This is a genomic window from Azospira sp. (assembly GCF_030247495.1).
Taxonomy (GTDB): Bacteria; Pseudomonadota; Gammaproteobacteria; order Burkholderiales; family Rhodocyclaceae; genus Azospira; species Azospira oryzae.
Map to the genome: position 1 here is coordinate 55,189 of NZ_JAOTRW010000011.1, position 56,785 is coordinate 111,973.

A 56,785-nucleotide genomic window follows, 5' to 3' on the forward strand; every position below is an offset into this window, starting at 1 on the left:
GCCCCAGACCTGGTTGGCCCGGAGATAGCCGGTCTGGCCGTCCCGATGCCGGACTTTGGCCCAGCCGGCCGGACCTGCTTCGAGAAGCTCGAGGGCAACCCCCTTTTCCGCCTGGAACGCCAGGGGCGAGGCGGTATCGGCGGCTTGGTGCACCTCGGCCCGGTCCGCCGTCACCTGCAGGGTACGGCGATCGGCCAGGGCCGCCCGCTCAATCCAGGCCAGCCCGCCGGCCGCATCCCGGACCTTGGCCCAGCCTTCCAGATTGACCACCACTTCCACCGGGGTATAGCGGCGGATGATGAACTGGGGCACCCCCTTCTTCGAGGGCGAATCGTAGAGGATGGCGGCAGCCGAGCCTTCGCCCGGCTCCACCGAACGGTAGTCAGCCGCCTGGACGGCCAGGGCCGGCAGGCAAAGAAGCAGGGCACGCGACAAAACCGTCATCCAAGAAGATACGCGCTGGCACATGTCCTACCTCCGGCTGCCGGTTGAATTACTGGATGGGAACTTCGTTGGCACCAGCCTGCTGGGCTTCGGCCTGACGGGCCATGTAGAGGGCCTCGAAATTGACCGGCTGCAGCACCACGGGGGCAAAGCCGGCGCGAGCGATGGCGCTGGAAACCACTTCCCGGGCATAGGGGAAGAGCACATTGGGGCAGGCGATGGCCAGCAGGGGCTCCAGGTTTTCTTCCGGCACGTTGCGGATCTGGAACACGCCGGCCTGGCCGGCTTCCACCAGGAACACGGTCTTGCCGTCTTCCAGCTTGGCGGTGACGGTGACGGTCAACACCACTTCAAACATGCCGTCGCCCAGACCGGAGCCTTCGCTACGCAGCTGGATGTCCACCTGGGGGGAGGTCTGCTCCAGGAAAATCTGGGGCGCATTCGGCACTTCGACGGACAGATCCTTGACGTACAGCTTTTCGATGGCGAAAACGGGGGATTCGGCTTGGCTCATGGTTTGGATTTCCAGTGATTCGGTTGAAAGGGAGACTCAGGACTCGTCGGCCAGCAGGGGCACCAGCCCCCCGGCACGGTCTAGGGCATAGAGGTCGTCGCAGCCGCCGACGTGGGTGTCGCCGATGAAAATCTGGGGCACGGTACGCTTGCCGCCGGTCTTTTCCATCATTTCCTCGCGGCGGGCCGGCTCCAGGTCCACCCGGACCTTCTCGATTTCGGCCACGCCCTTGCTCTTGAGCAGTTGCTCGGCGCGGATGCAGTAGGGACAGACGGCGGTGGAATACATCAGAACACGTTTCATGACGGACTCCTCAGGCCTTGCCGCGGGACAGGGGCAGGCCGGCCTGGGTCCAGGTGCCGACACCGCCGGAGAGATTCACCACCTTGGCAAAGCCGACCTTGCGCATCTGCTCGCAGGCCTTGGCGGAACGGATGCCGGAAGCGCAGCAGACCACGATGGCCCGGTCTTTGTACTGGTCCAGGGAAGCCAGGTGTTCGTCCAGCTTGTTCAGGGGCGTGTTGCGGGCATTGGGCAGGTGGCCGGTGGCGAACTCGGCCGGATCGCGCACGTCGATCACCAGGGCATCTTCCCGGTTGATCAGCAGGGTGGCGTCGGTGGCGGAAACGGCCTTGCCGCCATTGCCGCGCAGCAGGGAAACCACCAGGGCCAGGCCACTCGCCAGGACCAGACCGACCAGAAAAGCGTTCTGCTTAATAAAATCCAAACCAGACTCCGTAAGGGGTGATGAGGGGAAAACGACTCGGGGAGATTACCGCAACCAAGCCCCCCAGGGGTGATTCTAGTGGCCGCTGCCCTGGGGCACGCCGCAGAAGACCTCGCGCATCATGCCGATCAGTTGCAGGGTACGGGCGTCGCCCACCCGGTAATAGACCCGGTTGGCGTCCTTGCGCGTCAGCAGCACGCCCTTCTCCCGCAGGATGGCCAGGTGCTGGGAAATATTGCTTTGGGAGGTACCGACGGCATCGACGATTTCCTGCACGCAGGCTTCCTGATCGCCGACCACGCAGAGTATCTTCAGGCGCAAGGGATGGGCGATCGCCTTCAGCGCCCGGGCGGCCAGTTCGATATGTTCCTGCTTTTCAATCAAGTTAAAGGAAGCTTCCACCGCGGCACTTCTCCAGTAAAACCCGGGCTGGCGAACGGCTGCGTCGGGCGCGGAAGCTCCGGACAGGCTCGTGGCTGGGGCGAAATCATTATAAAATAATCCATTAATCTAGCCTACCGAGTGCCGGCTCGATTTAATCCACATCAACCGTCTTTGCAGTAGTGCGGTCAAAAACCCCTCTCCCCACCCCCAATCTGGCCACAGCCCCATGTACAGGACCGCACCGCCGCAGCGCCCCCTGACCTGCCCCACTCTCCACTTTTCGCGGGTAATGCCAGGGTGAGCGGCACGCGGCATTCCAGCACATCCACCTCGCCACGGCCAAGCGGCCTCGGGCGAACCTTTCTGCTGGCCCTGTTGGGCGGCCTGGCCCTGTACCAGTCCGCCACTCTGGCCGCCACGCCGGCGACCAAACCCGCCGCTTCCAGCAAAACGCCGGCCAAGGTGGTGGTACAGAAGGCGCCGCTGAAAAAGTCGGCACCGCCGACCAAGGCACCTGCCAAAACCACGGCCAAGCTTGCGACCAAGGCCGCGCCGGGCAAAGCCCCGACCAAAGCCGCCGTCACGCCGCGCAAAGCGGCGGCGGTTGCCGCCGGCGTGACGGCCGGCGCCGTTGCCAATCCGGAGCATCAGGCGGAAAGCAGCAAGGCCGACCTGAAGGAGCTGCAGGGCCGCATCGACAGCCTGCGCAAGGAAGTGGCCACCGCCGAGGAATCTCGGGCCGACGTGGCCGACCAGCTGAAGGATGCGGAAAAGGGCATCTCCAACCTATCCCGGGACCTGCGCCAGCTGTCCGGCCAGCGGGGCAACCTGCAGAACACCCTGCAGCAGCTGGCCAGCCAGGCTCGGGAACTGGAAGACACCCTGGCGGGCCAGCGCACCCAGCTGGAGCAACTCCTGATCCGTCAGTACATGGAAGGGGGCGAGGGCTCCGACTCACTGCGCCTGCTGCTCAACGGCGACAACCCCAACCAGATGGCACGGGACCTCTACTACCTGTCGGCCGTGGCCAAGGCGCGCACGGCCCTGCTGCAACAGATCGGCAGCACCCTGAAGCAGAAGAAGGCCCTGGCCGAAGACACCCGCAACCGGGAAACCGAGCTGGCCGAGGTGGAAGCCAAGCAGAAGGAGCAGCACCAGCAGCTGCTGGCCCAGAAGAACCAGCGCCAGGCCACCCTGGCCAAGATTTCCCAGCAGATCGAATCCCGCCGAAAGGAAATCGGCGCCCTGCAGCAGGACGAAAAGCGCCTGACCCGCCTCATCGACGGCCTCTCCCGCATCATCGCCCAGCAGAAGGCCCGGCCGCCCAAGCCCGAAACCAAGCCCCGGGCGCCGGCGGAACGGCCCGCCGGAAGTGGCGGTCAAACACCCGGCATCGACAACGACAAGACCCCAGACGCAGGCCTGGCGCGCTTCTCCGGGGACTTCGCCCGCCTCAAGGGCTCCCTGCGCCTGCCGGTGCGGGGCACCGTCAGCAACCGCTTCGGCACTGCCCGCCAGGAAGGCAGCACCTGGAAGGGCCTCTTCATCCGGGCCGCAGCCGGGGGTGACGTCCATGCCGTGGCCGCCGGCCGGGTGGTCTTCGCCGACTGGATGCGGGGCTTCGGCAACCTGCTGATCCTGGACCACGGCGACGGCTACCTGACCATCTACGGCAACAACGAATCCCTCTACAAACACGTGGGGGAAACGGTGAAGCCGGGCGAGGTTGTCGCCGTCATCGGCAACAGCGGTGGCAACCCGGAATCCGGTTTATACTTTGAACTTCGCCATCAAGGCCAGCCGCTCGACCCGCTCAAATGGGCGAGCTTGAAGTAGGAGACTTTTTGTGAAGATGGGCAAGCCGTTGAAACAGGTGGGACTGATCGGGGTCGGCATGGTGGCCGGCATCCTGCTGTCGGTCCAGATTTCCGCCATCGCCGACAAGGAAACCCGGGCCGGGCTGCCCGTCGAGGAGCTGCGCACCTTCGCCGAAGTCTTCAACGCCATCAAGCAGGGCTATGTGGAGCCGGTGGAAGACAAGAAGCTGATCACCAATGCCATCTCCGGCATGCTCTCCAATCTGGACCCCCACTCCTCCTACCTGGATGCGGATTCCTTCAAGGAACTGCAGGTCGGCACCCAGGGCGAATTCGGCGGCCTCGGCATCGAAGTCGGCATGGAAGACGGCTTCGTCAAGGTGGTTTCCCCCATCGAGGACACCCCCGCCTTCCGCGCCGGGCTCAAGGCCGGCGACCTGATCGTCAAGCTGGACGACACCCCGGTCAAGGGCATGACCCTCTCCGACGCCGTCAAGCGCATGCGCGGCAAGCCCAAGACTCCCATCACCCTGACCATCGTGCGCAAGGGCGAGCAGAAGCCCATCGTCGTCACCCTGAACCGGGAAGTGATCAAGGTGCAGAGCGTCAAGTCCAAGCTGGTGGAACCGGGCTACGGCTACGTGCGCGTCACCCAGTTCCAGGAAAACACCGGCCCCTCCCTGGTCAAGCACCTCTCCGACCTGTACAAGGACGGCGCCCTCAAGGGTCTGGTGCTGGACCTGCGCAACGACCCGGGCGGCCTGCTCAACGGTGCCGTCGGCGTCTCCGCCGCCTTCCTGCCGGCCAAGGCCCTGGTGGTGTCCACCGACGGCCGTACCCCGGACGCCAAGCACCAGTACTTCGCCAGCGCCGAGGACTACCTGCGCGGCAGCCGCGACGACTACCTGAAAAACCTGCCCGCCGAAGTGAAGAAGGTGCCCCTGGTGGTGCTGGTGAACGGCGGCTCCGCCTCCGCCTCCGAAATCGTCGCCGGCGCCCTGCAGGACCACAAGCGCGCCGTGGTGCTGGGCACCCAGACCTTCGGCAAGGGCTCGGTGCAGACCGTGCTGCCCCTGCCCGGCAACACCGCCATCAAGCTCACCACCGCCCGCTACTACACGCCCAACGGCCGTTCCATCCAGGCCAAGGGCATCGTGCCGGACATCAATGTGGAAGAGTCCGCCAACGGCGCCTCTCCGGAGCGCCTGCGGGAAGCCGACCTGGAACGCCACCTGATCAACGACAAGGAAAAGGAAGCCGCCGCGGCGCCCAAATCCAAGGATGGCAAGGCCAACGGCAAGAACAAAGGCAAGGAAGAGGATGAGAAGTCCGAACTGCCGGCACCGGCCGAATTCGCCTCCAAGAGCGACTACCAGCTGAACCAGGCCCTCAACCTTCTCAAGGGTCTGCAGATCATGCAGAATAAGCCGTAACGAGCCTAACAGCAGAACCTCGGGGAGAGGGCCATGAAACGAGTCGCCGCCAAGTTGTCGCGCCGTCTGGATACTCAAAAGAAGCGGGAAATCCTGTTTTCCCGCTTCCCCCCGGGGCAAGTGCCTGAAGCCGCCGATCTGCTGACCGGCCTGGAAAACCTGGACGCCGTGCCCGAGACGGAAAAGCGGGCCGTGGCCGTCGCCTACGACCTCACCGACTACACCTACCGGGGCCTGGAAGAAGGCCTGGTGGACCAGGGCTTCCACCTCGACAACACCCTCATGAGCAAGCTGATGCGGGCCCTCATCTACTATGTCGAGGAAACCCAGCTGCACAATCTGGAAGCACCCGAACGGCCCCTCAAGTCCTCCTCCAAGGCCTACGCCCAGGCCTGGGAACGCCACCCCCACGGGGACCACGACGAAACCCCGCCCGAATGGCGGGAATACAAATAGGCCGCACCGGCCACGCCCCAGGGGCCGCAACAGCGGCCCCTTTGTTTTGCCTCGCCGCGCACAACGGCCCCTTTGTTTTGCCCGCCGCCCCGACGGCCCTTCTAGCCACGCCCAGCCCCTCGCCATGAACGACCAGCAACTGCTCCGCTACAGCCGCCACATCCTCCTCGACCCCATCGGCATCGAAGGCCAGGAACGCTTTCTCGCCGCCCGGGCCCTGGTCATCGGCGCCGGCGGCCTGGGCTCGCCGGCGGCGCTGTACCTGGCTGCTGCCGGCGTCGGCACCCTGGCCCTGGCCGACGGCGACACGGTGGACCTGACCAATCTGCAGCGCCAGATCCTGCACACGGAAGCCTCCGTCGGCCAGCCCAAGGCCGAATCCGGGCGGGACGCCCTGCAGCGCCTCAATCCGGAAACCCGGGTGGAAGTGATCGCCCGCCGCCTGGAAGGGGCGGACCTGGAGGCCGAAGTGGCCAAGGCCGACGTGGTGCTGGACTGCTGCGACAACTTCGCCACCCGCCACGCGGTGAACCGGGCCTGCGTCAAGCTGGGCAAGCCCCTGGTCTCCGGCGCCGCGGTGCGCTTCGACGGCCAGATCAGCATCTTCGACACGCGCCAGCCCGGGGCGCCCTGCTACCACTGCCTCTTTCCCGAAGGCGAGGACGTGGAGGAGGTGCGCTGCGCCACCATGGGCGTCTTCGCCCCCCTCACCGGCATCATCGGCACCCTGCAGGCGGCCGAGGCCCTCAAGCTGCTGGCCGGCTGCGGCCAGACCCTGGGCGGGCGGCTGCTGCTGCTCGACGCCCTGACCATGGAATGGCGCACGGTGCGCCTGCAGAAGGACCCGGGCTGCCCGGTATGCGGGAGCCGATGAAGGGCAGCTGAAAGCACCAAGCCTGAAAGGCAATAGGGACGCCACTTTCCGCCGTGCATAGGCGAAGAATGGCGTCCCTATTGCCTTTCAGTGACGCTGTATTTGGGGAATATCCGCCGCCGGCTCAGGCCAGGCGGGCCAGGATGCGCAGGTCGCCGCCCACCTGGCGCAGGTCGTGCCACCGCAGGCGTTGCTGCTGCTCCAGGGAGGTCAGCTCGGGCAGGCCGAAGAGGCCCAGGGCCGGGTTGCCCAGCAGGGTCGGCGCCAGGTAGAGCAGCAGTTCGTCCACCAGCCCCGCGGCCAGCAGGGCGCCGTTGAGGCCGGCACCGCCTTCCACGTGCAGTTCATTGATGCCCCGCCGCCCCAGCTCCAAGAGCAGGGCAGCCAGATCCACCCGGCCAGCGGCGTCGGGCAGCAGCAGCACTTCGGCACCCTGGGCCGCCAGGGCCGCGGCCTTGGCCGGGTCCGGGTTGGCGGTGGCGATGAGGACCGGGCGGCCGTCCAGCAGACGGGCCGTGGGCGGGGTTTGCAGGCGGCTGTCCACCACCACCGGGCGGGGCTGGCGCTCCGTGTCGACGCCCCGCACATTGAGCAGGGGATCGTCGGCCAGCACGGTGCCGCTGCCGCTGAGAATGGCACAGGCCCGGGCCCGCCAGCGGTGGCCGTCCTGGCGCGCCTCGGCCCCGGTGATCCACTGGCTCTGGCCGTTGGCCAGGGCCGTCCTGCCGTCCAGGCTGGAAGCGGCTTTCAGGCGCACCCAGGGGCGCCCTCTGGTCATGCGGGAGACGAAACCGATGTTGAGTTCCCGGGCCTCATTGGCCAGCACGCCGGCACAGACTTCGATACCGGCCTGACGCAGGATGGCCAGGCCGCGGCTGGCCACCAGGGGATTGGGGTCTTCCATGGCCGCCACCACCCGGGCGACGCCGGCGGCTACCAGGGCTTCGGCGCAGGGCGGGGTGCGGCCGTGGTGGCTGCAGGGTTCCAGAGTGACGTAGGCGGTGGCGCCCCGGGCGGCTTCGCCGGCGGCGCGCAGGGCATGGACTTCGGCATGGGGTTCGCCGGCCCGCACATGCCAGCCCTCGCCGACGACGACGCCGTCCCTGACCAGGACACAGCCGACCCGGGGATTGGGGGAGGTGGAGAACAGCCCCTGTTCGGCCAGGGCCAGGGCCCGGGCCATGTGGGCGTGGTCGGCAGCGGTGCCGGGGGCGGCGGGCATGAGATGAGGGGAGAATTACTCGTCGCGGGGGCGACGCACAGGCTTGCCCGGGGTCACTTCGCGCACGGCGTGGGAGAACTCGTCCACGTCCTCGAAGTTGCGATAGACCGAGGCAAAGCGGACGTAGGCGATCTTGTCCAGCTTCTTCAGTTCCCGCATCACCATCTCACCCACCTTTTCGGAGGGGATTTCCCGCTCGCCCAGGGCCAGCAGTTTTTCTTCGATGCGGGTAATGGCGCCGTCCACCGCCTCGGTGGTCACGGGCCGCTTGCGCAGGGCCAGCCACAGGCTGGCGGAGAGCTTGTCCCGGTTGTAGTCCACCCGGGAGCCGTTTTTCTTGACCACCTGGGGCAGGCGGATTTCCGCCCGCTCATAGGTGGTGAAACGCTTGTCGCAGTTGAGGCAGCGGCGGCGGCGGCGCACGATGTCGCCGTCTTCGTTGATGCGGGTGTCCACCACCGTGGTGTCCATCGCTCCGCAGAAGGGGCATTTCATCGCTGCGCCGCCCTGGCCGTCTTACTTGCCGTAGACCGGGAACTTGGCGCAGAGGGCGGCCACCTTGGCGCGCACTTCGGCCAGCTTGGCTTCGTCGTTCGGTGCGTCGAGCACGTCGGCCACCAGGTGGGCGATCTGCTCGGCTTCGATCTCGGTGAAACCGCGGCTGGTCATGGCCGGGGAACCGATACGGATGCCGGAAGTGACGAAGGGCTTTTCCGGGTCGTTGGGAATGCCGTTCTTGTTCACGGTGATGTGAGCCTTGCCCAGGGCGGCTTCGGCTTCCTTGCCGGTGATCTTCTTGGCGCGCAGGTCGATCAGGAAGACGTGGGACTCGGTACGGCCGGAAACGATGCGCAGGCCGCGCTCCTCGCCCAGGACCTTGGCCATGACGCGGGCGTTGTTGATCACCTGCTCCTGGTACTTCTTGAACTCGGGGGAAGCGGCTTCCTTGAAGGCCACGGCCTTGGCGGCGATGACGTGCATCAGGGGGCCACCCTGGAGGCCGGGGAAGATGGCGGAGTTGAGGGCCTTCTCGTGCTCGGCCTTCATCAGGATGACGCCGCCGCGGGGACCGCGCAGGGTCTTGTGGGTGGTGGAGGTGACCACGTCGGCGAAGGGCACCGGGTTGGGGTAGTAACCGGCGGCGATGAGGCCGGCATAGTGGGCCATGTCCACCCAGAAGATGGCGCCGACTTCCTTGGCGATCTTGGCGAAGCGCTCGAAGTCGATGCGCAGGGCGTAGGCGGAGGCGCCGGCGACGATGATCTTCGGCTTGTGCTCGCGGGCCAGGGCTTCCATCTTGTCGTAGTCGATCTCTTCCTTCTCGTTGAGACCGTAGGAGACGACGTTGAACCACTTGCCGGACATGTTCAGGGCCATGCCGTGGGTGAGGTGGCCGCCTTCGGCCAGGCTCATGCCCATGATGGTGTCGCCGGGCTTGGCGAAGGCCATCAGCACGGCCTGGTTGGCCTGGGAACCGGAGTTGGGCTGCACGTTGGCGGCTTCGGCGCCGAACAGCTTCTTCAGGCGCTCGATGGCCAGCTGCTCGGCCACGTCCACGTATTCGCAGCCGCCGTAGTAGCGCTTGCCGGGGTAGCCTTCGGCGTACTTGTTGGTCAGCTGGGAGCCTTGGGCTTCCATGACCGCGTTGGAGACGTAGTTTTCGGAGGCGATCAGTTCGATGTGCTCTTCTTGGCGACGATTTTCATCTTCGATCGCCTTCCAGAGTTCGGGGTCCACTTTCGCCAGGGTGTCGTTTGCGGAGAACATCGGTGCTGCCTCTCAAGCCGTTGAAAAAGGCGGAAATTGTATCATGCCAACCCCCGCCGCCACCCCTCCCGGGGAAAACCCTGCCCCAATTTGGGGCGCCGCCCGGCAGAGTCAGCCCGGCAGAGTCAGCCCGGCAGCTCGTCCAGGGCGCCGTCTTCCAGGTGCCGGGTGCAGCTCCACTGGACGATGCGCCAGCCGGCCCCGTCCCTTTCCAGCCAGGTGATGCCGGCATTGGGGATGGTGAAATCCCGGGGCGCCGCCAGGGGGCGTCCGCGTACGTGGCGGTTGATGACGTCCAGCACCCCGCCGTGACACACCAGCACCACCGTTTCGCCCCGGTGTTCCGCCGCCAGGGCCTCCAGGCAGCGGCTGACCCGGGCGGAAAAGTCCTCCAGACTCTCCCCTTGGGGAATGGGCAGCTCCGGCTGGCGCGCCTCGAAGGCCGCATAGGCGCCCGGATGCTGCTGCCGCGCCTCGTCGTAGGTGAGCCCTTCGAAAATGCCGTAGCTGCGCTCCCGCAGGGCCGGCCGCAGACACACGGGACGCCCCAGATGGGCGGCGATGGCCTCCGCCGTGACCCGGGCCCGGGCCAGGTCGCTGCTGTACACCGCCGTCACCGTGCCGGCCTCGGTCGCCAGGCGCCGGGCCGCCGCCCGGGCCTGGCGCAGCCCGGTGGGGTTGAGGCCGATGTCGAGATGGCCCTGGATGCGCCGGTCGGCATTCCAGAAAGTCTCGCCGTGGCGAATGACGCAGATGCGGGTGGGGGCTTTGACCATCGACGGCTCCGGCAACACAGGGCAAAAACCAGGGTTTTAGCAGACCCGGCGGCAGAAGGGAAACAGGGCGTCAAAATGCCAGCGTCACCGGCCGGAAAGCCGCTGCCGGCTAGGGTTTCCACCAATGGCCCGGCCCCGGCCCCTGTGCCACAATCGCCGCGCAATTTGTGGGATTGGGCACCCGGCCGCCACCAACGAGGCCAGGACACCTCCCGCAAGACTCGGGCAGACGCGCTGCACGCCTGCCCTGGCCACAAGCCGAAATACAAGCGATGGGCCCAAGAAGCCCGGCATTTTCGACATCTCTGGAGGAACCAACCGTGACCTTTCTGCTCAGCGTCTCCCGCGGGATCGACGCCCTCAACGAGCGCGTCGGCAAAGCCGTGATCTGGCTGGTGCTGCTCATGACCATTCTCAGCGCCGGCAACGCCGTGATGCGCTACACCATCAATTACAGTTCCAACGGTCTGCTGGAAATCCAGTGGTACCTCTTCGCCGTGATCTTCCTCTTCAGCGCCGGCTACACCCTGCTGCGCAACGAGCACGTGCGCATCGACGTGGTGGCGGGCAAGTTCTCCCCCCGCGGCCAGGCCTGGATCGACATCATCGGCACCCTGCTGTTCCTGATGCCCATGGCCGTCCTGATCATGTACCTGTCCTGGCCCATTTTCATGAATGCCTGGGACTCCGGTGAAATGTCCTCCAACCCCGGCGGCCTGATCCGCTGGCCGGCCCGCCTGATGATTCCTGTCGGCTTCCTGCTGCTGGTGCTGCAGGGCCTCTCCGAACTGATCAAGCGCATCGCCTTCCTGCGCGGCCTGATCGCCAACCCCGCTGAAAAGCACAAAGGCCCCTCCGCCGAAGAAGAACTGGCGGCCGCAATCAAGGCCAAGAAAGGCGAGGCATAACCATGGAATTCCTGATCAACAACATGGCGCCGGTAATGTTCGGCGCCCTCGTCCTGTTCCTCCTCTTCGGCTACCCGGTGGCCTTCGCCCTGGCCGCCAACGGCATGGTCTTCGGCTTCATCGGCATGGAACTGGGTCTGCTCCACCCCGCCCTGTTCCAGGCCCTGCCGGAACGGGTCTTCGGCATCATGGCCAACGACACCCTGCTGGCCATTCCCTTCTTCACCTTCATGGGCCTGGTGCTGGAGCGCTCGGGCATGGCGGAGGATCTGCTCGACACCATCGGCCAGCTCTTCGGCCCCATGCGCGGCGGCCTGGCCTATGCGGTGATCTTCGTCGGCGCCCTGCTGGCGGCCACCACCGGCGTGGTGGCGGCTTCGGTGATCTCCATGGGCCTGATCTCCCTGCCCATCATGCTGCGCTACGGCTACGACAAGCGCCTGGCCTCCGGCGTCATCGCCGCCTCCGGCACCCTGGCCCAGATCATCCCGCCCTCCCTGGTGCTGATCATCATGGCCGACCAGCTGGGCAAGTCCGTGGGCGACATGTACGAAGGCGCCATGGTCCCCGGCCTGATCCTGACCAGCCTGTATGTGGGCTACGTCGTCATCCTCACCCTCATCAAGCCCAACGCCGCCCCGGCCCTGCCCCTGGAAGCCCGCTCCCTGCGCGGCGCCAAGCTGCTGATGCGGGTGCTGACCTCCCTGGTGCCGCCCCTGGTGCTGATCTTCCTGGTACTGGGCACCATCTTCCTGGGCATCGCCACCCCCACCGAGGGCGGCGCCATGGGTGCCAGCGGCGCCCTGATCCTGGCCCTGATGCGCAAGCGCCTGTCTGTCTCCCTGCTCAAGCAGGCCATGGACACCACCGCCAAGCTGTCCTCCTTCGTGGTCTTCATCCTGGTGGGCTCCACGGTGTTCGGCCTGGTCTTCCGGGCGGTGAACGGCGACCTGTGGGTGGAACACCTGCTGACCTCCCTGCCGGGCGGCCAGCTGGGCTTCCTCATCGTGGTGAACATCCTGGTCTTCGTCCTGGCCTTCTTCCTGGACTTCTTCGAACTGTCCTTCATCATCGTTCCCCTGCTGGGACCGGTGGCGGAAAAGCTGGGCATCGACCTGATCTGGTTCGGCGTGCTGCTGGGGGTGAACATGCAGACCTCCTTCATGCACCCGCCCTTCGGCTTCGCCCTGTTCTACCTGCGTTCCGTGGCCCCGGCCTCGATCAAGACCACCGATATCTACTGGGGCGCCGTGCCGTTCGTGTGCATCCAGATCATCATGGTGGCCCTCATCATCATCTTCCCGGGCATCGTCAGCTACGGCGATCCGGCCCACCGGGCCCCGACCCAGCAGGAATCCGAAGCCATGGACCTCAACTCCCTGATGCAGCAGCAGGAGGGAGAAGGCGGAGGCTCCGGCGAAGAGGGTCAGAACGAACTGCTCAAGCAGCTGCAGCAGAACAGCAACTGAGCCCAGGTTCATCCCTAGCTTGTGCCCGCCGGCAACCCCGGCGGGCTTTTTTTTCGCCCGCCGCCGGCCACTCCGCCGAACGAGCGGCAATAAAAAAGGGAGCCGCAGCTCCCTTTTCGCTTCAGGCCGGAGAACCCCGGCTCAGCCCCACATGGCCCGCTCGATCAGACCCTTGACGGTCTTGGGGTCGAAGGGCTTGTCGCAGATGGCGGAAACGCCGGCCTGCTCCACCGCGGCCAGGCGGCTCATATTGGATTCGCTGGTGACCATCAGCACCGGCACGGTGGCCTGCCAGCTCTGCTGGCGGATGTATTCCACCAGGGCCTTGCCGTCCATTTCCGGCATGTTGTAATCGGTAAGCACCAGATCCACCATGGTTTCGCCGAGCACGGACACCGCCTCCTTGCCATTGCTGGCTTCGAGGAAGTTCTCGATGCCCAGGTTCTCCAGGATGTGGCGCAGGAATTTGCGGGACACCGGGCTGTCGTCCACGATCAGCACCTTCAGGCTTTCCAGGTCCACCGGCACTTCCAGCTGGCCTTCCGGCTCCAGGTAGTCGATCACCGCGCGCAGGGCGGTGAGCAGCTGCTTTTCGCTGAAGGGTTTGGGCAGGATGCTGCAGGCGCCGGACTGACGGATGGGGTCCAGCACCTTGGGCCTGGTTTCGCTGGAGATGAGCACGAAGGGCAGCATTTCCAGGTCATCGTCGGCGCGCATGGCGTAGACCAGCTCGGTGCCGGTCATGTCCGGCAGATACATGGCGCTGATGACCACGGAAGGCTTGGACCGGTGCAGCAGGGCCAGGGCATCGGCGCCACTGGCGGCAGTCTGCATGTTGGCGACGCCCAGGTTGCGCAGGAACTGGCCGACGATATGGGCCTGGGTGTGGGATGGTTCCACCAGCACGACCGAGAGGTCGGCGACGGAAGAAATCATGTGCATGGAGCTCCCCTCCTTCTATTGTGCCGGCCACTATAGCAAAAACCCCGGCACGAAGCCGGGGCCGGAGTGGGGCGGAGGCGGCTTACTGCTTGCCGCGGACGAAGCGCAGGGTGGTGGCGGCTACCCGGGCGCCGTAGAGGCGGGCCGTTTCCAGGTCGCCGGCGGGGGGCGCCACGTCGGGGCCGACGTCGGAGTCGGACTGGGCCATGGCGCCGTAGGAAGCACCCATGCGGTTCACGTCGTTGCGCTGGGCCTTGGAGCTGTTGGCCGGCAGCAGCCCCAGGCTGACCCAGATCATGCCGTGCTGCAGGGCCAGGGTGGCGAGGGCGCCCAGGGTGCCCTGCTTGTCGCCGTTGAGGGAGGCGGAGTTGGTGAAGCCGCCGGCCACCTTGTCCTGCCAGGCCCGGGTGAACCAGGCCTTGGAGGAGGCGTCGGCGAATTCCTTGAACTTGGCGGAGGGGCCGCCCATGTAGGTGGGGGCGCCGAAGATGATGCCATCGGCCCCATCCAGGTCAGCCCAGGGCACGGCGGCGATGTCGTCCAGGGCCACCAGCTGGGCGCTGGCGCCGGCCACCTCATTGACGCCGGCGGCGACGGCGGCGGCCTGCTTGGCGGTGTGGCCGTAGCCGCTGTGATACACGATGGCGATCTTTGCCATGAAACGCTCCTTCAGTCTGTCGGGGGTTGGGAAGTTGGGAATGGGAAATCAGGACCAACGGCAGGCAACGCTCAGGCCGCGGGCGGCAGGTCGAAGAGAAGAAACTCCCCCGGCTCGGCGCCGCCCTGGAAGGCCAGCTCGGATTCGTCGGCAATCTTGGCGCCGTCGCCGGCGGCCAGGGCCACGCCGTTGAGGCTGACTTGGCCGCGGATGACATGGACGTAGGCCAGACGGCCTGGCGCCAGGGCGTGGCGCACCGCCTCGGCCGGGCCCAGGTGGGCCGCCAGCAGCAGGGCGTCCTGCTGGATCACGGCGCTGCCGTCGCGGCCGTCCGGCGAAGCCACCAGCACCCACAGGCTGGCGTTGTCCGGCGTGAACAGCCGGTGCTGGTCGTAGCTGGCCCTGCCTCCCTTGAGGGCCGGCTCGATCCAGATCTGCAGCAGATGGGTTTCCTCATCGGCGGAAGGGTTGAACTCGCTGTGCAGCACGCCTTTGCCGGCGCTCATGCGCTGCACCTCGCCGCGGCGGATGATGCCGCCGTTGCCCAGGCTGTCCTTGTGTTCCAGGGCGCCGGAGAGGATGTAGGTGACGATTTCCATGTCCCGGTGGCCGTGCATGGGGAAACCGGTGCCCGGCGCCACCCGGTCCTCGTTGATCACCCGCAGCGCGCCCCAGCCCATTTCCCGGGGATCGTAGTAGTCGGCGAAGGAAAAGCTGTGTTTGGCCTGGAGCCAGCCGTGATCGGCCTGGCCCCGGGCGTCGGACGGACGTAGCTGGATCATGTCGGGCTCCTTGGCAAGAAGTATTGTTCATTTGCATTCATGGGTTGAAGCCATACTAAGCAATGGATTAGAGTGATTCCAGCGAAATGAACTCACCGATTCATTCAATTTCCTTCACCTATGCGCATCTCCCTCGACGCCCTGCAGATCCTCGACGCCATCGACACCCAGGGCTCCTACGCTGCCGCCGCCAGCCGCCTGCACCGGGTACCCTCGGCCCTCTCCCACGCCATGCAGAAGCTGGAAGGGGAGCTGGGGGTGGAACTGTTCGAGAAGAGCGGCCGCCGCGCCATCCTCACCGCCGCCGGCCGCACCCTGCTGGAGGACGGCCGCCATCTGCTGCGCGCCGCCCTGGAGCTGGAGTCCCGGGTGAAGCGGGTGGCCACCGGCTGGGAAACGGAGCTGTCCATCGCGGTGGACTCGGTCATCCCCGGCGAGCGCCTCTATCCCCTGCTGCAGCGCTTCTACGACGAAGGCCACGGCACCCGCCTGCGCCTCTCCTACGAAGTCCTGGGGGGCTGCTGGGACGCCCTGACCACGGGCCGGGCCGACCTGGTGATCGGCGCCCCCGGCGACATGCCGGCCCGGGGCGGCATCGCCACCCGGCCCCTGGGCACCATGGAGCTGGTATTCACCATGGCCCCCGGTCATCCCCTGAGCACGGTGCCCGAGCCCATTCCAGCCCACGAACTGGCCCGGTACCGGGCCGTGGTGCTGGCCGACACCTCCCGGGAACTGGCCGCCCGCACCAGCGGCCTGCTGGAAGGCCAGGACGCCCTGCGGGTGCCGGACATGCAGAGCAAGGCGGCGGCCCAGGCCGCCGGTCTTGGCGTCGGCCACCTGCCACCCTGGCTGGTGGCGCGGGAAGTGGCGGCAGGCCGCCTGGTCACCAGGACCCTGGCCGAACCCAAGGGCAGCACCCCGCTCCACATTGCCTGGCGCCCCTCCCACGAGGGCCGTGCCCTGGCCTGGTTCCTGGCGGCCCTGGAGGACCGGGAGCTGTGCCAGACCCTGACCGCGGGTCTGGCGTAAAGGGGGAAGCCGGCCCCCGGCTGGGGTAAAATTCCCGGATGACCGATCCCAGCTTCGTCCATCTCCGCCTCCACAGCGAATACTCCATCACCGACGGCATCGTCCGCCTCGACGACGCCGTGGCCCGCGCCATCGCCGACGGCCAGCCGGCCATGGCCCTCACCGACCTGGCCAACGCCTTCGGCCTGGTGAAGTTCTACAACGCCTGCCGCGGCAAGGGCGTCAAGCCCGTCGCCGGCGCCGACGTGTGGATCGCCAACGAAACCGAGACCGACCGTCCCTTCCGCCTGCTGCTGCTGGTGCGCAGCCACCGGGGCTACCTGCAGCTGTGCGAACTGCTGTCCCGGGCCTACCTGGCCGAAGGCCGGCGGGACCGGGCCGAGATCAAGCGGGCCTGGTTCGACGAAGTGGGCTGCGACGGCCTCATCGCCCTCTCCGGCGCCAAGGACGGCGACGTGGGCGACGCCCTCCTGGCCGGCAACCGGGACCTGGCGGCGGCCCGGGCCAGGGCCTGGAGTGCCCAGTTCCCCCAGGCCTTCTACCTGGAAGTGCAGCGGGCCGGCCATCCCCAGCAGGAGCAACTGGTGTCGGCCACCGCCGACCTCGGCGCCGACCTGGAACTGCCCCTGGTGGCCACCCACCCGATCCAGTTCCTCGACGCCGACGACTTCAAGGCCCACGAGGCCCGGGTCTGCATCGCCGAGGGCTACGTCCTGGGCGACCGGCGCCGCCCCAAGACCTTCACCGAACAGCAGTATTTCAAGACCCAGGCGGAAATGGCGGAGCTTTTCGCCGACCTGCCCGAGGCCCTGGAAAACACGCTGGAAATCGCCAAGCGCTGCAACCTGACCCTGACCCTGGGCAAGAACTTCCTGCCCCAGTTCCCCACCCCCGACGGCATCTCCCTGGACCAGCACCTCATCAACGAGGCCAAGGCCGGCCTGGAGAAGCGCCTGGAACTGCTGTTCCCGGACCCGGAGGAGCGGCAGCGGCGGCGCCCGGAGTACGACGAGCGCCTGGAGATCGAGACCAAGACCATCGTGCAGATGGGCTTCCCCGGCTACTTCCTGATCGTGGCCGACTTCATCAACTGGGGGAAGCACAACGGCGTGCCCGTGGGCCCGGGCCGGGGTTCCGGCGCCGGCTCCCTGGTGGCCTACAGCCTGGGCATCACCGACCTGGACCCGCTGCAGTACGCCCTGCTGTTCGAGCGCTTCCTCAACCCCGAGCGGGTCTCCATGCCCGACTTCGACATCGACTTCTGCCAGGACAACCGCTGGCGCGTGATCGAGTACGTGCGCCACAAGTACGGCGTCGATGCGGTGTCCCAGATCGCCACCTTCGGCACCATGTCCTCCAAGGCGGTGATCCGGGACGTGGGCCGGGTGCTGGACCTGCCCTACAACTTCTGCGACTCCCTCTCCAAGCTCATCCCGGTGGAAGCCAACAAGCCGGTGTCCCTGGCCCAGGCCCTGGAAATGGAGCCCCAGCTGAAGGAGAAGATGGAGGAGGAAGAGGAAGTGGCCGAGCTGTTCGAGCTGGCCATGAAGCTGGAGGACTTGACCCGCAACGTGGGCATGCACGCCGGCGGCGTGCTGATCGCCCCGGGCAAGCTCACCGACTTCTGCCCCCTCTACGCCCAGCCCGGCTCCGACTCGGTGGTCAGCCAGTACGACAAGGACGACGTGGAAAAGGTCGGCCTGGTGAAGTTCGACTTCCTCGGCCTGCGCAACCTGACCATTATCGAGCTGGCCGTGGAGTACGTGGAACGGCTCACCGGCGAAAAGCTGGACCTGCTCTCCCTGCCCTTCACCGACCCCGCCGCCTACCAGATTCTCAAGGACGCCAACACCACGGCGATCTTCCAGGTGGAATCGGAGGGCATGAAGAAGCTGCTGAAGAAGCTGGCCCCCGACCGCTTCGAAGACATCATCGCCGTGCTGGCCCTGTACCGTCCCGGCCCCCTGGGCTCGGGCATGGTGGACGACTTCATCCTGCGCAAAAAGGGCCAGCAGAAGATCGACTATTTCCACCCGGACCTGAAAGGCTGCCTGGACCCCACCTACGGGGTGATCGTGTATCAGGAACAGGTGATGCAGATCTCCCAGATCATCGGCGGCTACACCCTGGGCGGCGCCGACATGCTGCGCCGGGCCATGGGTAAGAAAAAGGCCGAGGAAATGGCCAAGCACCGGGAGACCATTGCCGAAGGGGCGAAGAAGAAGGGCTACGACCCGGCCCTGGCCGAACAGCTGTTCGACCTCATGACCAAGTTCGCGGAGTACGGCTTCAACAAGTCCCACACCGCCGCCTACGCCATGGTCACCTACCACACCGCCTGGCTCAAGGCCCACCACTGCTCGGCCTTCATGGCGGCCACAATGTCCTCGGACATGGACAACACGGACACCGTGAAAATCTTCTACGAAGACACGGTGAAAAACGGTATCAAGGTGCTGCCGCCGGACGTGAACCACTCCGACTACCGCTTCGTGCCGGTGGACGGCAAGACCATCCGCTACGGCCTGGGGGCGGTGAAGGGCACCGGCCAGCAGGCGGTGGAGTGCATCCTCGCCGCCCGCGCCGAAGGCGGCCCCTTCAAGGACCTTTTCGACTTCTGCCTGCGGGTGGACAAACGCCTGGTGAACCGCCGCACCATCGAAGCCCTGATCCGCGCCGGCGCCTTCGACACCCTGGACCCGAGCCGGGACCGGGCCCAGCTCATCGCCTCCGTCAGCATCGCCATGGAAGCGGCCGACCAGGCCGAGCGCAACGCCCACCAGGGCGGCCTCTTCGAGATGTTCGGCAGCGGCGACGACGCTGTGGCCGAAGCGCCCCAGTACGTCAGCGTCCGCCCCTGGAGCGACAAGCAGCGCCTGCTGGAAGAAAAGACCGCCCTCGGCTTCTTCTATTCCGGCCACCCCTTCGACAGCATCCGCAGCGAAGCCAAGCGCTTCGCCGGCCGCCCCCTGAGCGCCCTGGCCCCGGCCCGGGAGCCCCAGACCCTGGCCGGCGTGGTCATGGACCTGCGGGTGAAGATGACCAGCCGGGGCCGCATGGGCATCATCATCCTGGACGACGGCTCCTGCCCGTCGCTGGAGGTGACGGTCTACAGCGAGGTCTTCGATGCCCACCGCAACAAGCTGAAGGTGGACGAACCCCTGATCATCGAAGGCAAGGTGAGCAAGGACGACTTCCGCGACGGCCTGCGCATCGTCGCCGAGAATCTCTACACCCTGCCCGAAGCCCGCACCCGCTTCGCCCGCCAGTTGCGCCTGTCGATGAACGGCCAGGCCGATGCGCGCAAGCTGCAGGAACTGCTCACCCCCTTCCGCATGGAAGGCGGCTGCCCGGTACGCATCGCTTACCGCAACGGCGAAGCCCAGTGCGAGCTGATCCTGGGCGAAGGCACCCGGGTGCGACCGGACGACGACCTGCTGCAAACCCTGCAGGACTGGCTCAGCCCCGCCGGCGTCGAGCTGCAGTACAACTAACCCCGGCCCCCGGGCCATGCTTCCCCCACTCCTGAGGAGCCCGCCATGAACTGCAAACCCCTTCTCGCCGTTGCCCTGGCACTGGCCCTGGCCGCCTGTTCCAAGGTCACCCTGGAAAACTACGGCAAGCTGAAAATGGGCCAGAAGTACGAGGAAGTGACGGCCATCATCGGCGAGCCCAGCCACTGCGACGAAACCCTGGGGGTGCGTTCCTGCGCCTGGGGCAGCGAACAGCAGGGCATCACCGTCAATTTCTTTGGCGGCCAGGTGGTCCTGCTCTCCGCCCGCAACCTGAAGTAGGCCCATGTCCATCCGCCTCATCGACGGCGCCCTGCTGGCGGAGGTGACAGCCGAAGCCCAGGCCTCGCCCCGGCTGCGCAAGAACCGCAACTTCCATCCCCGGGACGACTACCCGGGCCACCGCCTGCTCAACGCCCTGGAACCAGGCTCCTACGTGCCGCCCCACCGCCACCTGGACCCCAACAAGGATGAAACCATGGTGGTCCTCAGCGGCCGCCTGGGCCTGGTGACCTTCGACGGGCAGGGCAACATCACCGGCACCGCCGTGCTGGCCCCGGGCAGCCACACCCTGGGCGTGGACATCCCCCACGGCACCTGGCACTCCGTCCTGGCCCTGTGCCCGGGCACCGTCTTCCTCGAAGCCAAGTCCGGCCCCTACCTGCCCCTCACCGGTGACGAACTGGCCCCCTGGGCCCCGGCGGAAGGCCAGGTGGAAGCGGCTGCCTACCAGGCCACCCTGGCCCGCCTCTTCGCCGCCCCGGCAAGCTAAAAAAAGGCCCGCTGGGGAGCGGGCCTGAACTTTCGAGAGGTGGTACAGGAACTCAGTCGAGGGCGATCTGGGCCTTCAGCCAGAAGGTGCGCCCGGGCTCGTTGATGCGTAACGTCGACGCACCAAGGTAGCCGGCAATGTCGGAGCCGCCCTTGGACAGATGCTCGGCATAGACCTTGTCGAACAGGTTATCCACGCCGGCACTGAGCAGGGCCTTCTTGTTGGGACGATAGCCGGCGTTGAGGGAGAAGACGCCGAAGCCGCCGCTGCGTCCCAGGTCCTTGCCGTTGGAAACGATGTTGCCGGAACCCACGTCGTAGCGGTCCTGGGCCGAAACGAGCCGGGCCAGGGCACCGACGGAATAGGTCTTGTCGTCATAGGACAGGCCGACCCGCAGCTCCAGGGGCGGCTGCTGGGCCAGGGGCTTGTCGTCCGTGTCGTTGCTGCCGCGCACGTAGGCCAGGGTGCCGTAGCCCTTCCAGGCGGAATTGAACTGGTAGGCCAGGTCGGCTTCGCCGCCGTAGATGGTGGCATCCACATTGCGCGTCACCGCCGTGCCGACCCAGCGGATCAGCAGGTAGTCCTGCACCTTGCTGTAGAAGCCGGAGACCGCACCGCTCCAGGGACCGTTGCGATAGTTGGCTCCCACGTCCAGCTGGGTGGTCTTTTCCGGCTTGACGTCGAGGAAGACGCTGGTGGCCGGCGCCAGGGGATTGCCCTTGCCCCGCTCCCAGAAATCGGCGGTCCGGCCGGCATGGCCCAGACCGGCGTACCAGGTGCCGGCACCCTTGGCAAAGTCGTTCTCGTAACGCAGGAAGCCGCTGCCCAGGGTCTCCTTGTCGGTCTTACCCCGGGTGATGCTGGTGGCGCGCTTGTCCTGCACCTCATGCCAGTCCACACGCAGGCCGCCGATGACACGGCGATCCTCGGCCAGCAGGTGGGTGGCTTCGCTGAACAGGCCATGCTGCTTGAAGATCATGTCCTCGGCCCAGGCCTTGGACTGGTAGCTCGTTTCAGCCGCCGCGGCGCTCATCATGGACATGCCGGAACGGAAGCGGTGGGTATCTTCCTTCTGGTCCACGCCGATGGTGACCTTGGTGCTATCACCGGGAGCCAGGGTGATGGAGAAGCGGCTGCCCAGGGTCTTGCGGTCCGGATTGCTGACCATGTAGCTGGATGCCGGCGGCTTGGTGCGCAGGCTGTAGTTATCCATCACGTGGTCTACATAGTTGTAGTAGGCCAGAGCCTCCACCTTGTCCACCAGGGCGGAAAGCTTGCGCTTCTCGAACTTCAGGGCCACGTTCTCCCGGGCGAACTTGGAGCCGTCCATAGAGCGGTCGGCGTAGGCAGCCTCGCCGTCGCTGCGGGCCAGGGACAGTTCCATGCGGGTGTTGTCGTCCGGCGTCAGGCCGACGGCTGCATTGTTGCTCCAGCGGGTGTAGCGGGAGTGCACGGTATTGCCGTTGCCATCCTTGTAGTCGTCCGAATCGGCCCGGGTCGCCCCGGCCTGGACGTAGAAGTTGCCGTTGCCGGCCCGGATGTCGGCCATCTGGTCGTTGCGGCCGAAGCTGCCGAAGGTGAGGCTGCCATTGGCCTTCCAGCCGGCTTCGCGGAAGCGCTTGATGTCCTTCTCGAACAGCACCACCCCGGCCGACTGGCCGGCGCCGTAGAGCACGCTCTGGGGGCCCTTGAGCACCGTCACGCGGTCGTAGGATTCGGGATAGACATAGGCCGTCGGCGGGTCCATGCGGCCGCCGCAGCCGCCGTAGATTTCCTGGCCGTCCAGGAGGATGCCCAGGCGGGAGCCGGAAAAGCCCCGCAGCACCGGGTCACCGTCGGTGCCGCCCTTGCGGATGACGGAAAAGCCCGGGATGGTCTTGAGGAAGTCGGCACCGTCGTGGGCCGGCAGCGGCTGGCGCGGGGCCTTGGGGTCGGTGACGACCTTGAGCGGCTCTTCCATGCGCGGGGCGGTGACGACCACGGTGTCGAGGGTGGTGCCGTCTTCAGCGACGGCCACCAGTGGAAATGCGAGAAAAATGGCCAGACTGAGCCGGCTAGGCATGAACTGCATGATGCTCCCCTGAGATGTTATTGACTGCTTTTCAGGGGTGGGATTCTGGCGGCGGCGGCGCCGGGCGGGAATGTGACACGGTGTCGCACCGAAGTGGCGCCAGGCCATCTGCACGCCCTGCACCATAAAAAAAGCCACCGTTGCCGGTGGCTTTTCGGGCGACGCCCCGGAGGGCGGACGCAGGACTCAGAGAGCCTCGGCGTTCTCGGCCAGGTACTTGGCGACGCCCTCGGGGCTGGCGGTCATGCCCTTCTTGCCCTTGTTCCAGCCGGCGGGACAGACTTCGCCATGCTCTTCGGTAAATTGCAGGGCATCCACCATGCGCAGCATCTCGTCGATATTGCGACCCAGGGGCAGGTCGTTCACCACCTGGTGGCGCACCACGCCGGCCTTGTCGATCAGGAAGGAGCCGCGGAAAGCGACGCCGGGCGCAGCTTCCACGTCGTAGGCCTGACAGATTTCATGCTTGATGTCGGCCACCAGGGGATAGCCGACCTGGCCGATGCCGCCCTTCTCGACGGGAGTGTTCTTCCAGGCCAGGTGGGTGAACTGGGAGTCGATGGAGCAGCCCACTACTTCGACGCCGCGCTGCTTGAATTCGGCCAGGCGATGGTCGAAGGCGATCAGTTCGGAGGGGCAGACGAAGGTGAAGTCCAGGGGGTAGAAAAAGAGGACGGCGTACTTGCCCTTGATGTGCTCGGAAAAGGTCACTTCCTTGATTTCGTTGTTGCCGAGGACGGCCAGGGCTTTGAAATCGGGGGCTTGTTTACCGACGAGAACGGCCATTGTTTTTCTCCTGAATGACGGGGATGGGGGGATCGGGATCGGGGTCTGAGCCCCAGGCCGGACGCCATGGTTGGCGCCCGTGCCAGCGCTTTTCGAATCTAACCGAGGGTCAGGACGCTGTCAATTTCGCGCCAGGTAAGGCTCGAAGCCCGGCAGCAGGCCGATGGCCCGGGCCGGCAGGGGTTCGGGCACCAGGCTGCCCTGGAATACCGCCTCGATCACCGGCGGCTCCCGCCAGGGCTGGTCCATGAAGGTCAGTCCGGCCTCTTCCACCAGGGTGCCCGCCCAGTAGGCCCGGGAAATCTCGCCCAGGGTATCCAGATCCAGGTTGTGGGGCAGGTGCAGGTAATCGATCCAGTTGGCGTCGTGGTAGGAGCAGGTATAGGCCCCCCGGGTGGTGACCCGGGTCAGCAACTTGCCGAAGACCCGGCCGGGATGCTTGTTGCGGTAGTTCTCCGCGTCGGTGCGGGTGGCAAAGAGGAACTGGGCGTGCAGGCGGGAGGGATAACGCTCGAAACTGCGCTGGCGGAAAAACTCCAGGTTGTATTCGGCGAAGTAGTTGTGCACCAGCTGGGGATTTATGCCGGAGGGAAAGACGGTGCGCGGCTCGGCATGGGGGCCGCCGCTCTGGAAATCCCATCCCGGCAAGGACTCCTCCGGCTCTAGCCAGACATAGAGTTCGAGGGGGGCGGCGCCGCGCAGGAGATTATCCATGACGGCATTGTGTCAGAGGCTGGGGCGCTGTTCAAAACCTTCTGTCGGATCGGCTTCCGGCGCGGCTTCCAGGATCTCCACCCCGCTCACCCGGGCGGCCGGCGGTCCCTGGGCGGCCCAGGCCAGCAGCCCGGCCACCGCCTCGGCTTCGCCCCAGGCCAGGGCCTCCACCGAACCGTCGCTGCGGTTGCGCACCCAGCCCCTCAGCCCCAAGCCTTGGGCCTCGCGGCAGAGGGACCAGCGAAAGCCGACACCCTGCACCAGGCCGCGCACCCGCAGCCGCACCGCCCGTTCAGGCATGGGACGGGGAGCCTGCTGCCTCGTCCCGGGGCAGCAGGATGGCGGCCCGCTGCCAGGCCTCGGCCAGGCTGGCCACCAGGTTGTCCGTCCCCACGTCGTCGGCAAAGCCGGAGCGGGACACCAGGGAACCGGGCTGGGCATTGAGCCCGGCCAGGATCAGGCAGCCGCCCCGCTTGGCCAGCATGCGCTGCAGGGCCTCCAGGGTGTCCAGGCCGGTGGTGTCCAGATTGATCACCTGATGCAGGTCCAGGATCAGCACCTGGGTGCCCTGGGCATGCTGGTCCAGCAGGGTCTGCAGCTTGCCCACGGCACCGAAGAAAAGGGAGCCGTAGAGGCTGTAGGCCGCCACCGGCTGGCCCGCCGCCCAATCGGGCAGGCTCAGGGGCGCCACCTTGGTCAGCTCGGACATGCGGTAGATGAAGAAGAGGGAAGCCAGCACCATGCCGATCTCCACCGCCAGGGTCAGGTCGAAGACCACGGTGATGAAGAAGGTGGAAAGGAGGATGGCCCGGTAGTTCATGGAGTAACGGGGCAGTTCCTTGAACTCGTGCCACTCGCCCATGTTCCAGGCCACCACCATCAGGATGGCGGAGAGGGTGGCCAGGGGCACGTCGCTGGCCAGGGGGGCCGCCACCAGCACCACCGCCAGCAGGGTCAGGGCGTGCACCATGCCGGCCACCGGAGTGCGGCCGCCGGCCCGCACATTGGTGCTGGTGCGGGCGATGGCGCCGGTGGCGGCAAAACCGCCCACCAGGGGGGCCACCACGTTGGCGACGCCCTGGGCCAGCAGTTCCTGGTTGGGATCGTGGCGGTCGTCGATCTGGCTGTCGGCCACCCGGGCGGAGAGCAGGGACTCGATGGCCCCCAGCAGGGCAATGGTGATGGCCGGGGAAATGAGGTTGCGCAGGGTGGACAGGGTCAGCTCGGGAAAGGCGAAGGCCGGCAGGGACTGGGGAATGCCGCCAAAGCGGCTGCCGATGGTCTCCACCGGGAATTCGAGCAGGGACTGGGCCACCGTGCCGGCGATCAGCACCGCCAGGGGGCCGGGCAACTTGCCCAGCAGGGGCAGCTTGCCGGCCACCTTCTTGTTCCACAGCACCAGCAGCACCAGGGAGGCGGAAGCCAGGGCCAGGGTGGGCAGATCGGTGTTGGGCAGGTTGGCCGCCAGCACCTTCATCTTGGCGAAGAACTCGGCCGGCAGGGCCTCCATGTCCAGGCCGAGGAATTCCTTGATCTGGCTGATGAAGATGAGCACGGCGATACCGTTGGTGAAGCCGATCACCACCGTCACCGGGATGAAGCGGATCAGGGCGCCGAGGCGGGCCAGACCCATGCCGATGAGGATCAGCCCGGCCAGCATGGTGGCGATGAGCAGGTTGGCCAGGCCGTACTGGGCGACGATGCCGTAGACGATGACGATGAAGGCACCGGTGGGGCCGCCGATCTGCACCCGGGAGCCGCCCAGGGCGGCGATGATGAAACCGGCGACGATGGCGGTCCAGATACCGGCCGCCGGATCGACACCGGAGGCGATGGCGAAGGCCATGGCCAGGGGCAGGGCCAGGACGCCGACAGTGAGGCCGGCCGACACGTCGCGCCCGAACTGGGCCCGGTCATAGTCAGGCAGGCAGTCCAGGAGCTTCGGTCGGAAAGCGCTCATTGTTGTGCTGTGCTGTCTTGTGGGGGAACCTGTTTCAGGGTCTCGCGCAGGATCTGGGCGGCGGCCCAGAGCATGAGACCCAAACCGGCGAGGGTGCTGAGGATGGCCTCGCCCATGGAGGACGGGAAGTTGCGGAAAAACAGGGGCTCCTTGCCCGTCAGGTAGGCCAGGCCGACGGCGAACGCCACCATGCCGGCCACGTCCAGGAGGGCGAAGCCGACGATGGGCAGGGTCAGGGAAAAGCGCCTTTTACCTTGGGGCAGGATCATGGCGTCAGCCTAGGGCCTGGGCCTGACACAGAACTTACAGGCTGAATTTTTAGCAAACTTAGACCCCCTGGTTATTTCACCCGCATCCCGGGCTGGGCGCCGGCATCGGGGGAAAGGATGTACAGGCCGCCGGTCTTGCCTTCCGGATCGGAGGCCGCCAGCACCATGCCTTCGGACATGCCGAACTTCATCTTGCGCGGCGCCAGATTGGCCACCATCACCGTCAGACGGCCCACCAGGGCGGCCGGATCGTAGGCGGACTTGATGCCGGCGAAGACCTGGCGTGGTTTCTCCTCGCCGATATCCAGCTGCAGGCGGATCAGCTTGTCGGCGCCTTCCACATGGCTGGCGTCCACGATCTTGGCGATGCGCAGGTCCACCTTCATGAAGTCGTCGATGGAAATGTGGGGACCAGTCTCGGCGGCGGCCTGGGCCACCTGGGCTTCCTTCTGCTGCTTTTCGGCGTGGCGCTGCTGGGAATGCTCGGCGCCCTTCTCCGCAGCCTTGGCCGGGGCAGCAGTAACGGCAGGCGCCAGGGAAGCCTTGTTGGCCTCAACCAGGGCTTCCACCAGCTTGGGGTCGATGCGGGTCATGAGGTGCTCGTAGGGCTGGATGGCATGGCCGGCGGCCAGCACGGCATTGACGTCGTCCCAGGCGAAGGGGGCGACGTTGAGGAAGGCTGCCACCTTGTCGGCCAGCACCGGCAGCACCGGCTTCAGCAGCACGGTGAGCAGGCGGAACAGGTTCAGCGCATTGGTGCAGGCGGCGTGCAGGGCCGCGTCCTGACCCTCCTGCTTGGCCAGTTCCCAGGGCTTCACCGTGTCCACGTACTGGTTAACGCCATCGGCCAGGGCCATGATTTCCCGCAGGGCGCGGCCGAATTCCCGGTTCTCGTAGTACTCGGCGATGCGCGGGGCCGCTTCCCGGATGGCGGCGTAGGGGGCCAGGGACTGGTCGGCCACGGCCAGCTGGCCGTTGAAGCGCTTGGCGATAAAGCCGGCGGCGCGGCTGGCGATATTCACGTACTTGCCCACCAGGTCGGAATTCACCCGGGCGGTGAAGTCGGGCAGGGACAGGTCGATGTCTTCCAGGGTATTGGTCAGCTTGGCGGCGAAGTAGTAGCGCAGCCATTCCGGGTTGAGGCCCTGCCTGAGGTAGCTCTCGGCAGTGATGAAGGTGCCGCGGGACTTGGACATCTTCTGCCCATCCACGGTGAGGAAGCCGTGGGCGAAAACCTTGGTCGGGGTGCGGAAGCCGGCCTGCTCCAGCTCGGCGGGCCAGAACAGGGCGTGGAAATAGAGGATGTCCTTGCCGATGAAGTGGTACAGCTCGGCCTGGGAATCCTTGGCCCAGTATTCGTTGAAATCCAGGCCCTTCTTCTCGCACAGATTGGCGAAGGAGCCCATGTAGCCGATGGGAGCGTCGAGCCAGACGTAGAAGTACTTGCCGGGGGCGCCAGGGATCTCGAAACCGAAATAGGGGGCGTCCCGGGAGATGTCCCAGTCGGTCAGCCGGTTCTCGCCCTCGGCCCCCAACCACTCCTGCATCTTGTTGGCGGCCTCGGGTTGCAGGCGCCCCTCTTCCCGGGTCCAGCGGCGCAGGAAGTCCTGGCAGCGGGGATCGGAGAGCTTGAAGAAATAGTGGTCGGACGAACGCATTTCCGGCTTGGCACCGGACACGGCGGAGTACGGGTCCTTCAGGTCGTTGGGGGTGTAGGCGGCACCGCAGACCTCGCAGTTGTCGCCGTACTGGTCCTTGGCGCCGCACTTGGGGCACTCGCCCTTGATGAAGCGGTCCGGCAGGAACATCTCCTTCACCGGATCGTAGAACTGCTCGATGGAGCGCACTTCGATCAGGCCGGCGGCCTGCAGCTTGCCGTAGATGTCTTCGGCGCAGCGGCGGGTTTCCGGGGTGTTGGTGGAATAGTAGTTGTCGAAGCCCACCAGGAAGCCGGCGAAGTCCCGCGTATGCTCGCCGTAGACCCGCTCGATCAGGGCTTCCGGGGTGATGCCTTCGTTTTGGGCCCGCAGCATGATGGGCGTGCCGTGGGTGTCGTCGGCGCAGACGTACCAGCAGTCGTGGCCCCGCATTTTCTGGAAGCGCACCCAGATGTCGGTCTGGATGTACTCCACCAGATGGCCCAGGTGGATGGAGCCGTTGGCGTAGGGCAGTGCGGAGGTGACGAGGATCTTGCGCTTCATGGGGGAGCCTGAAAAAGTCGGAGCAAAGGCGGGAGTTTACCAAACGCCGGGCCCAGGACCCGGCCCGGCCCCGGAAAAGAACGAAAAGAAGCCGGCCCGACGGCCAAGGAGCGCTTTTGGCCGGCCCCTGCCTTGGGGTATACTCGACAAAATCACTCAAGTATCAAGCTTCCCACAGGAGTTCCCTGCCATGACCATCAGCGTCGCCGACGTCCACACTGCCCTGCAGTCCCTGATCGACCCCAATACCCAGAAGGACTACGTTTCCTCCAAGGCCGCCCGCAACATCAAGGTGGACGGCAACGACGTCTCCCTGGACATCGAGCTGGGCTACCCGGCCAAGACCCAGATCGACGCCATCCGCGCCCGGGTCATCGCCGCCATCAAGGCCCTGCCCGGCGCCGGCAACGTCTCCGCCAATGTCTATGTGAAAATCGTCTCCCACACCGTGCAGCGGGGCGTGAAGCTGCTGCCGGGCGTCAAGAACATCATCGCCGTGGCCTCCGGCAAGGGCGGCGTCGGCAAGAGCACCACCGCCGTGAACCTGGCCCTGGCCCTGGCCCAGGAAGGCGCCACGGTCGGCCTGCTGGACGCCGACATCTACGGCCCCTCCCAACCCCAGATGCTGGGCCTGGCCGGCAAGCAGCCCGAATCCAAGGACGGCCAGAGCCTGGAGCCCCTGGAAGCCCACGGCATCCAGGCCATGTCCATCGGTTTCCTCCTGGAAGACGTGGAAACCCCCATGGTCTGGCGCGGCCCCATGGTCACCCAGGCCCTGGAACAGCTGCTGCGGGACACCAACTGGCGCGACGTGGATTACCTGGTGATCGACATGCCACCGGGCACCGGCGACACCCAGCTGACCCTCTCCCAGAAGGTGCCGGTGACCGGCGCCGTGGTGGTCACCACGCCCCAGGACATAGCCCTCATCGACGCCCGCAAGGGCCTGAAGATGTTCGAGAAGGTGGGCATTCCCATCCTCGGCATCGTCGAGAACATGTCCATCCACATCTGCTCCAACTGCGGCCATGAAGAACATATCTTCGGCCACGGCGGCGGCGAGCAGATGTGCAAGGACTACGACGTGGAATTCCTCGGCGCCCTGCCCCTGGAACTGGCCATCCGGGAAATGGCCGACACCGGCAAGCCCACCGTGGTCGGCGCCCCCGATTCCCGCCCGGCGGAAATCTACCGGGCCATCGCCCGCCGGGTGGCGGTGAAGATCGCCGACAAGGCCAAGGACCTGACCGCCAAGTTCCCCAACATCGTGGTGCAGAACACCTGAGCCGCCGGCGGGGGCAAAGGCCCACCCGAGCCCCCGCCATCCACTTGATCTGCCTGCATTTTTCCCCCGGCAGCGGCACCGCCGCCCCCCGCCCCGCCCACCACGGGCTTCCCCTCCTGTAAAAACCCTTTTTGTGCACCCCAACACCAAGTAGAATCCGCTTTTTTCCAAGGTGTTGGGGTAGCTGGCATGGCCATCAAATCCGATAAGTGGATCCGCCGCATGGCGGAGCAGCACGGCATGATCGAACCGTTCGAGCCGGGGCTGGTGCGCGAGGTCAATGGGGAGAAGATCGTTTCCTACGGCACCTCCAGCTACGGCTACGACATCCGCTGCGCCCGGGAATTCAAGGTCTTCACCAACATCAACTCCACCATCGTGGACCCGAAGAAGTTCGATCCCCAGTCCTTCGTCGAGATCGAGGCGGATTACTGCATCATCCCGCCCAACTCCTTCGCCCTGGCCCGCACCGTCGAATACTTCCGCATTCCCCGCAGCGTGCTCACCGTCTGCCTGGGCAAGAGCACCTATGCCCGTTGCGGCATCATCGTGAACGTCACCCCCTTCGAGCCCGAATGGGAAGGCTACGTCACCCTGGAATTCTCCAACACCACTCCCCTGCCGGCCAAGATCTACGCCGGCGAGGGCTGCGCCCAGGTGCTCTTCTTCGAGTCCGACGAGGTCTGCGAGACCTCCTACAAGGATCGGGGCGGCAAGTACCAGGGCCAGGTGGGCGTCACCCTGCCCAAGATCTGACGCCTTCGCGCAACAATTTCGACTTATCCTGTGACCCGCTCCGGCGGGTCGCCGTCTTTTGAGGAACAGCCATGCGCTTCCACTTCCCGGTCATCATCATCGACGAAGACTTCCGCTCCGAGAATGCCTCGGGCCTGGGCATCCGGGCCCTGGCGGAAGCCATCCAGGCCGAAGGTCTGGAAGTGCTGGGCGTCACCAGCTACGGCGACCTGACCTCCTTCGCCCAGCAGCAGAGCCGGGCCTCCACCTTTATCCTGTCCATCGACGACGAGGAGTTCTCCTCGCCCGAGGCTTCCGCCAAGGCCATTGCCGGCCTGCGCGCCTTCGTCAGCGAAATCCGCCTGCGCAACAGCGAGATTCCCATCTTCCTGCACGGCGAGACCCGCACCTCCCGCCACATCCCCAACGACGTGCTGCGGGAACTGCACGGCTTCATCCACATGTATGAAGACACGCCGGAATTCATCGCCCGCAACGTGGTGCGGGAAGCCAAGGCCTACCTGGAATCCCTGCCGCCGCCCTTCTTCCGGGCCCTCACCCACTACGCCTCGGACGGCTCCTATTCCTGGCACTGTCCCGGCCACTCCGGCGGCGTCGCCTTCCTGAAGAGCCCGGTGGGCCAGATGTTCCACCAGTTCTTCGGCGAGAACATGCTGCGCGCCGACGTCTGCAACGCCGTGGAGGAACTGGGCCAGCTGCTGGACCACACCGGCCCGGTGGCGGCCTCCGAGCGCAATGCGGCACGCATCTTCAACTGCGACCACCTGTACTTCGTCACCAACGGCACCTCCACCTCCAACAAGATCGTCTGGCACTCCACCGTGGCCCCGGGCGACATCGTGGTGGTGGACCGCAACTGCCACAAGTCCATCCTGCACGCCATCATGATGACCGGCGCCATCCCGGTCTTCCTCATGCCGACCCGCAACAACTTCGGCATCATCGGCCCCATCCCCAAGAGCGAGTTCGCCTGGGAGAACATCCAGAAGAAGATCGCCGCCAACCCCTTCGCCACGGACAAGAACGCCAAGCCCCGGGTGCTGACCATCACCCAGTCCACCTACGACGGCATCCTCTACAACGTGGAAGCCATCAAGGAAGAGCTGGACGGCAAGATCGACACCCTGCACTTCGACGAAGCCTGGCTGCCCCACGCCGCCTTCCACGACTTCTACGGCGATTACCACGCCATCGGCGCCGACCGGCCCCGCTGCAAGGAGTCCATGGTGTTCTCCACCCAGTCCACCCACAAGCTCCTGGCCGGCCTTTCCCAGGCCTCCCAGATCCTGGTGCAGGACGCGGAGAACAGCCACCTGGACCGGGACGTGTTCAATGAGGCCTACCTCATGCACACCTCCACCAGCCCCCAGTACGCCATCATCGCCTCCTGCGACGTGGCCGCGGCCATGATGGAAGAGCCGGGCGGCACCGCCCTGGTGGAGGAATCCATCGCAGAGGCCCTGGACTTCCGCCGCGCCATGCGCAAGGTGGACGAGGAGTGGGGCTCCGGCTGGTGGTTCAAGGTATGGGGCCCGGACGACCTCTCCGAGGAAGGCATCGAGGAGCGGGACGCCTGGATGCTCAAGCCCGGCGACCGCTGGCACGGCTTCGGCAACCTGGCCGACGGCTTCAACATGCTGGACCCGATCAAGGCCACCATCATCACCCCGGGCCTGGACGTGGACGGCGAGTTCGCCGAACGGGGCATTCCCGCCGCCATCGTCACCAAGTACCTGGCCGAACACGGCGTGATCGTGGAGAAGTGCGGCCTCTACTCCTTCTTCATCATGTTCACCATCGGCATCACCAAGGGCCGCTGGAACAGCATGGTGACCGAACTGCAGCAGTTCAAGGACGACTACGACAAGAACCAGCCCCTGTGGAAGGTACTGCCCGCCTTCGTCGCCAAGCACCCGCGCTACGAGCGGGTCGGCCTGCGCGACCTGTGCCGGGAAATCCACGCCGTTTACCGCTCCAACGACGTGGCCCGCCTGACCACCGAGATGTACCTCTCCGACATGGTGCCGGCCATGAAGCCTGCCGACGCCTTCGCCAAGATGGCCCACCGGGAAATCGACCGGGTGCCCATCGACGAGCTGGAAGGCCGGGTCACCTCAGTGCTGCTCACCCCCTACCCCCCGGGCATTCCCCTGCTTATCCCGGGCGAGCGCTTCAACCGGACCATCATGCAGTACCTGCAGTTCGCCCGGGATTTCAACGAGAAATTCCCCGGCTTCGAGACCGACATCCACGGTCTGGTCAAGGAAGAGCGGGACGGCAAGGTGGGCTACTACGTGGACTGCGTACGCTGACCCGGCGGTGCGGCACAGAAAGCGGCGGGATTTCCCGCCGTTTTTTTTTCGCCAGAATTTTCGCAAATATCGCGCCAAGCCCATGAAAAATGGGAATAACTGCATTGACATTGCCATGCTGCTTTGCCACATTAGCCGCGATAAGAAATTGTTGAATTGGGGTCTGGGGTGAAAGTCAAAAAATCCGTATTGAATGTCTGCGCCGTCCTGTCATTGCTGGGCTGCGGCGCCGCCTGGGGGGCCGATGCCACCCTGGGCCAGGCCGGACGCCTGCTGGAAAGCGGCAAGGGCAGCGAAGCCTATGTCCTGCTGGAAAGCCTGGAGCCAGAACGGGCCGGGGAAATCGAATACGACCTGCTGCTGGGGCTGGCCGCCCTGGAGGCGGGCCAGAACACCCGGGCGGTCTTCGCCCTGGAACGGGTGCTGGCCCAGGAACCGAACAACGCCCGGGCCCGGGCCGAGATTGCCCGGGCCTATCTGGCCCTGGGCGAGACCAAGAATGCCCGCCGCGAGTTCGAGAATGTGCGCAGCATGGGCGTGCCGGCCGAAGTGGGCAGCACCATCGAGCGTTTCCTGGCAGCAGTGGAGCGCCTGGAGGACGAAGCCCGCACCCAGGTCCGCGGCTATCTGGAGCTGGGTCTGGGCATCGACAGCAACGTCAACAGCGGCACCAGCCGCGGCGAGTACGCCATTCCCTTCTTCGGCGGCTGGATGTTCCCGGTCGGCAGCGGCGCCAAGGAAAACGGTGACACCTTCACCAACGTGGCCGGCGGCATCAATTTCCGCACTCCCCTGCAGGCCGGCCTGGCCGTCACCGGTGGTGCCGCCTTCTCCCAGCGCCTCAACAGCAACGATACCGATTTCGACAACGGCAGCTGGGACGCCAATCTGGGCCTGACCAAGGCGGTGGACAAGAACCAGTATTCCCTTGCCCTCCAGGCCAGCACCTTCCGCCTCAACGGCGAGCGCTACCGGGACGCCATGGGCTTCACCGGCCAATGGCAGCACAACTACGACTCCCGCAACCAGGCCAGCCTCTACCTCCAGTACGCCAGCCTCACCTACCCGGGCCAGGCGATCCGCAACACGGACCGTTTCGTCGTCGGCGGCGCCTACGCCCACGCCTTCCGCGAGGGGCAGGTCATCTACGGCGGCGCCTACGTGGGCACCGAGATGGAGAAGAACGAGCTGGCCACCTTCATGGGCCACGACCTGGTGGGCGTGCGCATCGGCGGCCAGATGGACTTGGCCCCGCGCTGGGTCGGCTTTGCCAACGCCAATCTGGAACAGCGCCGCTACCACGGCAGCGACCCCTTCTTCCTCAGCATCCGCCAGGACCTGCAGGCCAATATCAACGTGGGGGCCAATTTCAGTCCCAGCCGGGAATGGCACATCACGCCCCAGTTCAGCTATACCCGCAACGACTCCAACCTGACCCTCAACGATTACCACCGCCAGGTGGTCTCCGTTACCGTCCGTCGCGATTTCTGAAGCAGGTCCCGCCATGCACATCGCCCTCACCTCCCGCCCCTCCCCCCTGCTGCTGGCCCTGGCCGCTGCCTACCCGGGCCTGGCCACGGCTGCTGCCGCCGCCCGGGTCGATTTCGCCGTCGGCAACGTGGTGGCCCTCGGCGCCACCGGCGGCACCCGCCCCCTGAGCAAGGGCGCCGAAGTCCAGCCCGGGGAAACGGTCAGCACCAGGGATGGCCGCGCCCAGCTGCGCTTCTCCGACGGTTCCCTGGTTTCCCTGCAGCCCCAGAGCGACTTCCGGGTGGACAGCTACCGCTACGCCGGCCAGGCGGACGGCAGCGAGCAGGGCTTCTTCAGCCTGCTCAAGGGCGGCATGCGCACCATCACCGGCCTCATCGGGCGCACCAACAAGGATAACTACCGGGTCACCACCAACGTGGCCACCATCGGCATCCGGGGCACCGAGTACTCCATCACCTACGGCGACGGCATCACCGTCTCCACCGGCGAAGGCCAGGTCATGGTGTGCAACGGTGGCGGCTGCCTGCTGCTGTCCAGCGGCGAATCGGCCCTGGTCACCACCCCCACCTCCCAGCCCAGCCGTACCGAAGCCCGTACCAACCTTCCGCCGGCACCGCCCAGCGTCTCGCCCCAGGTGTTTTTCGCCAGCGGCGAGCAGCGTTCCGGCAACGGTACCCCCACCCTCAACTCCCCCCTCCTGCCCAGCGGCGAGGGCTACGACTTCCATTGGGCCGGCGTCAAATCCGGCAACCCCTACATCACCTATTTCAGCGGCACCAATGCGGGCTTCAGCAGCGACGGCAGTCTCAGCACCGTTGCGGTCGGCGTCCTCAACTACAGCGCCCAGGGCAATGCCTTCTATTTCACCGACGGCACCATCGGCTGGGGCCGCTGGAGCAGCGGCGTCCTGACCGGCGACGGCCCGAGTGACCAGGCCCTGAAGGACATCCACTACGTGGTGGGCAAACCCACACCCACCAACGATCCGGTGTTTTCCTCCTCCGGCACCAGCACCTACAACATGCTGGGCTTCACCATGCCCACCTCCACCACCGGCGTGGTCGGCACCCAGGCCGTCACCGGCCAGCTCTCGGTGAATTTCAGCACCTACCAGGTGGGGGTCAACATGACGGTACCCATCGGCGGCAAGACCTACGTCATCACCGATACCGCCTCCTGGTCCTACGGGGTTTTCAGTTCCGGCGGTTTCATTTGTGGCGGCGCCTGCACCAACGGCCAGCTCAGCGGCTTCTTTGCCGGCAGCGGCGCCTCCCACGCCGGTCTGACCTACCAGTTCCTGGACAACCTGCCCGGTACGGACCTGGGCAAGATCAGCGGCGCCGCCGTCTTCAAGAAGTAGTCGGGCGGACGCCGTCAGGCCCCGGCCCATGAGCGACAGCGCCCTGGCTCCCGCCCGGGACCTGCTGGCCCGGGGGGCGCCCCAGGCGGCCCGGGAGTGGCTGCAGGCCAATCCGCCCCGGCCCGGGGATGCCGCCGAACACGCCTTCCTGCTGGGAGTGTGCCAGCTGCAAGCCGGCCAGCCCCGCCTGGCCGTGGCGCCGCTGGAACACTGCCTGGCCCTGGATCCCTCCCACATCAACGCCGCCAACGCCCTGGCCACGGCCCTCCACCTCCAGGGGAACAATGCCCGGGCCTGCCAGGTCCTGCGCCTGTGCCTCGAGTACCGGCCGGCAGCCGGCGAATGCCTGCTCAACCTGGGCCGCCTGCTGGAAATGGACGGCGACCACGCCGGCGCCATGGCCGCCTATGGGCGGGTTCCGGCGGCAACGCCAGCCCTGTCCTTCCCCGCCGGCCTGCGCCACGCCACCCTGCTCTCCCGCATGGGGCAGACGGAAGACGCCCTGGCGCTCCTGCGAACCCTGACACCCGAGCCGGCGGATGAGCTCCGGACCCTGCGGCAACTGCAAGGGGAAATACTGCTGGCAGCCGGCCGAGCCCCGGAGGCCGAGGCCCTGCTGGCCGGCGCCACGGATGCCCGCCAGCAATTGCTGTGGGGCATGGCCCTGGCCGCCCAGGCCCGCTGGGAGCCGGCCCGGACAGCCCTGGGCGAAGCCTGGGAGCGGGCTCCCGGGGAGCGCCGCCACTGGACCAACCCGCTCACCGGCCAGGCCTTCGGCCCCGCCCCCCTGCCCAGCCCGCTGCAGTGTTTTACCGGTTACCACCGCCAGCAGGTGGGCCGGGGAGAGTGGGCACAACGGCAAACCTTCGCCCGGGAAAGCGCCGCCTATCCCCTGGCGCCCACAGCGACGGACTGGCACAGCGCCTTCGCCCTCTTCTCCGCCCCCCTGGCACCGGCTGTCCGGCGCCGTCTGGCCGACCGCTGGGCCGACGCCCTGCTGGCGGCAATGCCTCCGGCCACCACCCTGCCCCAGCCCCGGGCCCGCCATGACGGCACCCTGCGCATCGCCTACCTGTCGCCGGACTTCGGCGACCACGCCATGGGCCATTGCCTGCGCTCCTTCTGCCGGCACCATGACCGCCGTCGCTGCCACATCACCCTCTATGCCGACTCCCGGGACGACGGCAGCGAAGTGCGCCGCCAATTGCGCCGGGAGGCGGATGCCTTCACCGAAGTTTATGGACTCAGCGACGGAGACCTAGAGCAGCGGATGGCCCGGGACGGCATCCAGATCCTGGTGGACCTGGCCGGCTACACCCGGGGCGGCCGCCCCCGCCTGGCGCGGCGCCCCGGCAGCCCGCTCAAGGTGCTGTACCAGGGCTACCCGGGCACCCTCGGCAGGGGCCTGGCCGACTACGCCCTGGTGGACCGGCACGTCTGCCCGCCGGGCAGCGAGGCCCACTGGGCCGAGGCCCTGATCCGGCTGCCGGACAGTTTCTTCCTGCTGGACAGCGAGGCGCCCGCCGTTCCCTTGCTGGAGGCGGCCGAGCTGGGCGCTCCCGCCGCCCCGGTGGTATTCGCCTGTTTCAACCAGACCTGGAAGGTGGATGCCCAGGCCATGGCCCTGTGGCAGGCCGTCCTGGCGGCGGTGCCCGAAGCCGTGCTGTGGCTGCATGCCGAGACGCCGGCCGTGGCCGCGGCGCTCACCCGGCGGGCCGCCGAGGCCGGCATCGGGGCGACCCGGCTGCACTTTTCCCCGGGCACCACCCGGCCCCGTTATCTGGCCCGCTACCGCCACGTCCATGCCGTGCTCGACACGCCCCTCTACCACGGCCACGGCACCGGCGCCGACGCCCTGGGGATGGGCACGCCCGTGCTGTCCCTGCAGGGGGAAGGCTTCCAGGCCCGGGTGGGCGGCAGCCTGGTACGGGCCCTGGGCCTGCCCCAGCTGGCGGCGGAAAGTGCCGAGGCCTATGTGGCCACCGCCATCCGCCTGGGCCGGGACGAGGCCTGGCGGCAGGCCCTGGCCGCCGACATCCGTCGGGGCTGCGCCACGGATGGGCCCCTCGGTACCCGGCGCCGGGTGCGCCAGCTGGAACAGGCCTACGCCAGAATCTGGCAACATCACCGGGCCGGTCTGGCCCCGGCCTCCTGCGCAGTGGAAGGAGGGACCGCAACTGAAGATGAGGAAAAGACAGCATGAGCAGAAACCTGTTTGCCGTCTGGCTGCTGGGCCTGCTGCTGGCGGGCAGTCCAGCGGCAGTGCTGGGGGCAGAAGCCGCCGCCCGGGTCGCCTTTGTCGTCGGCGAGGCCACGGCCAGCCTGCCGGACCAGCCGCCGCGCCAACTCGTCCGCGGCAGCGAAGTGGGGCCTGGCGACAGCATCCGCACCGGCCCCGGCGGCCGGCTGCAGTTGCGCTTTTCCGATGGCAGCCAGCTCTCCCTCAATCCCGGCAGCCTGTTCCGCATCGACGACTACCAGTTTGCAGCCACCACACCCCAGCCGGCCCGGGGCTTCTTCAGTCTGCTGCAGGGCGGTCTGCGCACCATCACCGGCCTCATCGGCAAGGCCCGGCGGGAGGATTACCGCATGCAGACCACGGTGGCCACCATCGGTATCCGGGGCACCGACTACGGCCTGGAATACGCGACGGATGGGGGCCTGGGGGCCACCACCTACAGCGGCCAGATTGAAGTGTGCAACGAGGGCGGCTGCCTGCTGCTGGACGCAGGGGAGAGCGCCCGGGTCAACGACGGCCACAGCCGGCCCGTCCGCAACGGCACGCCGCCGCCCTTGCCCGGCAGCGGGCCGGCCGGAGGCAGTGGCAGTGGTGACAGCGGTTTTGCCGCCAGCGGCGAACGGCGCGGCAGCGGCATCCCCGGCGGCCAGCAGCCCCCGGTCAACGGCGGTCCGTCCACCGCCCCGACGGGCGGCCGCTACTGAGGTACAGGCTGGATCAGCGGGGACGGCGTTCCCAGACCACGAAATCGTAGGCCGGGGCACCGGCGGGGGGGCTGCCGGGACGACGCGAACGCTCCTCCCAGGCATCCGCCTCCAGGGCGGGAAAGAAGGCGTCGGCCCGGGGTTCATCCCGGACCTCGGTGAGATAGAGGCGCCGGGCCAGGGGCAGGGCCTGGGCGTAGAGATCGGCGCCGCCCATGACGAAGACCTCGCCGCCGCCGGCGGCGGCCAGGGCCTCTTCCAGGGAATGGGCGAGGATGGCGCCGGGCGCCAGGTAGTCCCGGTTGCGGCTGACCACCACATTGCGCCGCCCCGGCAGGGGACGGAACTTCTCCGGCAGGGATTCCCAGGTCTTGCGCCCCATGATCACCGGGCGCCCCTGGGTGGTGGCCTTGAAATAGGCCATGTCCTCCGGCAGGCGCCAGAGCAGCTGGTTGTCCAGGCCGATGGCCCGGTTGGCCCCCACCGCCACGATCAGGGCGACGAGCTGGGGAGCCTCGGAGGAAGTGGTCGGTTCAGAGTTGGCCATGGCGACGGCAGTAGGCAATGAGGCCCCGGGTGGAGGCGTCCAGCCCCTCGTCGGGCGTGCCTTCCAGGGCAGGCAGGAGGCGGCCGGCGAGCTTCTTGCCCAGCTCCACCCCCCATTGGTCGAAGGAATTGATGCCCCACACCACCCCCTGGACGAACACCTTGTGCTCGTAGAGGGCGATCAGCAACCCCAGGTGGTAGGGGTCCAGGCGGGGCAGCATCAGGGTGGTGGACGGCTGGTTGCCGGCAAACACCTTGTAGGGCAGGACCGCGGCGATCTCCGCCTCGGCCCAGCCCTCCAGCTCCAGCTCGGCCCGGGCCTCCTGCTCGCTGCGGCCGAAAGCCAGGGCCGAGCTCTGGGCCAGGCAGTTGGCCAGCAGGGGGCCGTTGTGGCCCGGCAGGGGATAGTCGCTGGTGGCGGCGACGATGAAGTCGCTGGGAATGAGCCAGCCGCCCTGGTGCAGCAGCTGGAAGAAGGCATGCTGGCCGTTGATGCCAATCTCGCCCCAGACGATGGGATTGGGATGGCAGGACAGGGGCTTGCCGCTGCGGGTCACCATCTTGCCGTTGCTCTCCATCTCCAGCTGCTGCAGGTAGCCGGGCAGGGTACGCAAAGACTCGTTGTAGGGCAGGATGGCCAGGGTTTCGGCGCCGAGGAAGTTGGTGTTCCAGATGCCCAGCAGGCCCATCAGCACCGGCAGGTTCTGCTCCAGGGGCGCCTTGAGGAAATGCTGGTCCAGGGCCTGGGCGCCGGCCAGGAGCCGCTCGAACTGGGTCATGCCGATGGCCAGGGCCAGGGCCAGGCCCACCGCGGACCACAGGGAATAGCGGCCGCCGACCCAGTCCCACATGGTGAAGATGTTGTCGTGGCCGATGCCGAACAGACCCGCCTCGGCCGGTGCCGCCGTCACCGCCACGAAGTGCCGGGCCAGGGCCGCCGCCTCGTTCTCCGGACCGGCCGCCGCCAGCAGCCAGTCCCGGGCCGTCTCGGCGTTGCGCAGGGTTTCCTGGGTGGTGAAGGTCTTGCTGGCGACGATGAAAAGGGTGGTGCGGGGGTCCAGGGTCTCCAGCAGGGGCGCCAGTTGGGCCCCGTCCAGGTTGGAGACGAAATGCACGTGCAGGGCCGGATGGTCGTAGGCCGACAGGGCCCGGGCCGCCATCTTGGGCCCCAGGTCGGAACCGCCGATGCCCAGGTTCACCACATGGCGGATGGCCTCGCCGGAGTAACCGCGCCACAGGCCGCTGCGCACCCGCTCGGAAAACTGCCGCATCTGGGCCCGCACCGCCCGCACCTCGGGCATGACGTCCTTGGCCGCGCTGGGGAAGGGGCCGGTGCCGAGGAAACGCAGGGCCGGATGCAGCACCGCCCGCTGTTCGCTGACGTTGATGCGCTCGCCGGCGAACATGCGATCGCGCCAGCCTTCCACATCCGCCGCCCGGGCCAGGTCGGTGAGCAGCCCCAGGGTCTCGGGAGTGATGCGCTGCTTGGAAAAATCGGCGAGAAAATCGCCGAGGCGGAAGGAAAGCTTCTCGAAGCGGGCCGGTTCCCGGGCGAACAATTCCCGCAGGTGGTGCGAACGAAGCTGCTCCCGGTGGGCCAGGAGGGCCTGCCAGGGCGCGGTGCGGGTGATGTCCATGGGCATGGGCGGTATTCCCGGTCAGACGGCGATGGGCGCAGCGATGGAGGGATGGGGATCGTAGCCTTCCAGGGCGATGTCCTCGAAGCGGAAGGCGAACAGGTCCTTCACCTCGGGATTGAGCACCAGCTTGGGCAGGGGACGGAAATCCCGGGACAGCTGCAGGCGCGCCTGGTCCAGGTGGTTGCTGTAGAGGTGGGCATCGCCCAGGGTGTGCACGAAATCGCCGACCTGGTAGCCGCAGACCTGGGCGATCATGTGGGTCAGCAGGGCGTAGGAGGCAATGTTGAAGGGCACGCCGAGGAAGATGTCGGCACTGCGCTGGTACAGCTGGCAGGACAGCTTGCCGTCGGCCACGTAGAACTGGAACAGGCAGTGGCAGGGCGGCAGAGCCATGGAATCCACGTCCCCCGGGTTCCAGGCGGAAACCACGTGGCGGCGGGAATCCGGGTTCTTCTTCAGGTTTTCCACCAGCTGGCCCACCTGGTCGATGAGACGCCCGTCCGGCGTCTCCCAGCGGCGCCACTGCTTGCCGTACACCGGCCCCAGGTCGCCGTTGGCATCGGCCCACTCGTCCCAGATGGAGACGCCGTTGTCCTTGAGGTAGCGGATGTTGGTGTCGCCCTGCAGGAACCACAGCAGTTCGTGGATGATAGAACGCAGGTGCAGCTTCTTGGTGGTCATGACGGGGAAGCCGTCCGCCAGGTTGAAACGCATCTGCCAGCCGAAGACGGAACGGGTGCCCGTGCCGGTGCGGTCGGTCTTGACGTGGCCGTGCTCGAGCACGTGGCGCATGAGGTCGTGGTACTGCTGCATGGAGAGGGGCTCCGCTACTTTTTTATCGCTGGCATTGTAGCCGTTTGCCCCCGTCCCGCCCATGGCGGCGACGGGCGGGGCCGTTGACGGAGACCCCGCCGCCGCCAACGCCTGGGGGACAGTTCGCAGCATGGGAAAAATGACGTAAGCTTGGCTCCGGAGCTGCCGGCACAGGCGGACCCGTCCATGGAGGCGGCGACAGGACCGCCAATATCGCTGGAACGACTTCAACGGGGAACATCGTGATTCTGAGCCTCTTTTCCGCCAAGCCGGAGCACCCCCTGGCCGACGCCAAGGAACTGCGCCGCGCCATCGCCGAACTGCCCCTGGACAATGCCTTCAAGGCGGTGGACGAGGTGCTGGCCTGGTTCGAGTCCCTGCTCAGCGCCGAAGGCTTCAAACCCGAGCAGCTGTTCGACACCGTGCGCCAGCTGGACGAAGCGGCCCAGCCCCACCTGCGCCGCCTGACCCGGGACTACCTGCACTCCCCCCGCCTCTCCAAGACCGAGGAGCGGCGCCTGTGGACCGCCAGCACCGCCTTCTGGGACCTGCTGGCACGGCTCTACGAACAATCCCTGGCGCGCTACCGCGGCAAGGAGAAGGGGGCTGACGCCCTCAAGCCCCACCTGCCCCTGATCCACGCCCGCCTCATCCTGGCCTACGGCAACCAGCTGAAGTGGCGCCAGTACCACTACGGCCCGGTGGAAGGCGACATCTGGCTGCGCCTGGGCCAGGCCTATCTGGCGGCGGAAAGCGAAGGCGTCGCCGGGCGCCTGCTGCTGCTCTATCCGGGGCAGAGCAGTTCCTCCTCCGCCACCCTGGAATACCTGAAGGTGCTCATGTTCCACGCCTCCTCCATGGACAGCCTGCTGCCCGCGGAGATCGAACTGGCGGAAAGGCTGATCGGCCATTGCCTGCCCCTGTTCGTGTTCGGCAGCCGCTCCGGTCCCGAAAGCGTGTACTGGATCGACCCGGCCCAGCCCCTGCCGCCCGTACGCCTCACCCGGGAGCCCCAGGCGGCGCCGACCCTGCGCTTCTTCGCCCCGGGCAACGCGCCCCAGACCCTGGCCGAACTGATCCGCAGCGTCGAACTGGGCACCGTGCCGGAAGAGGTGAATCTGGGGGGCCAGTATCCGGCCCGCATGATCCTGCCGGTGCTGCACCATCTGGCCATGCACTGGGCGCCGACCCCGCCCTTGCGGGAACACCGGCGGCACCAGGTGAAATCCCTGCTCACCGTGGTCAACGGTTTCGAGGCGGCCTTCAAGGTCTTTTCCGGCAAGCCGGACGGGGACGGAGCGGCGGAAAGCTGGATCGCCGACAACGTCAGCCTGGGCGGCTTCGGCGCCCTGGTGCCGAACCTGCGCGGCGACTGGCTGCGCATCGGCGCCCTCCTGGCCATGCAGCCGGAAGGCGGCAGCAACTGGCTGCTCGGCGTGGTGCGGCGCTACGGCCGGGAATCAGATACCCAGGCCGCGGTCGGCATCCAGACCCTGGCGCGCCAGGCCCTGGCGGTGGAGCTGCGGCCCCGCAGCACCTCGGCCTACGCCCTGGCGGCGGGCATTCCGGGCATGCTGCTGCGGGATGGCATGGAAGAAGGGGAAGTGCGGGTGGTAATGCCGCCGGCCAGCTTCGACGTGCGGGAAAACCTGGAGTGCGAAGCCGAAGGCCGGCACCTGCTGCTGACCCCCATGGACATCCAGGAAAGCGGCAGCGATTACGAAATCGCCCGCTACCGGGAACTGCGCAGCGACAACTGAAGGCCGACTCAGGCGGCCGGCGGACGCCGTGCCGACTTGGGACGGAAGGCCGCCACCACGGATTCCCGGGTTTCCACATAGGGCCCGCCGATGAGGTCCAGGCAGTAGGGCACGGCAGCGAAGATGCCGGGCACCAGCACCTTGCCCTCCCCGTCCTTCACCCCTTCCAGGGTTTCCTGAATGGACTTGGGCTGGCCCGGCAGATTGAGGATCAGGGCCTGCTTGCGGATCACCCCCACCTGGCGCGAAAGAATGGCGGTCGGCACGAACTGCAGGCCGATCTGCCGCATCTGCTCGCCGAAGCCGGGCATGACCTTGTCCGCCACCGCCAGGGTGGCTTCCGGCGTCACATCCCGGGGCGCCGGACCGGTGCCGCCGGTGGTCAGCACCAGATGGCAGCCTTCGTCGTCCACCAGTTCCATGAGGGTGGCTTCGATGCCCGGCTGGTCGTCGGCGATGAGGCGCGACTCTTCCTCCCAGGGGGTCAGCAGCACCCCGTCCAGCCACTGGCGCAGGGCCGGCAGGCCCTTGTCCTCATAGACGCCGCTGGATGCCCGGTCGCTGATGGAGACCAGGCCGACGCGCAGGGGCCCTTCGCTCATGCTTCCTCCCCGGCATCATCCCCGGTGGCTGCGGCAGCACCGCCCTCCTCCAGTTCCTTCAGCACCTGGAAGATGGCGCGATAGCTCTTCGGCGGCTTGTTCTGTTCCTGCTCCTTGAGGGCGCTGCGGCGCAGCTGGCGCAGGTGGGTGAGATCGGCCTGGGGCCAGTGGACGGCGATGTCGGCCAGGGCCACGGCCTCGTTTTCCAGGAGCAGGGTGCGCAGACGCTCGCGCCGGTGCAGCTTGGCGTTCTCCGCGGCGGAGGCGCCATTGACCACGTCCAGGGCGGCCTGGATCGGCTCCGGGTCCACATCCCGCATCAGCTTGCCGATGTACTGCAGCTGCCGGCGCTGGGCCTCCCGCTTGGGCAGGCGCTGGTATTCGAGCAGGGCGCCGCTGAGGGTCTCGGACAGTTCGACCTTGCCCAGCAGGCGCTTGAGACGGTCCGGCGGCAGTTCCACCAGGGCGCGTCCCAGGTCCTGCTTGTCCTGCATGGCTTGTTTGCGTTTTGTCTTGCTGACGGGCTCGCCGTCCAGGGGGTCCAGTTCTTCCATGATTCCTTGTACTTCTCGGCAGGGGTGGGCGGTGGGGGCTGCTATGATAGCGATTTTACCCCTCTGTCTCGCTGTTCATGGCCAAGAAAGCTCTCCCCAAGCCCTCCCGTACCACCGCTGCAGCCACTTCCGGCCGCTTCTCCCTGCCCCAGGCCGACCTGCTGCAACTGGCCCGGGACACCGTGGCCCTGGCCACCCGGGGCGGCGCCTCCGCAGCCGAGGTGGATGTCTCCGAGGGCTTCGGCCAGTCGGTCAGCGTCCGCCAGGGCGAGGTGGAAACCATCGAATACAACCGGGACAAAGGCATCGGCGTCACGGTGTACCTGGGCCAGCGCAAGGGCTACGCCTCCACCAGCGACTTTTCCCGCCAGGCCCTGGCCCAGACCGTGGATGCGGCCCTGGCCATCGCCCGCTACACCGCCGAGGACCCCTGCGCCGGCCTGCCGGAAAAGGCCCTGCTGGCCAAGCAGTGGCAGGATCCCCAGCTTTACTATCCCTGGCAGCTGAGCGTGGAGGGCGCCATCGACCTGGCCCGCCGCTGCGAGGATGCGGCCTTCGCCGTCAGTCCCCTGGTGAAAAACTCCGAGGGCGCCACCGTCTCCCTGCAGGAAGGCCAGTTCGCCACCGCCAACAGCCTGGGCTTTGCCGGCGGCTACCCCAGCTCCCGCCACTACATTGCCTGCTCCGTCATCGCCGGCAAGAAGGGGCGCAATGCGGAAATGCAGCGGGACGACTGGTATTCCACCCACCGGGACCCGGCGGACTTCCCCGCCCCCGAGAGCATCGGCGACTACGCCGCCCGCCGCGCCCTGTCCCGCCTGGGCGGGCGCAAGGTGAAGACCTGCGAGGTGCCGGTGATCTTCGAGGCCCCCATCGCCAGCGGCCTGCTCGGCAACTTCGTCTATGCCGCCAGCGGCGGCAGCCTCTACCGCAAGGCCAGCTTCCTGGTGGACAGCCTGGGCAAGCGCATCTTCGCCCCCGGCATCAACATCAGCGAGCGCCCCGACCTGCCCAAGGGCCTGGCCTCCGGCCCCTTCGACAACGACGGCGTCGCCACCCGCTCGCGCCAGGTGGTGAGCGACGGTGTGCTCAACGGCTATTTCCTCAGCGTCTATACCGCCCGCAAGCTGGGCATGACCACCACCGGCAACGCCGGCGGCTGCCACAACCTGGTGCTGGAGCCGGGCCGGGAAGACCTGGCCGGCCTCATCCGCCAGGTCAAGCGCGGCCTGCTGGTCACCGAACTGCTGGGGCAGGGGGTGAACTACGTCAATGGGGACTACTCCCGGGGTGCCGCCGGCTACTGGATCGAGAATGGCGAAATCGCCTATCCGGTGGAGGAAATCACCATCGCCGGCAACCTCAAGGAGATGTTCATGAACATCGCCGGGGTCGGCAACGACGTGGTGGTGCGCGGCTCCAAGCAGACGGGTTCCATTCTCATCCAGCGGATGACTGTCGCGGGCGCCTGACCCCGGGCGAAAGCCGCTTCCAGCAAGCTCTTCCAGCCGGTCCGGATTAGGGTAATCCCTATTGCCGGACCGCTTCGGGCCGTCGCTATAATGCGTCGGCTGCAACACACCGAACAATCCCTGGAGGAGACAAAATGGAACGTCGTTCCTTTCTCAAAAAAGCTGGTGTCGGCATTGCTGCCGGCGCTGCTGCCACTACCGTATCTGCACCCGCAATCGCCCAAACCCAGCCCACCATCAAGTGGCGTCTGACCTCCAGCTTCCCCAAGAGCCTGGACACCCTCTACGGTGGCGCCGAAGTTCTGGCCAACCGCCTGCGCGCCATGACCAACGGCAAGTTCGACATCCGCGTCTTCGCCGGCGGTGAAATCGTCCCCGGCCTGCAGGCCCTGGACGCCGTGCAGCAGGGCACCGTCGAGTGCTGTCACACCGCCCCCTACTACTACGTGGGCAAGGACAAGACCTTCGCCCTGGGCTGCTCCATCCCCTTCGGCATGAACGCCCGCCAGATGAACGCCTGGGTGTACTACGGCGGTGGCCAGAAGCTGCTGGACGAGTTCTACGCCAACTACAACATCGTCTCCTTCATGGGCGGCAACAGCGGGACCCAGATGGGCGGCTGGTTCCGCAAGGAAATCAAGAATCTGGGCGACATCAAGGGCCTCAAGATGCGCGTCGCCGGCCTCGGCGGCACCGTCTTCGAGCGCCTCGGCGCCGTGCCCCAGCAGATCGCCGGCGGCGACATCTATCCCGCCCTGGAAAAGGGCACCATCGACGCCGCCGAATGGGTCGGCCCCTACGATGACGAGAAGCTGGGCTTCTTCAAGGTCGCCAAGAACTACTACTACCCGGGCTGGTGGGAGCCGGGTCCCGCCTTCTCCTTCTATGTGAACAAGAAGGAATGGGACAAGCTGCCCAAGGAATACCAGGAGGCCTTCCAGGCCGCCGCCTACGAGGCCAACGTCACCATGCTGGCCGAGTACGACCACAAGAACCCGCCGGCCCTCTCCCGCCTGCTGTCCCAGGGCGTGAAGCTGCAGAAGTACTCCGACGAGATCATGAACGCCGCCTACAAGGCCGCCATGGAAATCTACGCCGAAGAATCTGCCAAGAACCCGGCCTTCAAGAAGATCTACACCGAGTACGACAAGTACCGGAAGACCCAGAACGCCTGGTTCAGCGTGGCCGACACCACCATGGACCGGTTCCTGCAGACCCACAAGTAAGGTAAGCTCGACGCAGTAACAGGAGTGCCCCAGCCATCGACACGACGGCTGGGGCATTTGCACATGTATCCCCTTTGCTGTTTTCATCGCTGGCAGCGGTGAGGTTCAGCCGCCCGGCTTTCGCAACATCAGTTAGGCAACAAAAATAAGGAGACAAACCATGGATCGTCGCAAATTCCTGAAAAATGCCGGCGTCGCTGCCGGTGCCGGCGTGGCCACCACCGTCGCGGCTCCCGCCATCGCCCAATCCCAGCCCACCATCAAGTGGCGCCTGACCTCCAGCTTCCCCAAGAGTCTCGACACCATCTACGGCGGCGCCGACGTGCTGGCCAACCGCCTGCGCGCCATGACCGGCGGCAAGTTCGACATCCGCGTCTTTGCCGGCGGCGAGATCGTCCCCGGCCTGCAGGCCCTGGACGCCGTGCAGCAGGGCACCGTCGAGATGTGCCACACCTGTTCCTACTACTACGTGGGCAAGGACAAGACCTTCGGCTTCGGCACCTCCGTGCCCTTCGGCATGAACCCGCGCCAGATGAATGCCTGGATCTACTACGGCGGCGGCCAGAAGCTGCTGGACGAGTTCTACGCCAACTACAACGTGGTGTCCTTCGCCGGCGGCAACACCGGAACCCAGATGGGCGGCTGGTTCCGCAAGGAAATCAAGACTCTGGATGACGTCAAGGGCCTCAAGATGCGCATCGCCGGCCTCGGCGGCGCCGTCTTCGAACGCCTCGGCGCCGTGCCCCAGCAAATCGCCGGCAGCGACATCTATCCCGCCCTGGAAAAGGGCACCATCGACGCCGCCGAATGGGTCGGCCCCTACGACGACGAAAAGCTGGGCTTCTTCAAGGTCGCCAAAAACTACTACTACCCGGGCTGGTGGGAACCGGGCCCCACCATCCACTTCTTCGTGAACAAGAAGGAATGGGACAAGCTGCCCAAGGAATACCAGGAGGCCTTCCAGGCCGCCGCCTACGAGGCCAACGTCACCATGCTGGCCGAGTATGACCACAAGAACCCCACCGCCCTCTCCCGCCTGCTGTCCCAGGGCGTGAAGCTGCAGAAGTATCCGGATGCGGTGCTGGAAGCCGCCTACAAGGCCGCCATGGACCTGTACACCGAGGAATCGGCGAAGAACCCGGCCTTCAAGAAGGTGTGGACCGAGTACGACAAATACCGCCGTACCCAGAACGCCTGGTTCAGCGTGGCCGACACCACCATGGACCGCTTCCTGCAGAGCCACAAGTAAGCCCGGGCATCGCCCGCAAAAAAGCCGCCGGTGATCCGGCGGCTTTTTTTATGTCCTAGCTAGACGGACGGGAGCCTCAGGCATCCACCCAGTCGATGATGCTGCGCCACTGCTCCAGGTCCTTCTCGGCCCGGGCCGGGGTCAGGTCGAACAGGGTGGCCCCCTGGGCCGCCGCCTGGACGTAGAGCTGGGTGTCCCGCAGATAGGCGAGGATGGGCAGGTCGTAGGCGGCGAAGAAGCGCTCCAGTTCCCCCGCCGCCCGGGTCCGGGCATCCACCCGCATGCCCACCACCGCCACCTGCAGCTCCCCCTTGCGCACGGCCTTCTCGGCCAGCAGGGTGTCGAGGAAGTGGCGCGCCGCCAGGATGTCGAAGAGGGAGGGCTGCACCGGCACCAGCACGTGGGTGACCTGTTTCAGGGTGCGGTCCAGGGCCTTGCCGTGGAAGCCGGCGGGCGTATCCAGTACCGCATGGGTAGTGCCCTTGGGCGGCCGGGCCGGCTCGTCGTGCTTCAGTTCCCAGCTGCGGATGGCGGGCAAAAAGCCGGGGCGCAGAGCCAGCCACTCCCGGGAGGACTGCTGCCGGTCCAGGTCGCCCAGCATCACGGGCTTGCCGGACTGGGCCAGATAGCCGGCCAGGTTGGTGGCCAGGGTGCTCTTGCCGGCGCCGCCCTTGGGGTTGGCGATCAGGTAAGCCTTCATCTAGGGGGTTTCCTCCACGTTTGCATGTCGCGCCAGCCGCTCCAGGGTGTGGCGCACCAGTTCGATGTGTTCCCGCAGGGTATAGAGCAGGTCCGAATAGGCCAGGGGGATATTACGCCGATAGGCCTCGTCCTCGATACGGTCGAGGCGGTCCAGGTATTCCAGCTTGCGGCCCGGATCATAGCTTTCCTTCAGCTCGTTCTCGAGGAACTTGAGGTCGCCGTAGCAGCGGAAAATCTTGGAGCGGATGCGCCAGCTGTAGATGGAGGGCGCCACCTTGAGCAGGGGCAGCAGCAGGGCGAAGATGGGCAACAGCAGCACCACCAGCCGGTCCACCAGGATCGCCGCCCAGAAGGGCAGATAGCGCTGCAGCAGGGGCGGGCCGGACTTGTAGTAGCGCTCCGCCGTGTCGGCCACCGGCAGGCTCTGGTCCCGTACCGCCGGGAAATCGCCGCGGCGCTGGAAGAAGCCGGCCTTGCCGTGCACTTCGCTGGCCGCCTGCAACAGCAGGGACTGGATGGCCGGATGCAGGCTGTCATGCACCACCAGATTGGCGGTGGCCGCCAGCAGGGTGGTGTCGTGGGGCGGGAAGTTGCGCACCAGGTCCACCGCTCCTTCCGGCAGGACGATCTTCGACAGGTAGGGGAAGCGCCGGGTGTAGGCCTCGGCCTGGGCGAAGTTCATCACCTTGATGCCGGGGGAGCGCAGCAGCACCTGCACCACCGGCGCCTCCGGCGCGGCGATGACGAAGGCGGCATCGAGGCGGCCCTGCTGCAGTTCTTCGGCCGCCTTGAGGCCGCCCAGGGACAGCAGGTGCTTGCCGTCCACCGGCACCTCGTTGGCCGCCAGCAGTTGCAGGGCCAGGCCCCGGATGCCGCTGCCCTCGGCGCCGACGGCGATGCGCTTGCCGGCCAGCTGGTGCAGGCGCTCCAGTTCCCGCTCGCTGCGGTAGAAGACCCACACCGGCTCGTAGTACATGCTGCCCAGGGAGGACAGGGGCAGGGCCTCGTCCTCCTCCAGGTAGTCCGGCCGGGGCGCCTCGACGCCGCCCTGGACCAGGGCGATCTCCACGTCGCTGTCCTTGTCCAGCAGGCGCTGCAGGTTCTCGGCGGAACCGTTGGAGGTGCGCACCTCCAGGGTGATGCCGTTACGCGCCAGGATTTCCGCATACTTCTTGCCGAAGGCGTAGTAGGCGCCGCTGTCGGCCCCGGCGGACATGACCACGTGCCGTGGCGGCGCCGGCTGGATGAACTGGACGGCGACGACGAAACCCAGGGCCACCACCAGCACGATGGGCCAGGCCGTAGCCAGGAGGTCCCGCAGGGAGAGCAGGCTGTTGCGAACTTTGGCGCCCATGGACGACCTTTCCGTTTAAGGCAGCAGCACCGTGGAGCCGGTGGTCTGCCGGCCTTCCAGGGCGATGTGGGCGGCAGCGGCCTGCTGCAGGGGGAAGCGCTGGTGCACCTCGATCTTCACCTGGCCGCTGGTGACCACGCCCAGCAGCTCCGTCGCCAGGGCCTCCAGGTCGGCGCGGCGGGCGGTGTAGTGCATCAGGGTGGGGCGGGTGAAGAAGAGGGAGCCCTTCTGGGACAGCAGCAGGGGATCGATCAGACCCACCGGGCCGGAGGCGTTGCCGAAGCTGACCATGGTGCCCAGGGGCCGCAGGCTGTCCAGGGAGCCGGTGAAGGTGTCCTTGCCGATGCCGTCGTAGACCACCGGCACGCCTTCACCACCGGTGATGTCCCGCACCCGCCGGGCGAAGTCCTCCCGGGTGTAGAGGATGGGGTGGTCGCAGCCGTGGGCCCGGGCCAGCTCGGCCTTGGCCTCGGTGGAAACGGTGCCGATGACGGTGGCCCCCAGGGCCTTGGCCCACTGGCAGGCGATGAGGCCGACGCCGCCGGCGGCGGCGTGGATCAGCACGGTGTCGCCTTTCTGCACCCGGTAGGTGCGACGCAGCAGGTAGGCGGCGGTGAGGCCCTGCAGCATCATGGCGGCGCCGGTCTCGAAGGAGAGGCTGTCCGGCAGGCGGATGAGGCGGTCGGCGGGAATCAGGCGGGCCTCGCTGTAGGCCCCCAGGGGACCGCCGGCATAGGCCACCCGGTCGCCCACCTGCAGGTGGGTGACGCCGGGGCCCAGGGCTTCCACCGTGCCGGCGCCTTCGAGGCCGATGCCGGAGGGCAGGGGCACGGGATAGAGGCCGCTGCGATGGTAGGTGTCGATGAAATTGAGACCGACGGCGGCATGGCGCACCCGGACTTCGCCGGGGCCGGGCTCGCCGACGCCGACCTCTTCCCACTGCAGCACTTCGGGGCCGCCGGTGCGGTGAAAGCGGATGGCATGGGTCATTTTTTGTCTCCTTTTGTATTCTGCTGGGGGTGCGTCACTATACCGCCGCTCCCCGGCGGTGCGAATGGCCCCGATTGGCCTTAATATTGGCGCCATGACCAATATCCACCACACCGTTCTCGGCCGCCTGCTGCTCGCCTGGGCCCTGGTTTCCCTGCTCCTGGGCGGCAGCGCCTGGTATGTGGCGACGGAGCGCATCGACGATGCGGTGGTGGCCCTGGCCCAGGCCGAATCGGCCCGCTTCCAGGCGGCCGAGCTGGAGGCGGCGGAAATGTCGGCCCAGCAGCTGGATTTCCTGCGGCAGCGGGCCCTGGGCTTCGTCCGCGACCATTTCGTGGTGATCGAGCTGTATGACCGGGAACGGCGCAAGGTGGTGGAGGCGGTCAATCCGGCCCACCAGGACATCGAGGCCGGGCTCAAGGGCAGCGCCCACGCCTTCCCCATGGACGGCAAACACCATTACGAGAAACACACCATCCTCAACAACACGGTGGTGCAGGTGCTGGTGCCGATCCTGGACCGGGAGCGCAACATCGCCGGCTACTTCGAAGGCGTCTTCCTGGTCTCGCCGGAAGAGGAGGCCCGCCTGCGCCGGGACCTCAACCTGATCCTGGGCCTGGTGCTGGCCGCCGCCCTCATCACCACGGTGGTGCTGTACCCGGTGATCCTTTCCCTCAACCGCAACGTGCTGCGCTTCTCCCGGGAGGTGCTGCGGGGCAACCTGGAAATGGCCTCGGTCCTGGGCGCCGCCATCGCCCAGCGGGATTCGGACACCAGCATCCACAACTACCGGGTGGCGCTCTACGCCTGCCGCCTGGGCGAGGTCACGGGGGTGGAGGGCGACGCCATGCGGGCCCTCATCATCGGCGCCTTCCTGCACGACGTGGGCAAGATCGGCATCAGCGACAACATCCTGCTCAAGCCGGGCAAGCTGGATGCGGAGGAATTCCGCATCATGCAGACCCACGTCTCCCTCGGCGTGCACATCATCGCCCCCTCCCCCTGGCTTCAGGCGGCCCGGGAGGTGGTGCAGTTCCATCACGAGAAGTACGACGGCAGCGGCTACCTGCAGGGATTGAAGGGCGAGGAGATTCCCCTCAACGCCCGCATTTTCGCGGTGGTGGACGTCTTCGACGCCCTCACCTCCCGCCGCCCCTACAAGGAACCCATGACGTGCGAAGCGGCCCTGGCCATCCTGCACAAGGATGCGGGGACCCACTTCGATCCCCGGCTGGTGGCCGCTTTCGCCCCGGTGGCGGCGCCCCTCCACGCCGAACTGTCGCGCCTCGACGAAGGGGCCATCCAGGCCCTGCTGGAAGAGCGCATCAGCCGCTACTTCTTCGCCGCCTTCCTCGCCCGGGAATAAGTCCCGCCGCAGCCCTTGCCCGGGAGGCAGGCGGGACCAGCCTCCCGGCATGGCCATGCCTGCAACGTCCGTCCCTATTGCCCCTCAGGGCACATCGCCGCAACAGCGGCGTCCCATCTGCCCGGCAGGCCGGGCGTCAAACCCATCCTAGAGCGGTGTCAGCTTGGCGAATTCCAGGGCCAGCCACTTCATGCCGGCAGAACCGAAATTGACCTGGACCCGGGCATCGGCGCCCCGGCCCTCGGTGGCGACGATGACCCCCTGGCCGAACTTGGCGTGGCTGACGTTCTGCCCCACCCGCAGCCCGGCGGGAGCGGCGCTTTCGTAGGCCGTCACCGGTGCCGCCGCCCGGGGGCTGCGGCTGTAGCTGTTGTCGTAGGCCGGGGTGCTGCGGGCATTGACCCGCAGCAGCAGTTCCTGGGGCAACTCGTCGAAGAAGGCGGAGGGCACGCAGTAGCGGGTCTGGCCGTGCAGCATGCGGGTCTGGGCGTGGGACATGTAGAGCCGCTGGCGGGCCCGGGTGATGGCCACGTACATGAGGCGGCGCTCTTCCTCCTCGCCGGACTTTTCCATGACGGAGTTTTCGTGGGGAAAGAGGCCCTGCTCCAGGCCGGAGATGAAGACCACGTCGAACTCCAGGCCCTTGGCCGCATGCACCGTCATCAGCTGCACCGCCTCCTGGCCGTCGCCGGCCTGGTGGTCGCCGGCCTCCAGGCTGGCGTGGGCGAGGAAGGAGGCCAGGGGCGACGGCAGGGGTGCATCGGGGGTGGCCGGATCGGGCACCGGCATGGCCCCCTCTTCGGCGATGAAGCTGGCGGCGGCGTTGATCAGTTCGTCCAGGTTCTCCAGCCGCTCCTGGCCTTCCTTCTCGCCCAGGTAGTGCTGGCGCAGGCCGCTACGTTCGATGATGTGTTCCACCACTTCGGGCAGGGGCAGGTTTTCCGTCTCCCGCCGCAGCTCCTCGATGAGGCGGATGAAGGCGCCGACGGCGGCCCCGGCCTTGCCGGTGAGGCTGGCGGCGGCGTTGTAGAGGGGCGAGTTGGAACGGTGGGCCGCTTCCTGGAGGTTTTCCAGGCTGCGGGCGCCGATACCCCGGGTGGGGAAATTCACCACCCGCAGGAAGGCGGTGTCGTCGTCCGGATTGGCCAAGAGGCGCAAGTAGGCCAGGGCGTGCTTGATTTCCTGGCGCTCGAAGAAGCGCAGGCCGCCGTACACCTTGTAGGCCACGCCCTTGGTGAACAGCTCGTGCTCCAGCACCCGGGACTGGGCGTTGGAGCGGTAGAGGAAGGCGATCTGGTCCCGGGAGACGCCCTCCCGAATCAGTTCCCGGGCCTCGTCCACGATCCAGCGGGCCTCGTCCAGGTCGGAGAAGCCCTCGAACACCCGGATCGGCTCGCCGGCACCCTGGTCGGTCCACAGGTTCTTACCCAGGCGGCCCTGGTTGTTCTTGATGAGGGCGTTGGCCGCATCCAGGATGTTGCCGTGGGAACGGTAGTTCTGCTCCAGGCGGATGACGTTCTGTACCCCGAACTCCCGCTCGAAGTCCCGCATGTTGCCCACCTCGGCGCCGCGGAAGGCATAGATGGACTGGTCATCGTCGCCCACGGCGAACACCGCTGCCCCCTGGGGCGCGCCGGCAGTGCCGTCGTGGCCGGCCAGGAGCTTCAACCAGGCGTACTGCAGGCGGTTGGTGTCCTGGAACTCGTCCACCAGGATGTGGCGGAAGCGCTCCTGGTAATGGCGGCGCAGGGGCTCGTTGCGCGACAGCAGCTCGTAGGTGCGCAGCAGCAGTTCGGCAAAATCCACCACCCCTTCGCGCTGGCACTGGCCCTCGTACTCGGCCCACAGCTCCACCCGGCGGCGGGTGTAGTCGTCCCACACCTCGGCCTGGGCCGGGCGCAGGCCCTGGTCCTTGTGGGCGTTGATGAAGTGCATCAGCTCCCGGGGCGGGAACTTCTCGTCGTCTACGTTGAGGTTCTTCAGGAGACGCTTGATGGCGGAGAGCTGGTCGGCGGAATCGAGGATCTGGAACAGGGAGGGCAGCCCGGCTTCCTTGTGGTGGGCCCGCAGCAGCCGGTTGCACAGGCCGTGGAAGGTGCCGATCCACATGCCCCGGGTGTTGATGGGCAGCATGGCCGAGAGGCGGGCCAGCATCTCCTTGGCCGCCTTGTTGGTGAAGGTCACCGCCAGCACCGCGTGGGGCCCCATCTGGCCGGTGGAAATGAGCCAGGCGATGCGGGTGGTGAGCACCCGGGTCTTGCCCGAACCGGCGCCGGCCAGGATCAGGGCATGCTGGGGCGGCAGGGTCACGGCCTGGAGTTGTTCTGGATTGAGATTGGCAAGCAGGTCGGACATGGGGACGGGAAGCCGCGGGCAGGGGCGCGGACGCAGGTTAAGGTCAGGCCGGGATTATAGCCCCGCCGGGGCCGGGGAACTTTTTGGTGCGCCGCACCATCCAATCTTCCGGATGCTACGGGTAAACCACAAATGATCGCCGGAACATCTGAGATATAATCGATATTGCAATGCAACATAAAACAGTCACCAAGCCCACAAGGCCGCGGACGGACTGCATTGGTTACCGCCAAGTTTGAAAGGAAACAGCATGAACAACCCGAAGATTCTGCCCTGGATCGCCCGCAAAGCCGGCATCACCGAAACCATGGCCACCAAGCTGTGGCAACGCGCCGTCGAGGAAGCGAAGACCGCCTGTGGCTGCACCGAGGGTTCCGAGTTTCACCGCCACAGCATCGAGCGCTTTCTCGATCTGGTGGAAGCCCGCGCCGGCGGCACCGTGCGCCAGCCCTACAGCAACAGCACCGCCCAGGTCAGCTGGATCTGGCGCCACCAGGGCCGCATGGCCATGTTCGGCCTGATGGCTGCGGAAAACGCCGCCAAGTTCTGGCAGGACACCTGGAAGAACGTGTTCACCCCCGACCTGCACAAGCGCAAGGTCGGCTGTTGAGCCCAGGCGGCCGCCCAGGCCGCCCGATCGGACCACCCGGGACCAAGCCGCCCCGGCGGCTCCTTACCCCCTGAATTTCCCCTCGCCTGCCCGATTCCCGCCTTCAGCGGGAGACGGCCCCGGGCGCCACGCCCAGCTCCGCCGCCAGACGACCCGCCATCTGCCGCGCCTCTTCCCGGCCGGCGAAGCCCCCCACCCGCAGCACATAGACGTAGCCCTCCTCCCCGGCCCCATCGTGACGCGGACGAATCCGCGCCGGATAGCCGGCCTCCCGCAGCTGGTCGTACAACGCCAGGGCCTCGGCCTGGGTCGCCACCGGCGGCAGGTTGACGCCCCAGGCGCCGCCACGGCGCAGGACGCCGGCCCCGGCCTGGATTTCCGTTTCCGCCGCCCACTTCTCCACCTGCGCCGCCTCGACGCTGGCCACCGCACCGGGCGCCTGGTCCCGCAGGGCGCTGGCGAAGGCCAGAGGCTCGCTCAAGGCCATGGGTTCGCCCAGGGGATGGGTGACCACGATATGGCCTTCGAGCAGGCAGATCAGGTCCTTGTCCTCGGCGGACTTGCCCCACAGGTCGGTGCCGCGGATGCCGGCGGTCAGGGTGGCGGCGCGGACGTTGATGGCCCGCCCCGTCAGGCGCTGGGGAAAGAGGCCGGTGGTGAAGCGGAAGGCGCCCCGCAGCACGTCCAGGGCCGCCGTATAGACGCCCCCCGGGCGCTGGCCGATGGCGTTGAGATGGAGCTGGGCGTTTTCCCCCAGCTTGACGCCGCTGCCTTCGGGCAGCTGGATCAGCACCCGGGAGCCGCTGCCGGTGACGATCCTGTCCCGGTTGGCGAGGGACTGGCCCGGCACCAGGGGCCGGCGCTCGCCGCTGCGCTCCAGCCAGGCCGGCGCCTGCACGGCCTCCACCA

General features: G+C 66.9%; 52 protein-coding genes (2 of these 52 running past the window's edge). 23 read left to right on the plus strand and 29 right to left on the minus strand.

The window, feature by feature from the left end; translation table 11 throughout:
- The 5 genes from OEL49_RS15945 to OEL49_RS15965 form a co-directional block, all read right to left on the minus strand.
- Positions 1-444, minus strand: partial view of an SH3 domain-containing protein gene (locus OEL49_RS15945; protein WP_130459355.1) — the 5' portion only. It extends 6 nt beyond the left edge of the window; the window shows 444 of its 450 coding nt (coding positions 1-444); its start codon is at positions 442-444; its stop codon lies beyond the left edge, outside the window.
- Between the two features lie 49 nt (positions 445-493).
- Complete coding sequence (secB, locus tag OEL49_RS15950; RefSeq protein ID WP_014236376.1) at positions 494-958, minus strand: protein-export chaperone SecB; 465 nt, start codon at positions 956-958, stop codon at positions 494-496.
- Between the two features lie 36 nt (positions 959-994).
- Complete coding sequence (grxC, locus tag OEL49_RS15955) at positions 995-1,261, minus strand: glutaredoxin 3 (protein ID WP_014236375.1); 267 nt, start codon at positions 1,259-1,261, stop codon at positions 995-997.
- A 10-nt stretch (positions 1,262-1,271) separates the two neighbouring features.
- Entirely contained in the window at positions 1,272-1,685 is a 414-nt protein-coding gene (locus OEL49_RS15960; RefSeq protein ID WP_014236374.1) for a rhodanese-like domain-containing protein, read from the minus strand.
- A gap of 75 nt (positions 1,686-1,760) precedes the next feature.
- Positions 1,761-2,087, minus strand: coding sequence for an ArsR/SmtB family transcription factor (locus OEL49_RS15965; RefSeq protein ID WP_014236373.1), 327 nt, complete (start codon positions 2,085-2,087; stop codon positions 1,761-1,763).
- Positions 2,088-2,444: 357 nt separating this feature from the next.
- Here OEL49_RS15965 and OEL49_RS15970 point away from each other — a divergent pair, with 357 nt between their 5' ends.
- From OEL49_RS15970 to OEL49_RS15985, 4 genes are all read left to right on the plus strand, one after another.
- Positions 2,445-3,905 (plus strand): murein hydrolase activator EnvC family protein, encoded by a 1,461-nt coding sequence (locus tag OEL49_RS15970; protein ID WP_287875611.1) that lies wholly within the window; start codon positions 2,445-2,447, stop codon positions 3,903-3,905.
- Between the two features lie 16 nt (positions 3,906-3,921).
- The gene (locus OEL49_RS15975) at positions 3,922-5,319 is read left to right on the plus strand and encodes a S41 family peptidase (protein WP_043798861.1); all 1,398 of its coding nucleotides are present in this window, start codon (positions 3,922-3,924) and stop codon (positions 5,317-5,319) included.
- A gap of 33 nt (positions 5,320-5,352) precedes the next feature.
- Complete coding sequence (locus OEL49_RS15980) at positions 5,353-5,775, plus strand: hypothetical protein (RefSeq protein ID WP_014236370.1); 423 nt, start codon at positions 5,353-5,355, stop codon at positions 5,773-5,775.
- A gap of 124 nt (positions 5,776-5,899) precedes the next feature.
- Positions 5,900-6,649, plus strand: a complete 750-nt coding sequence (locus tag OEL49_RS15985) for a HesA/MoeB/ThiF family protein (RefSeq protein ID WP_205230128.1) — start codon at positions 5,900-5,902, stop codon at positions 6,647-6,649.
- Positions 6,650-6,773: 124 nt separating this feature from the next.
- Here the strand turns inward: OEL49_RS15985 and ribD are convergent, their stop codons facing one another.
- From ribD to OEL49_RS16005, 4 genes are all read right to left on the minus strand, one after another.
- Entirely contained in the window at positions 6,774-7,871 is a 1,098-nt protein-coding gene (gene ribD / locus OEL49_RS15990) for a bifunctional diaminohydroxyphosphoribosylaminopyrimidine deaminase/5-amino-6-(5-phosphoribosylamino)uracil reductase RibD (RefSeq protein ID WP_205230129.1), read from the minus strand.
- Between the two features lie 15 nt (positions 7,872-7,886).
- Complete coding sequence (gene nrdR / locus OEL49_RS15995; RefSeq protein WP_043797837.1) at positions 7,887-8,366, minus strand: transcriptional regulator NrdR; 480 nt, start codon at positions 8,364-8,366, stop codon at positions 7,887-7,889.
- A 21-nt stretch (positions 8,367-8,387) separates the two neighbouring features.
- Positions 8,388-9,638: a serine hydroxymethyltransferase gene (gene glyA / locus OEL49_RS16000; protein ID WP_014236366.1), complete on the minus strand. Its 1,251-nt coding sequence runs from the start codon at positions 9,636-9,638 to the stop codon at positions 8,388-8,390.
- A 125-nt stretch (positions 9,639-9,763) separates the two neighbouring features.
- A complete protein-coding gene (locus OEL49_RS16005) occupies positions 9,764-10,414 on the minus strand; it encodes a histidine phosphatase family protein (RefSeq protein ID WP_152090478.1) in 651 nt (216 codons plus the stop codon).
- A 320-nt stretch (positions 10,415-10,734) separates the two neighbouring features.
- On the opposite strand from OEL49_RS16005, the gene OEL49_RS16010 reads away from it, so the two are divergent.
- Together OEL49_RS16010 and OEL49_RS16015 are read left to right on the plus strand one after the other, a co-directional pair.
- Positions 10,735-11,322, plus strand: coding sequence for a TRAP transporter small permease subunit (locus OEL49_RS16010; RefSeq protein ID WP_014236364.1), 588 nt, complete (start codon positions 10,735-10,737; stop codon positions 11,320-11,322).
- Positions 11,323-11,324: 2 nt separating this feature from the next.
- Positions 11,325-12,791, plus strand: a complete 1,467-nt coding sequence (locus tag OEL49_RS16015) for a TRAP transporter large permease (protein ID WP_287875617.1) — start codon at positions 11,325-11,327, stop codon at positions 12,789-12,791.
- Between the two features lie 141 nt (positions 12,792-12,932).
- Here OEL49_RS16015 and OEL49_RS16020 read toward each other — a convergent pair whose 3' ends face one another.
- The 3 genes from OEL49_RS16020 to OEL49_RS16030 all read right to left on the minus strand — a co-directional run bounded on the left by OEL49_RS16020 (position 12,933) and on the right by OEL49_RS16030 (position 15,173).
- Positions 12,933-13,733 (minus strand): response regulator, encoded by an 801-nt coding sequence (locus OEL49_RS16020; RefSeq protein ID WP_205230130.1) that lies wholly within the window; start codon positions 13,731-13,733, stop codon positions 12,933-12,935.
- A gap of 82 nt (positions 13,734-13,815) precedes the next feature.
- Complete coding sequence (locus OEL49_RS16025; protein ID WP_130459362.1) at positions 13,816-14,391, minus strand: flavodoxin family protein; 576 nt, start codon at positions 14,389-14,391, stop codon at positions 13,816-13,818.
- Positions 14,392-14,462: 71 nt separating this feature from the next.
- The gene (locus OEL49_RS16030; RefSeq protein ID WP_130459363.1) at positions 14,463-15,173 is read right to left on the minus strand and encodes a pirin family protein; all 711 of its coding nucleotides are present in this window, start codon (positions 15,171-15,173) and stop codon (positions 14,463-14,465) included.
- A gap of 120 nt (positions 15,174-15,293) precedes the next feature.
- Here OEL49_RS16030 and OEL49_RS16035 point away from each other — a divergent pair, with 120 nt between their 5' ends.
- The 4 genes from OEL49_RS16035 to OEL49_RS16050 are packed head-to-tail and all read left to right on the plus strand — an operon-like array spanning position 15,294 to position 20,489.
- Positions 15,294-16,205 (plus strand): LysR family transcriptional regulator, encoded by a 912-nt coding sequence (locus tag OEL49_RS16035; protein WP_287875622.1) that lies wholly within the window; start codon positions 15,294-15,296, stop codon positions 16,203-16,205.
- Between the two features lie 38 nt (positions 16,206-16,243).
- Entirely contained in the window at positions 16,244-19,699 is a 3,456-nt protein-coding gene (dnaE, locus tag OEL49_RS16040) for a DNA polymerase III subunit alpha (protein WP_205230134.1), read from the plus strand.
- A 45-nt stretch (positions 19,700-19,744) separates the two neighbouring features.
- Complete coding sequence (locus tag OEL49_RS16045; RefSeq protein ID WP_014236357.1) at positions 19,745-19,999, plus strand: hypothetical protein; 255 nt, start codon at positions 19,745-19,747, stop codon at positions 19,997-19,999.
- A gap of 4 nt (positions 20,000-20,003) precedes the next feature.
- A complete protein-coding gene (locus OEL49_RS16050; RefSeq protein ID WP_152090469.1) occupies positions 20,004-20,489 on the plus strand; it encodes a WbuC family cupin fold metalloprotein in 486 nt (161 codons plus the stop codon).
- A gap of 52 nt (positions 20,490-20,541) precedes the next feature.
- Here OEL49_RS16050 and OEL49_RS16055 read toward each other — a convergent pair whose 3' ends face one another.
- The 7 genes from OEL49_RS16055 to metG all read right to left on the minus strand — a co-directional run bounded on the left by OEL49_RS16055 (position 20,542) and on the right by metG (position 28,490).
- Entirely contained in the window at positions 20,542-22,560 is a 2,019-nt protein-coding gene (locus OEL49_RS16055; RefSeq protein ID WP_014236355.1) for a TonB-dependent copper receptor, read from the minus strand.
- Between the two features lie 186 nt (positions 22,561-22,746).
- A complete protein-coding gene (locus OEL49_RS16060) occupies positions 22,747-23,346 on the minus strand; it encodes a peroxiredoxin (protein ID WP_014236354.1) in 600 nt (199 codons plus the stop codon).
- 120 nt (positions 23,347-23,466) lie between these two features.
- Positions 23,467-24,060, minus strand: coding sequence for a hypothetical protein (locus OEL49_RS16065; RefSeq protein WP_014236353.1), 594 nt, complete (start codon positions 24,058-24,060; stop codon positions 23,467-23,469).
- Between the two features lie 12 nt (positions 24,061-24,072).
- Entirely contained in the window at positions 24,073-24,360 is a 288-nt protein-coding gene (locus OEL49_RS16070; RefSeq protein ID WP_014236352.1) for an acylphosphatase, read from the minus strand.
- Entirely contained in the window at positions 24,353-26,020 is a 1,668-nt protein-coding gene (locus tag OEL49_RS16075) for a SulP family inorganic anion transporter (protein ID WP_014236351.1), read from the minus strand. The genes OEL49_RS16070 and OEL49_RS16075 overlap by 8 nt, the downstream gene beginning before the upstream one ends.
- The gene (locus OEL49_RS16080) at positions 26,017-26,289 is read right to left on the minus strand and encodes a hypothetical protein (RefSeq protein WP_014236350.1); all 273 of its coding nucleotides are present in this window, start codon (positions 26,287-26,289) and stop codon (positions 26,017-26,019) included. The genes OEL49_RS16075 and OEL49_RS16080 overlap by 4 nt, the downstream gene beginning before the upstream one ends.
- 71 nt (positions 26,290-26,360) lie before the next feature.
- On the minus strand, positions 26,361-28,490 hold the full coding sequence (metG, locus tag OEL49_RS16085; protein ID WP_014236349.1) for a methionine--tRNA ligase: 2,130 nt from the start codon (positions 28,488-28,490) through the stop codon (positions 26,361-26,363).
- 190 nt (positions 28,491-28,680) lie between these two features.
- Here metG and apbC point away from each other — a divergent pair, with 190 nt between their 5' ends.
- The 7 genes from apbC to OEL49_RS16120 all read left to right on the plus strand — a co-directional run bounded on the left by apbC (position 28,681) and on the right by OEL49_RS16120 (position 38,637).
- Positions 28,681-29,775, plus strand: coding sequence for an iron-sulfur cluster carrier protein ApbC (gene apbC / locus OEL49_RS16090; protein WP_287875630.1), 1,095 nt, complete (start codon positions 28,681-28,683; stop codon positions 29,773-29,775).
- A gap of 189 nt (positions 29,776-29,964) precedes the next feature.
- The gene (gene dcd / locus OEL49_RS16095; protein WP_014236347.1) at positions 29,965-30,531 is read left to right on the plus strand and encodes a dCTP deaminase; all 567 of its coding nucleotides are present in this window, start codon (positions 29,965-29,967) and stop codon (positions 30,529-30,531) included.
- Between the two features lie 71 nt (positions 30,532-30,602).
- A complete protein-coding gene (locus OEL49_RS16100; RefSeq protein ID WP_014236346.1) occupies positions 30,603-32,843 on the plus strand; it encodes an arginine/lysine/ornithine decarboxylase in 2,241 nt (746 codons plus the stop codon).
- 168 nt (positions 32,844-33,011) lie between these two features.
- Entirely contained in the window at positions 33,012-34,334 is a 1,323-nt protein-coding gene (locus OEL49_RS16105) for a surface lipoprotein assembly modifier (protein ID WP_014236345.1), read from the plus strand.
- A 13-nt stretch (positions 34,335-34,347) separates the two neighbouring features.
- Positions 34,348-35,694, plus strand: a complete 1,347-nt coding sequence (locus OEL49_RS16110) for a FecR family protein (protein WP_014236344.1) — start codon at positions 34,348-34,350, stop codon at positions 35,692-35,694.
- A gap of 28 nt (positions 35,695-35,722) precedes the next feature.
- Positions 35,723-37,897, plus strand: a complete 2,175-nt coding sequence (locus tag OEL49_RS16115; protein WP_014236343.1) for a hypothetical protein — start codon at positions 35,723-35,725, stop codon at positions 37,895-37,897.
- Positions 37,894-38,637: a FecR family protein gene (locus tag OEL49_RS16120; protein ID WP_287875636.1), complete on the plus strand. Its 744-nt coding sequence runs from the start codon at positions 37,894-37,896 to the stop codon at positions 38,635-38,637. Before OEL49_RS16115 ends, OEL49_RS16120 begins: the two co-directional genes overlap by 4 nt.
- 13 nt (positions 38,638-38,650) lie before the next feature.
- Here OEL49_RS16120 and OEL49_RS16125 read toward each other — a convergent pair whose 3' ends face one another.
- The 3 genes from OEL49_RS16125 to OEL49_RS16135 are packed head-to-tail and all read right to left on the minus strand — an operon-like array spanning position 38,651 to position 41,636.
- Positions 38,651-39,184, minus strand: coding sequence for a dihydrofolate reductase (locus OEL49_RS16125; RefSeq protein ID WP_014236341.1), 534 nt, complete (start codon positions 39,182-39,184; stop codon positions 38,651-38,653).
- Positions 39,171-40,826 (minus strand): glucose-6-phosphate isomerase, encoded by a 1,656-nt coding sequence (gene pgi / locus OEL49_RS16130; protein ID WP_014236340.1) that lies wholly within the window; start codon positions 40,824-40,826, stop codon positions 39,171-39,173. Before pgi ends, OEL49_RS16125 begins: the two co-directional genes overlap by 14 nt.
- A gap of 15 nt (positions 40,827-40,841) precedes the next feature.
- Positions 40,842-41,636, minus strand: a complete 795-nt coding sequence (locus OEL49_RS16135; protein WP_014236339.1) for a thymidylate synthase — start codon at positions 41,634-41,636, stop codon at positions 40,842-40,844.
- 242 nt (positions 41,637-41,878) lie between these two features.
- On the opposite strand from OEL49_RS16135, the gene OEL49_RS16140 reads away from it, so the two are divergent.
- Positions 41,879-43,396, plus strand: a complete 1,518-nt coding sequence (locus tag OEL49_RS16140) for a hypothetical protein (protein WP_287875640.1) — start codon at positions 41,879-41,881, stop codon at positions 43,394-43,396.
- Between the two features lie 8 nt (positions 43,397-43,404).
- Here OEL49_RS16140 and mog read toward each other — a convergent pair whose 3' ends face one another.
- Together mog and yjgA are read right to left on the minus strand one after the other, a co-directional pair.
- Complete coding sequence (mog, locus tag OEL49_RS16145; RefSeq protein ID WP_130459379.1) at positions 43,405-43,998, minus strand: molybdopterin adenylyltransferase; 594 nt, start codon at positions 43,996-43,998, stop codon at positions 43,405-43,407.
- A complete protein-coding gene (gene yjgA / locus OEL49_RS16150; RefSeq protein WP_287875646.1) occupies positions 43,995-44,552 on the minus strand; it encodes a ribosome biogenesis factor YjgA in 558 nt (185 codons plus the stop codon). Before yjgA ends, mog begins: the two co-directional genes overlap by 4 nt.
- Before the next feature lie 77 nt (positions 44,553-44,629).
- Here yjgA and pmbA point away from each other — a divergent pair, with 77 nt between their 5' ends.
- The 3 genes from pmbA (at position 44,630) to OEL49_RS16165 (ending at position 48,499) form a co-directional block, all read left to right on the plus strand.
- Complete coding sequence (gene pmbA / locus OEL49_RS16155) at positions 44,630-46,024, plus strand: metalloprotease PmbA (protein ID WP_014236335.1); 1,395 nt, start codon at positions 44,630-44,632, stop codon at positions 46,022-46,024.
- 134 nt (positions 46,025-46,158) lie between these two features.
- Positions 46,159-47,250 (plus strand): TRAP transporter substrate-binding protein, encoded by a 1,092-nt coding sequence (locus OEL49_RS16160; protein WP_014236334.1) that lies wholly within the window; start codon positions 46,159-46,161, stop codon positions 47,248-47,250.
- A 160-nt stretch (positions 47,251-47,410) separates the two neighbouring features.
- Positions 47,411-48,499, plus strand: a complete 1,089-nt coding sequence (locus tag OEL49_RS16165) for a TRAP transporter substrate-binding protein (RefSeq protein WP_014236333.1) — start codon at positions 47,411-47,413, stop codon at positions 48,497-48,499.
- Between the two features lie 76 nt (positions 48,500-48,575).
- Here OEL49_RS16165 and OEL49_RS16170 read toward each other — a convergent pair whose 3' ends face one another.
- From OEL49_RS16170 to OEL49_RS16180, 3 genes are read right to left on the minus strand one after another with little or no spacing between them, the layout of a single operon-like run.
- The gene (locus tag OEL49_RS16170) at positions 48,576-49,199 is read right to left on the minus strand and encodes a ParA family protein (RefSeq protein ID WP_014236332.1); all 624 of its coding nucleotides are present in this window, start codon (positions 49,197-49,199) and stop codon (positions 48,576-48,578) included.
- Complete coding sequence (locus tag OEL49_RS16175; RefSeq protein WP_014236331.1) at positions 49,200-50,555, minus strand: TAXI family TRAP transporter solute-binding subunit; 1,356 nt, start codon at positions 50,553-50,555, stop codon at positions 49,200-49,202. It abuts the gene before it with no gap.
- 15 nt (positions 50,556-50,570) lie between these two features.
- A complete protein-coding gene (locus OEL49_RS16180) occupies positions 50,571-51,545 on the minus strand; it encodes a quinone oxidoreductase family protein (RefSeq protein WP_014236330.1) in 975 nt (324 codons plus the stop codon).
- Positions 51,546-51,609: 64 nt separating this feature from the next.
- Between OEL49_RS16180 and OEL49_RS16185 the strand changes: the two genes are divergently transcribed.
- On the plus strand, positions 51,610-52,911 hold the full coding sequence (locus OEL49_RS16185; RefSeq protein WP_287875653.1) for an HD-GYP domain-containing protein: 1,302 nt from the start codon (positions 51,610-51,612) through the stop codon (positions 52,909-52,911).
- 147 nt (positions 52,912-53,058) lie between these two features.
- Here the strand turns inward: OEL49_RS16185 and OEL49_RS16190 are convergent, their stop codons facing one another.
- Positions 53,059-55,266, minus strand: coding sequence for a UvrD-helicase domain-containing protein (locus OEL49_RS16190; protein ID WP_287875655.1), 2,208 nt, complete (start codon positions 55,264-55,266; stop codon positions 53,059-53,061).
- A gap of 250 nt (positions 55,267-55,516) precedes the next feature.
- Between OEL49_RS16190 and OEL49_RS16195 the strand changes: the two genes are divergently transcribed.
- Complete coding sequence (locus OEL49_RS16195) at positions 55,517-55,876, plus strand: hypothetical protein (RefSeq protein WP_014236327.1); 360 nt, start codon at positions 55,517-55,519, stop codon at positions 55,874-55,876.
- Positions 55,877-55,979: 103 nt separating this feature from the next.
- On the opposite strand, the gene OEL49_RS16200 is transcribed toward OEL49_RS16195, so the two are convergent.
- A protein-coding gene (locus tag OEL49_RS16200; RefSeq protein WP_014236326.1) for an SPOR domain-containing protein crosses the window boundary here: on the minus strand, positions 55,980-56,785 show its 3' portion. Its footprint extends 88 nt past the window's final position; 806 of the gene's 894 nt are visible here — the last part of the coding sequence; the start codon falls outside the window, past its right edge — the gene reads right to left on this strand; the stop codon is at positions 55,980-55,982.

Coding starts and splice junctions, on each gene's coding strand:
- OEL49_RS15980 (WP_014236370.1), top strand. CDS start 5,353: ATGAAACGAGTCGCCGCCAAGTTGTCGCGCCGTCTGGATACTCAAAAG.
- apbC (WP_287875630.1), top strand. CDS start 28,681: ATGACCATCAGCGTCGCCGACGTCCACACTGCCCTGCAGTCCCTGATC.
- OEL49_RS16065 (WP_014236353.1), bottom strand. CDS start 24,060: ATGGATAATCTCCTGCGCGGCGCCGCCCCCCTCGAACTCTATGTCTGG.
- OEL49_RS16115 (WP_014236343.1), top strand. CDS start 35,723: ATGAGCGACAGCGCCCTGGCTCCCGCCCGGGACCTGCTGGCCCGGGGG.
- yjgA (WP_287875646.1), bottom strand. CDS start 44,552: ATGGAAGAACTGGACCCCCTGGACGGCGAGCCCGTCAGCAAGACAAAA.
- OEL49_RS16080 (WP_014236350.1), bottom strand. CDS start 26,289: ATGATCCTGCCCCAAGGTAAAAGGCGCTTTTCCCTGACCCTGCCCATC.
- OEL49_RS16050 (WP_152090469.1), top strand. CDS start 20,004: ATGTCCATCCGCCTCATCGACGGCGCCCTGCTGGCGGAGGTGACAGCC.
- OEL49_RS15985 (WP_205230128.1), top strand. CDS start 5,900: ATGAACGACCAGCAACTGCTCCGCTACAGCCGCCACATCCTCCTCGAC.
- OEL49_RS15975 (WP_043798861.1), top strand. CDS start 3,922: ATGGGCAAGCCGTTGAAACAGGTGGGACTGATCGGGGTCGGCATGGTG.
- OEL49_RS16185 (WP_287875653.1), top strand. CDS start 51,610: ATGGCCCCGATTGGCCTTAATATTGGCGCCATGACCAATATCCACCAC.
- OEL49_RS16135 (WP_014236339.1), bottom strand. CDS start 41,636: ATGCAGCAGTACCACGACCTCATGCGCCACGTGCTCGAGCACGGCCAC.
- OEL49_RS16020 (WP_205230130.1), bottom strand. CDS start 13,733: ATGCACATGATTTCTTCCGTCGCCGACCTCTCGGTCGTGCTGGTGGAA.
- nrdR (WP_043797837.1), bottom strand. CDS start 8,366: ATGAAATGCCCCTTCTGCGGAGCGATGGACACCACGGTGGTGGACACC.
- metG (WP_014236349.1), bottom strand. CDS start 28,490: ATGAAGCGCAAGATCCTCGTCACCTCCGCACTGCCCTACGCCAACGGC.
- OEL49_RS16060 (WP_014236354.1), bottom strand. CDS start 23,346: ATGGCCGTTCTCGTCGGTAAACAAGCCCCCGATTTCAAAGCCCTGGCC.
- dnaE (WP_205230134.1), top strand. CDS start 16,244: ATGACCGATCCCAGCTTCGTCCATCTCCGCCTCCACAGCGAATACTCC.
- pgi (WP_014236340.1), bottom strand. CDS start 40,826: ATGCCCATGGACATCACCCGCACCGCGCCCTGGCAGGCCCTCCTGGCC.
- OEL49_RS16165 (WP_014236333.1), top strand. CDS start 47,411: ATGGATCGTCGCAAATTCCTGAAAAATGCCGGCGTCGCTGCCGGTGCC.
- OEL49_RS16045 (WP_014236357.1), top strand. CDS start 19,745: ATGAACTGCAAACCCCTTCTCGCCGTTGCCCTGGCACTGGCCCTGGCC.
- OEL49_RS16055 (WP_014236355.1), bottom strand. CDS start 22,560: ATGCAGTTCATGCCTAGCCGGCTCAGTCTGGCCATTTTTCTCGCATTT.
- OEL49_RS16070 (WP_014236352.1), bottom strand. CDS start 24,360: ATGCCTGAACGGGCGGTGCGGCTGCGGGTGCGCGGCCTGGTGCAGGGT.
- glyA (WP_014236366.1), bottom strand. CDS start 9,638: ATGTTCTCCGCAAACGACACCCTGGCGAAAGTGGACCCCGAACTCTGG.
- OEL49_RS16125 (WP_014236341.1), bottom strand. CDS start 39,184: ATGGCCAACTCTGAACCGACCACTTCCTCCGAGGCTCCCCAGCTCGTC.
- OEL49_RS16170 (WP_014236332.1), bottom strand. CDS start 49,199: ATGAAGGCTTACCTGATCGCCAACCCCAAGGGCGGCGCCGGCAAGAGC.
- dcd (WP_014236347.1), top strand. CDS start 29,965: ATGGCCATCAAATCCGATAAGTGGATCCGCCGCATGGCGGAGCAGCAC.
- OEL49_RS16195 (WP_014236327.1), top strand. CDS start 55,517: ATGAACAACCCGAAGATTCTGCCCTGGATCGCCCGCAAAGCCGGCATC.
- OEL49_RS16005 (WP_152090478.1), bottom strand. CDS start 10,414: ATGGTCAAAGCCCCCACCCGCATCTGCGTCATTCGCCACGGCGAGACT.
- pmbA (WP_014236335.1), top strand. CDS start 44,630: ATGGCCAAGAAAGCTCTCCCCAAGCCCTCCCGTACCACCGCTGCAGCC.
- OEL49_RS16015 (WP_287875617.1), top strand. CDS start 11,325: ATGGAATTCCTGATCAACAACATGGCGCCGGTAATGTTCGGCGCCCTC.
- secB (WP_014236376.1), bottom strand. CDS start 958: ATGAGCCAAGCCGAATCCCCCGTTTTCGCCATCGAAAAGCTGTACGTC.
- OEL49_RS16175 (WP_014236331.1), bottom strand. CDS start 50,555: ATGGGCGCCAAAGTTCGCAACAGCCTGCTCTCCCTGCGGGACCTCCTG.
- OEL49_RS16120 (WP_287875636.1), top strand. CDS start 37,894: ATGAGCAGAAACCTGTTTGCCGTCTGGCTGCTGGGCCTGCTGCTGGCG.
- grxC (WP_014236375.1), bottom strand. CDS start 1,261: ATGAAACGTGTTCTGATGTATTCCACCGCCGTCTGTCCCTACTGCATC.
- OEL49_RS16075 (WP_014236351.1), bottom strand. CDS start 26,020: ATGAGCGCTTTCCGACCGAAGCTCCTGGACTGCCTGCCTGACTATGAC.
- OEL49_RS16190 (WP_287875655.1), bottom strand. CDS start 55,266: ATGTCCGACCTGCTTGCCAATCTCAATCCAGAACAACTCCAGGCCGTG.
- OEL49_RS16100 (WP_014236346.1), top strand. CDS start 30,603: ATGCGCTTCCACTTCCCGGTCATCATCATCGACGAAGACTTCCGCTCC.
- OEL49_RS16035 (WP_287875622.1), top strand. CDS start 15,294: ATGCGCATCTCCCTCGACGCCCTGCAGATCCTCGACGCCATCGACACC.
- OEL49_RS16110 (WP_014236344.1), top strand. CDS start 34,348: ATGCACATCGCCCTCACCTCCCGCCCCTCCCCCCTGCTGCTGGCCCTG.
- OEL49_RS16160 (WP_014236334.1), top strand. CDS start 46,159: ATGGAACGTCGTTCCTTTCTCAAAAAAGCTGGTGTCGGCATTGCTGCC.
- ribD (WP_205230129.1), bottom strand. CDS start 7,871: ATGCCCGCCGCCCCCGGCACCGCTGCCGACCACGCCCACATGGCCCGG.
- OEL49_RS16030 (WP_130459363.1), bottom strand. CDS start 15,173: ATGATCCAGCTACGTCCGTCCGACGCCCGGGGCCAGGCCGATCACGGC.
- mog (WP_130459379.1), bottom strand. CDS start 43,998: ATGAGCGAAGGGCCCCTGCGCGTCGGCCTGGTCTCCATCAGCGACCGG.
- OEL49_RS16025 (WP_130459362.1), bottom strand. CDS start 14,391: ATGGCAAAGATCGCCATCGTGTATCACAGCGGCTACGGCCACACCGCC.
- OEL49_RS16180 (WP_014236330.1), bottom strand. CDS start 51,545: ATGACCCATGCCATCCGCTTTCACCGCACCGGCGGCCCCGAAGTGCTG.